Below are 51,044 nucleotides of genomic sequence, written 5' to 3'. Positions count from 1 at the left end.
AATTCCATTAAACGTACTTCAGGCAAAGCCTAATTGATGATAACCACCTACTGAAGTAGGTGGTTTAGGGCTGAAAAAAAAAAGCCCCTAAAAAGGGGCTTATATTGATAATAACAGTCTAGCGATGCATCTTCTCAACTAATCCGGCAAGCTCATCATAATTTTCGTGGCAACTAGAACAGCTATCTTTTGAGGTGTTCCAAGGCTGCACATACTTACCATCTTTAGAGAAGTTCTCAGGGCTATCGGCAGGATAGTCTAAGTTGATTCTAAAGAAGTGCTTATCTTTTGGCATATGGCAGCTTTCACACTTAGCAACAAAGCTATGCACTTCAAGCTCAGGGGTGAATGGTTTGTCATAGTGACAATCAATACACTCCCTCACCATGGCATTTTCATGGCCAGGCTTATCACTATTGATTTTAGATTGGTGTGGGTTATGGCAAGTGTGGCAAGCCATATCAGCCTTCTTACCGGTAATCTCACCGGTGTCAGCATCCATCCCCAATAGAGCATCACCCGCTACACGGCCACCAATATCATAAGGGATAGTGCGACCACCAATGGTGTCACCACCAAAGTCTTGGTTATGTTCGCTCACAAAAGTCGGGAACTTACGGTTGGTCTTTTTGCTATGGCACTCGCTGCAGGTTATTGCCTTACCAAACCCCATATCCGCTTGCATCAAATCAGAGGTATAACGTCCTTTGGTGATACGTTCAATATCATCTGCTGATTGGGTCTTCACATGTTTATCACCCGCGCCATGACAAGCTTCACATTGAATACCAGTCATCTCAAACGTACCATCAATACCGACTAAACCATCTTGATGGTTCGGGTTTAGATCTGAGCCAGGAGTGTAATCCTTCCAACCTGTTGTATGGCAGTGACCACAGTCAAATAAGTGAGAATCTGGCTCATCACCCGGAGCATAACCAGAGATATGGTCAATGTTAAAGTCTTCGCCATTTTCAGGCAGAATCGCCCGCACACCAGTACCAGATAAGATATAGCCATTCTTATCAAGGTACATTGCCGTGCGATAATAACCACCAATCACATAACTGACCTCTTCCCAGCTGTTAGGCGTACCTGCGCTATTATCAGCGCCATATAGCAGCTCAACTGAACCTTCTATCGAAGTAAACGGGAACTTAGGCGCCTCACCATTTTCAACTTTACTCAACTTAAAGTTATGCCCAGTTTCTAAGAAAGTGTCTTTGTCGCTATGACAGCTCAAACAGGTTTGTGTGCCCACATAGCGGCGTGTTTCAGTTTTGTCACTAACCTTAATTGTTACAGTTGCACTGTCTGTCGCCCCTTCAGGATCGGCAACAGTGTAATTAAACACCACGGTGCCAATTTGCGTAGGAGTGAACAACAGTTGGTTATCCTTAATCACGCCTTCGCCATTGCCCTCCACTAACTCTATCAAGCTTAGCGTAAGAGCATCTCCGTCTGGATCACTATCATTGGCAAGCGCATCAATCATTACTGGCGTACCAATAATAGCTGTCGCATTCGTTGCCATGGCTACAGGTGGGTTATTGTCGCTTGGAGGTGGAGGCGGCGAGACATCATCACTGTCTGAGCCACAGGCAACCAATAAAGTTACCATACTTGCTAGCAACGCTTTTTTATAGGAAGCATTTACACTATTCATCATGATATTCCCTGCAAAGTCATCATTGTTTTTATATTTAAATTGCTTACATGCCTTATTTAACTTTTTGCTAAATCAAGCAATGAATTTTTAATAAAATATTGCAGCTCAATTAATGATAAAAATTCCCGCTTGCTAATTTTTAAGTGCAAAAAAGCAGCTCATCAGGTGAATTGATATGCTAAAAAACCAATCTCATTTGGTTTAGTGATTATTGAGTTCTATATTTTACAAAATAGAAAATAGTCAATTAATGACCTAGGGGTAATGGACTTATCGTCCCAAAAATGGTGATTTTCGTACCTAGTAATAACAATGTGAGCTCAAAGGCTTTTTAGTTAGCTAATATCAAGCTCAATATTTAAGCTTGCGCATTTATAGTACGCGCCTCTTTAAATTGAGATGGCGTAAGCTGAGTATGTCGCTTAAAAAACTTCACAAAATACGTCACATCATCAAAGCCAAGATCATAAGCGATCTCTTGGATCTTGGCGCTTCCAATAATTAGTCGTCGTTTAATTTCAAGAATCGCATGGGCATCAATCAACTGTTTTGCTGTTTGCCCACAAGCTTGCTTACACAGTAAATTAAGTGACTTATAGGATACATGCAGCATCTGCGCATATTCAGATGCCTCACGCGTGTTTGCAGCCTTGCTCTCTATCAGCAGTAAGAATTGTTGAAAACGATATGCCTGCGCTTCATTTAAATGTAAGGCTTCAGTCTTTCTCTCTGCCGCTAAAGCTACGAGTAATGATGAGAATAAAAGCTGAACAAGCAATTTAGAGTCTGTTACGCCTTCTTGAGCCTTATTAATTTCGTACAATAAGTGCTCACAAGTTTCTATCAAAGATTGACTTAAACTTAAAAGCGGTTGCTGTGAGCTCACCAGGTGAGTAGGAGTAAAGAATGGAATACGAATATTAGTTAAAATTGCATTTAAAAAATCTTCGGTAATATTAATCATCTTACCTTTTGGTCGACTTTTTAAATCAAAGGCATGCACTTGGTGTTTATTGATAAAAATAAAGCTGCCATTTTTAAATGGGTGATATTTAAAGTCGACAAAGTGGCCACCTTGCCCCTCAGAAATATAAATAAAACAGAAGTAATTAATCCGATGAGGTTGAGATGGACAAAATTTACACTTAGCAAGTTTGCTGTAAAAATGATCTAAATCTAATATTTCAACGCCAGATTTATTAATATTAGGCGCTCTAAACTCAACATTGGGAACACTGTGCATCAACTTAATTCCTACCCTTCCACATACCCTAAACCCAATTAACTTTTGGCTTAGGGCTATACGGATAACTACTTTAGCGGACTATCTAACACCAAAAGCTAATTATCAATAAATGTGCAGTAAAAACTAAACCCAGCTCCCAATCTACTTTAGAGTAACCACTACGCTATCAACTTCTGCTTGATAACGAGCAAACATATCAACAACCGCCTCGCTTTTGCTACTAAAACCTTTATCAGCAAGAAATTGTTCATTATAAAGCTTTGATGAAGATCGCTCGGCAATATCACACCAAAAGGTCACTATGGTTTTGCCTTGGCCCATTTTAGCAGCGGCATATAGTGCACCGGCAACGTTTAACGCGGCACTACTGCCAAGCGTAATACCATCATACTCTCTTACATGGCGCGCAATGGCGATCAAATCAACATCCGGCAGAGTAATGGCTTTGTTGATGTTAGCTTGGCTAAAGTTCTCCACTAAGCGCATGATACCAATCCCTTCGGTGAATGAACTGCCAGTTGATTGATATTGACCGTTTTTCAAATAGGCGTAGATCCCTGATCCATCAGGATCCACCAACCAAGTTTGTAACTGTGGATTTTGTTCTGACAAATAACGTGAGTTACCGGCGATCGTGCCGCCTGTACCAGCAACTGAAACTAACGCATCGATTGTTCCTTGAGTTTGCTGCCAGATCTCAGGAGCGGTATTGAGATAATGGGCCCTAAAGTTACTAGTGTTCTCAAACTGATCCGCCCACCAATAATCATTATTCGACTCACCAAGTCTTCTCGCGGTATGGTAAAAATGATCGGGGTTGGCAAAAGGACAAGGATCAACAAGCGTTAGCTCAGCATCATACAGGGCGATCATTTGCTCTTTTTCAGGCGCTTGTCCCTTTGGCATCACCACCTGCATCTTAAAACCAAGGGCTTTAGCCACCAGCGCTAAACCGATCCCGGTATTACCTGCCGTGCCTTCAACTATGGTCATTCCCGGTGTTAATTTACCGCTGGCGATGGCATCTTTTACCATCTGCAATGCGGCGCGATCTTTAATGGAACCACCTGGATTTTGTTGCTCGCATTTAAGTAAAATCTCGCATCCTGTCAGCTCACTTAGACTATTGATCCTCAGCAGATCAGTATTACCAATAAGATCGGTGATATTGCTAGAAATAACCGGAGGGGTTGTCGAAACGCTAAGATCGGGTTTAGGTGCAGTAGGCATAAGAAGGACTCTTTGTGGTCTTAGTTGTTACAATACTAGCCATTGCAAACACTAAAGCCAAGTCCATAAAACACTCGAGTTTAACAGCTCACTTGGCAGCGAGCTGTTAAGTTGAATCCTACTTTACACCCAGCCCAATTCGCGGAACTTAGCTAAGGTTTTACAAAAATACTGCATTTGTGCAGGCGTGCCGATAGAAAGACGATTCCAACCCTCGCCGTGATTAAATGGACGACCAACTAAAATCCCTGCCTTGCCCATACGCTGCATATACAGCTCACTGTCGCCATTAACCTTATGGAAAATGAAGTTGGTTTCACTTGGTAGATAATCTAAACCTAGCGCTTCCAGTTGCGCATAGACTAACTCTTTAGCTTGGCTGTTTGACTTAAGACTCAGCTCTAGCCATTGCTGGCTTTCAAGGCTGGCTTTTGCCGCCACACAACCAATTAAGTTAGCGTTATCGATACTCGCTTGCGCCTGCATCTGTTTGATTAACTCAGCATGCGCCACACCGTAACCCACACGTAAACCTGCTAAGGCATAAATCTTTGAGAAGGTACGGCACACCACAATATGCTTTTGCCCTTGCTTAACTCGCTCGATAGCAGAAACAAAGCCAACTTGTGCCACATATTCCACATAGGCTTCATCAACAATAAAGCTTAATTGACTTGATGCTTGATCTAACCACTGATTGAGTTCGCTTTGCGGCAATAATAGACCCGTCGGGTTATTTGGGTTACATAAGTACACAATCGATGGACCATTATGGGCGGCAACTTTGGCTTTCATCGCGCCAAGATCTGTTTGCCAATTGCCATCAAGCTTTACCTTCACCACAGGTACACCACGCGCCATAGCGTAATCAATAATCACACCATAACTCGGATCTGGCATCACTAGCTGAGTATTAGTTTGCACCAGTGCATCTAATGCCATTTTTAGCACTTCAGATGAACCATTACCGTAAATAAGCTGCGAGGCATCTAATGATAGGTTGCTAGCGATCGTTGCCATTAAATCACTACGTGCCGCATCTGGATAACGCCAAGCATTAGGCAATGCTTCAAGTACCGCTTGCTGCGCTTTAGGTGCTAGCCCTAATGGATTTTCGTTAAAGTTAAGCGGTATCGCTTCAGTGGTATTCACTGTTGCAGCTGATGGAGTTTGCGTAGAAACAGAGCTTGAGCTACAACCTAAAGTCACTAGGCTAGATGCAGCCGCACCAGCATAAAGAAATTGACGACGGCTTAACTTGAAAGAGTTTGACTCAACAGAATTTGATTGCATATTTATTTATAGTTATTGAATTAATATGAATAGATATTCATATTAATTGCTCACTATCGCTAGTCTTTCAAAGCTAATTTGCTAACTAGATCACATTTAAATCTAGCCGTAAGCTTATATAAATAAAGTATAAATTAGCCTAGGGGCAATTGAGCTCAAACATCACACAACAGATACAAAAAAGCCCTATCAAATTGATAGGGCTTTAAAGCTAGTCGATATAAGGTTAGCCGATTAGCTTACTGTATCGAGAACATTAACGAGCGAACCAAGCATCAGCCCAAGCGCTACCCACACCAGGTGCATAATGACTTGTTGAACCGCTACACCAGCCGCTGTTTGGCCATGGTAGACACTCATAAACACCACCGGCGTTAGTCACAACATCACCAGCTTGGTAGTGAGTACCTGCAGCGTAAGCTGGGTAGTCACCGCCTTCATCTTCTTCAACTAAGCTCACGCTAGTACGGCGAGTTAGCTCTTGCTCTGGAGCGCTAACCACGACTTCGTAACTACCCGCGACTAAATCTGTCGCAGACAGAGTCAGAGCTGCAGTGCTTGCGCTATTAACTTCAGTGCTAGCAAATACGTTATTGCCTTGTACTAAGCTAGCTTTAATCACCATGGTTTGGTTAACGCTAGCACTAAACTCAATAGTGACACTGCCTTGATCAAGCACATAACGTGGTGCAATACCGGTTACATCAAGAGTAGGTTTAACCACTGGTGGTAAGCCACCGTCACAGTCGCTATCGCCTTGTGCTTTCCAAACGCCCCACTCGCCTGTTGTGCCAGGCTCATCACCTTGAGTCCACCAGCCAGCTAACCAGCTCTGACCTGAATGGCTAACTGTTTCACCGCCAAGGTAAACCTTTGCTTTATCCCATGGGTTTTCACACACAGCGCCTTGCTCTTTCACTGTAACACTGCGCAATGCAACGGTTTGCTGCCCCGCACTGTCTGTCACGCGGTAAGTGAGTGAATACTGACCTAATGTTTCCGTATCAACATCACCTTCAATAACGATATGGTCAGTTAAGTCACCATCTTCGGCATCAAGTGCGCTAACACCAGCCATAGGGTAAAACTCACTACCCACTAATACGCTAGCGTTAGTTACGCCTTTAATTTCTGGCTTGGTGTTATACACTTCAACACTACGCACTTGTTCAGTCAGATTATCATCGCTATCAGACACACGGTAGGTTAGTGCATACAAACCCAGAGCGTCAGTGTTTACGTTACCTTCAACTTCAATTGACGATGTTAAGTCACCGTCTTCCATATCATTGGCGGTAACACCTGCTAGTGAGTTAAATTCACCGCCTAACTTAACCCGAGTATTACTGATCCCACTAAAAATGGGTTTACCGTTATCAGGCTCTGGCGGCAAAATATCTTGGCCATGAATAAACGGACCGTATGCCTTAATGAATGACTCATTGTAAGCCTGACCCGCTGAGTTTTGCCCCATATCCCAGTTAACTGACCAAGTCATCACACCACGTAGTGGCTGACCTTGTGCTTTTAATTGTTCAAAAGCAGCGTACAGTTTTTGTGGGTCTTTAACATAGCCCGTTGCTGCGGCATCTATGTTAGTAGGAATACCAAACACAAGTTTGTCGTGCGGGATCTTAGTAAAACCATTGTTGCCGTTCGCTAGTGCATCAGCGATATGATAAATAAACTCTTGCTTTAAGTTATCGTTGTTTTGGGCAATCCAACCTAGGCCTTCGATATAAATACCGTCACCGCCTTGGTTATAAAACTGTGGGTTAATCCAATCGTAGTAGCCTTCTAATGCCGTGATATAAGGCACGTACTTGCCACCAGTTGTTAGGTATGGGAATTCTGGCGCCATAGTGATCAAGAAGTTTTTACCTTGCTCACGGTAGTAATCCTTAACGATACGCAGCGCAGCAGGAATAACAGTTTGGTTGTCAGCAGCGGTAACAGCCGCCTGCTCAAGGTCGATATCCAAACCATCAAAGCCATATATTTCGACTAAACGAATGATTTCATCAGCCAATGCTTGCTCTTGACCATTACGCAGCTCAATGTGAGCATCTGCGCCGCCCAATGCGATTAATACAGAACGTCCTTGACGGTTTAGCTCACTGATTTGTTCAATAAACTGTGCTTCCGACAAGCCCACTGCAGGATCTAATTTAAAGGTAGGAATTGTGCCTACTGCGCCATAAACCTTCATAAATGACACATCTACAACGTTATATTGCGGATCAACTTCTTCTAATGTCACACATGGCGCTACGCCACCTTTGTAACCACCACCCGCACACCAGTTATGCCAATAGCCCACAACAACACCGGCTTGTGGATTAACCATATCGCTACCGTTAGCCATAGCTGGAGCAGATAATGCGCCCATAGCTAACGCAACACTAGCACCTAACAGATTTATTTTTAGTGATTTCATGTATTTATCCCTTTTCATTAGATATAGAAAAGCAACAAACAGGCATGCAATGCGGCCTGTGTCACTTGTGGTAGCGCCACTGCCATAGGTTGCCCCTTAGGCTGGATGCTTTGCGTCACCTGCTTTCACAGGTTTTGCCTTTTTCAGCAAGCGCACACGGTGCAACTTGTAAGATCTGGCGGATTATTATCTGTAATCCTAATTTTGTAAATCTAAATATATCAATAAATCACCAACTTATAACTATAAAAACCACAAAACCATCCAAGACAAAATATTGGCAACCAACATATTGATAAAAATCAGATAAAAATAAACAAAATTAAAACCTACCTAGCACTATGACCAATAAAATGCTGTTCTAACCAATAAAAATAACCAACAAAATATCTTTTCAAAAAGAAGTGCCAAAAAACTTACATAAAATCAAATTAGTCGACTTTTTGCAGTGCTTGTCTCAAAACTCAGTTTATTGACGCTATCTAACAAATAACTGGATAAGGAGTTCAACTTTGGTTCAGCTAGCAAACGCTAACATCTGCTTTCTAATAAATATCAAAAGCCGATGACACGCCGTCTAAGTGAGTTAAATGAAGATCCATGACACCGACTTTACCTATGAAAACCTACCAAGCGTAATAGTATTACTCGATTCCGTGGCCTTTATGTGGGTCGTCACTTTAATCACTGTCGGCATTTTTAGTTGGGTCGCTCTAAAACTTTGGCACCTGCACTCTTTGCCTAAGTACCTCGCTAAAGAACAAGGCATGCAGCAAGCAAAACTGGTGTTTTGGCTATGTATGTTAGGTCTATTTTGGAAACCTTTATGGGTACTGGCCGTTATCGCCATCGTCACCGACTGGGACAGAGCGCAAGAATGGATTAGGGGGACACGCTAATGAAAGAGATCATGCTACCGTACATTTTTATCGTTTGGTTACTGTTTAAATTCAAAGTGATAAAAACCAGACCGCGCAATTATTTTATTAGCGTATTTGTTGGTTGTTTAATTGCTAGTGCGCTGTTTTTGGCTCACCGCTTTTATTCACCTGCGGACTTAACCAACTCCACCACCGTAAGAGCACCCCATGCGATTTTATCCCCTGCCATTGGTCAGCAGATAGCATCAATCGAAGTAGATCATAATCAACAAGTCAAAAAGGGAGAGCTTATCTATACCTTGGTCGATGACAAGGTGAGCAGTGCCATTGATGAGATCAATGCGCGCATTAACGAGGTTGAGCGCAGCATCGAGGCAACTGAAGTCAAGCTTGCCCAAGCTAAGCGCACCCATGAACGTAAAGCCGAGCTAGGTCAGCATGTTAGTGAGCGTGACTTAGAGAATGCCGAAGACAATGTTGAGATCATCAAAGCTGAGCTCAAGGTGCAACATGCACAACTTGAGGTGCAATATGCGCAGCTACGCAAACAAGAGTTTGAGCTCAAACGTCTAGAGGTACGCGCACCTTTCGACGGTATGGTAACCCATGTTTATATTGCCGATGGCTCGCGTGTCGGTGCCATGCACCTATGGGATATCAAGCGCAAATTTGTCGAAATGCGTATCCCCGATCAATCATTTGCCTATATTCAACCGGGTCAATTTGCCGAGTTTTATATTGATGCTTATCCAGGGCAGATATTTAGAGCCAGAGTGCACAGTAAGGTCGAAGCCACAGGTGAAGCTCAGGGCGATATCTTACCCCGTGAACAAATGGTGTCGCGTCATATCAATTTAGGGGCTATGCCAGTAGGCCGAACCGTGGTGCTAGAGGTGGATGAAGCCACAATGGAGATGCTCCCCATTGGCGCAACGGGCTCAGCATGGGTCAGTGCCGACAAGCCATTACCAATACTGGGCTTTCTGGATATTATCGGCGGCGCGACGGTAAGATTAACGGCAGTAAAAGCTTACCTTAATCCTTTATAACTTTTAGTAATCCAACAAAAAAGCACAGCTTACGCTGTGCTTTTATAGTGTGATAGCCTTAATCTATTTCTTTGAGATCAGCTCTAATATACGTAAGAACAAGTTAATGATCTCCATATAAAGCATGCCACCAAAATCAATCGCTTGATCTAATGTATCACCGTACTTGCAAGCTGCCGCCCAGAAATAGCCAATATAGCCACACATGCAAGCTGCTACAATCCAGTGGATGGCATCATGGCTATGGCCAAAAATAACTAACCAACTTAGCTCAATCACCAAAATCCAACCCGTGACCACTGCCAGCACCTTACCAAAATGAAGAAATAGATTCGGCATCAGCGTCGCAGTAATAATCATTAACAAGGTAATAGTCGCCGTGTACTGAATCGCAGTCACAATCTCACTGTAGGAGAATTGTTGTAAACACAAGTTAAGCAATAAACCAACGCTTAAGGTGAGTATGTTGTAGCCTAAAAAACTATATAATGGCGCCTCATAACGAAACATTATCAGGAAGCCTAGAGTAGAAAATACCAGAAAGCCGATCAATATAACCCAAGGGTTAATGCTATTAATCCACTCTGTCGGGAAATAAACAACTGTCAGGTAGTTAGTGGTAAATCCCCAAATTAGCACTAAGCCAATCACTAAGTTGAATACCCGTTTGCTAACCTGTCTATCTTTTAAAAACAGCCCAGATAAGTAATGACTCAGGCCTGCTTGTGAATTTTCCATGTAAGCTATTTCCTAGCAATAATACGACGTTATACGCCAACTGCTGCTCAGCTTAACTAAGGTTTAAATTTGGCTATATCACTAAAGGCTAACTTTGCAAAACTCGTCAATAAACAGAGATTTAACTGGGCAAATTTTAAGCTAACCCCATCCTACCGCTAACAGCTTTCAGTTGCAGGTTCACCTCCAGCACACACAACAATAAAACTCACTCCACCTTAGGCAGAGATGAGTGTTAGAATTAGTCACTATTGAAAATTTACATACTCACAAAGGTAAGGCAATGAACCCGATTCTTGCGATCTTAAAAGAACATAACGTCAGTGATGAGCAAGCTAAAGAGCTGTTCCAAACACTTACAGAAAACCCAATGATGGCGATGGCAGTGATTGGTCAGCTAGGTATTCCACCAGAGAAGCTACAGCAACTTATGGGTCTTGTGATGCAAAACCCAGCTTTGATTAAAGAAGCGGTTGAAGAGCTAGGCTTAGATTTTGCAAAAGTTGAAGCGGCAAAAGCTCAGCTGCAGAAGTAATAGCTGTAAAAGTAATCGCTCTGGTTGCATAGCTCTGGCAGCTAATAGCTAAAAAGCAGCAACAAAAATCACTCTAAACGCCTTGTGCAGCCTTGCTACAAGGCATTTTTTGTTTCTAGCATTCACTCCTAAATCAAGCCAATCACTACAACTCCTCCCCTTGTTCACAAAGCCAACCGAAATGACTCATAGATCACGATTCTGAACAGCATTTGAGCAAAAAGCTTGTTCAGCTGATGACATTTGGCTATTTTGCCAAATATACACTTTTTTATATATACATTTTTTTAGATAAGAAGATGACTGAACAAGAGCTACTAAAATTCAAGGCTCGCGCAGCTGTATTGAAGGCGCTAGCCCATCCAACTCGTTTGTGGCTAGTTGAGCAATTGCAGCAACAAGAGCGTTGTGTTTGCGAACTCACCGATGGCGTCAATGCCGACATTTCTACTGTTTCTAAGCACTTATCACTGCTACGCCAAGCAGGCATTGTGAGCAGCCGTCGTGAGGGCAAACAGATCTTCTACCGCATAGAAACCCCTTGTTTATTAAAAACATTAAGCTGCCTTGAAAGCGTCATTGAAAAAACGCCGCCAAACATGCAGCGCTAGTCTGATCCACAAAACGTGTTAAACAATAGAGCAATTAATGAGGTAACAAGATGAAAATTGAAATTCTAGGCAGTGGCTGTAAAAAATGCACCAATCTCGCCGCTGAGGTAGAACAAGTGGCAACTGAAATGGCACTTGAATTTAGCGTTGAGAAAGTCACCGACATGGCGGCGATCTTAGACTATGGCGTGATGTCGACTCCTGCGATCGTAATTGATGGCACAGTGATCACAGCAGGTAACGTGCCTTCTAAAGCAGAGATCCAACAACTACTAAGCAACAAGTAACCATAACCTAAAAATCCAAACTTAATTAAGCGTACTCAAGAGAAGGAATTTCCAGTGAATATCGTTAATAGTGTTTCTAAGTGGTTGATGCCACTAGCCGTATTATTCTGTTTAGCGTCAGCTCCATCACAGGCTAAAAGCGAACTTGCCGTGCCGCCACCAGCCGTAAAACTCAGCGATAACCAAGTGCTAAAAGTGTATTACTTCCACGGTAATGCTCGCTGCACTTCTTGTAAGCTAATAGAAAAGTACACTAAGGCCGCCATTGAGCAAGGTTACCAGCAATCACTGCAACAAGGCTTAGTCGATCTACAAATGGTCAACTTAGAGTCTAAAGGTAACGATCACTACATTGATGATTTTCAGCTCATTACTCGCTCAGTAGTATTGGCGGTAGAGCAAAATGGCAAAGTTAAAGAGTACCGCCGCTTAGACGCTGTTTGGCAGTTATTTACTGACGAGCAAAAATTCACTAATTACATCTACCGTGAAATAGGCTTAATCACTAACAATCAAGTCGCAATGCAAGCAGCGCGCGAGCCTGTTTATCATGGTTGAATGGCTGCTTATTCTCTCTAGTGCGTTATGGTTTGGTGTGCTCACCTCCATTTCGCCCTGCCCCTTGGCAACCAATGTGGCGGCAGTATCTTTTCTTAGTAAACAAGTCGATAGGCCATCAAAATCGATGATGATGGGCGCTGCATACAGTGCTGGTCGGATGCTGAGTTACATTTTACTGGCGGCAATTTTATTACACAGCGCCATGTCTGCACCTAAGTTATCAAACTTTTTACAGACGCAAATGAACATGTTGCTCGGGCCAGTTTTATTGTTCGTTGGTGCTTGTTTACTGGGCTGGATCCGCTTGCCTAGCAGCAAATGGTCTATCTCAAATCAGCTACAGCAAAAGTTAGCTAAAAAAGGTCAGCTAGGTGCATTCTCGCTCGGTGCTTTGTTTGCCCTGTCGTTTTGCCCAACCTCAGCGGCGCTGTTTTTTGCATCCTTATTGCCACTTGCTGTCGCGCAGCAATCTAGCTTTTGGATCCCAGCAGCTTATGGGATCGGCACCGCAATGCCGGTATTGATCTTAAGCCTGCTATTAGCTGTCGGCACAGTACAAATCGGCAATGTGTTCAACAAGATCACTGCAATCGAGCGCTTTGCACGAATACTCTCTGGCGTGATCTTTATTGCCGCAGGTATTTATTATTGCTGGTTTTATTTAATTCCACTTCTGGAGTAGGTCAATGTTTGCATGGTTTACGCAATTGGCAGATTGGCTAGTTTACGATTGCTTGGGTTTATCTAATCAAACCCAAGTTGGACAGGCAATTCATTTTTTTGTTGAAGACGTCAGTAAGATCTTTGCATTACTGATAGTGATGATCTACAGCATTGCCTGGCTTAGAGCGTCACTTAATATTGAGCGAGTTCGCGGCTATTTGGCCGGCAAACCAAAACTGGTTGGCTACGGCCTAGGCTCCGGCTTTGGTGCGATCACACCGTTTTGCTCATGCTCGAGTATCCCAGTATTTTTGGGCTTTACCTCTGCAGGGATCCCGATCGGTATCACAATGGCGTTTTTACTCACTTCGCCATTGATCAATGAAGTAGCCATCTTGCTGTTGTTTAGCCTATTAGGCTTTGAGATCACCTTGCTTTATGTCGTTACCGGTATTGGTATTGGCATCATTGGCGGCGCTTTACTGGATCTACTTAAAGCCGAGCGCTGGCTGCAACCTCTAGCGGCTAAAGCTTATGCTATGGGGCGAGAGTCATCACAGCAAGCCAACCAAACAATGCCTGAAGCCACTGCGATTAGTTGGCAGCAACGCCATCAATTTGCCAAAGCTGAAACCACTGAGATTTTTGGCAGAGTGTGGAAGTGGGTCATTATTGGTGTGGGCTTAGGTGCGGCGCTGCATGGGTTTGTACCCGCTGGCTGGCTCGAAGCTAACTTAGGCGATGGTCAATGGTGGTCTGTACCACTGGCGGTATTAATGGGGATCCCATTATATGCTAACGCAACCGGCGTGATCCCTGTGATGGAAAGCCTACTAGTACAAGGCGTGCCACTGGGCACCACGCTAGCATTTTGCATGAGCACTGTTGCCGCAAGCTTTCCTGAGTTTGTCATGTTAAAACAAGTAATGCAGTGGCGACTATTGGCGATTTTATTTGCGCTATTACTAGTGTCATTCACTATTATGGGCTGGGTGCTGAACTTGGTTTAAAGCTTATGTTTAAAGATTAAGTTTAAAGCACAAGTTTTAAAGCCTTAGTTTAAAGTTTAGCTTTAAAGTCTGGGTTAAATGCTTAAAAAAGGCCTTACCGATAACGGTAAGGCCTTTTTATTATTCTATACTTTGTCGCTTGCTGTTGCTTGTTAGTTAGAGTGAAGCTAAAGCTTAACTAGCCGACACGCTGATTATGACTATCAATAATCAACTCGCCGTCTTCTTTGCTAAATGGGCCCGCAGGCCATTGATCTAGTAGATCCAGCACTGACTCACTTGGACGGCACAATTTAACCCCTTTAGGGCTGCACACTATCGGGCGATTAACCAAGATTGGGTACTGTAGCATTGCCGCTAAAATCTGTTCATCAGAGACATTATCTTCGAGCAAGCCTAGCTCTTTGGCGGGTGACTTAGTGACTCTCAAGGCTGTTTTTGGCGTTAACTCTGCCGCAGCAAACAAACCGAGCAGTTGTGGCTTGGTCCAACCTTGTTGTTGATAATCAATAATAACTGGATCATAGCCAGCTTGCTGGATCACGTTGAGCACATTTCTTGATGTGCCACAGTCTGGATTATGGTGGATCACTATCATCGCTTATCCCCTTACACTCTCATTGAGGTTAACTTGAGTCAGCTTTCCTTTGAACTAATACTAATCAGTATAAGTTAACCATTTACAACAGTAGCATCCGATTCACTGTGTTGATTCACCATTTTACATATGATAAATTATATATGCGAATAATTATATATAAATTCTTTCTAAACGCTAGCATTTTCAGTCACGATAGATTTAACAGGTATTAGCTAATTTTAAGTGATAGTGAATTTATCAACTACCGCTATCAGCTTTTGATTCGCAGTCGTGAGTCTGTTGGCTTCTTCTACTGTCGATTTTCCATTATTGTCTAGCAATACCACCATGTCGCGAATAGCATTCATATTACGACTGACTTCGTCCGATACCGCACTTTGCTCCTCAGCTGCAGTGGCAATCTGAGTATTCAAATCATTTACCTCAACAATAGAGCTAACCACTTTGGCCAAATTATCACTCACTTCAGTGGTCGCAACGCTGGCTTGTTCACAGGTAAGTTTGGTTTGCTTCATCGCGTCTACTGCACAGTGCACGCCCTGCTGCAACTGATCTAAAGTCTGCGCTATCTCTGTGGTGCTCACCTGGGTTCTAGCTGCCAGTGCCCGCACCTCATCAGCGACCACGGCAAAGCCACGCCCTTGCTCACCAGCTCTGGCAGCCTCAATCGCAGCATTCAGCGCCAGTAAGTTAGTTTGCTCAGCAATTTCACCAATAACTTGCAAAACTTTGGTAATGCTTATCGCGTCTTGGGCAACATTACTGATATTGAGCTCAGTGGCTTCAACGTCTTGAATCAAGCGCTCAACCGTTTGTTGAGTGCTAGTCACAATTCTATTGGTGTCGATAACTTGATTATTGGTTACCACTGCAGCTTGTGATGCATTTGAAGTGTTATTGGCAACATCCATTGCGGTTGCGCTCATCTCTTCAACCGCTGTGACTACCTGTTCTGTTTCCAGCACATGCTGATTTAGCACATTACTATTTTCATCTGTGTGTTGGTGTAAATGGGTAATACTTTGGCCGATTTCTTGTGATCCAGATGCTACCTGTTGCATTAATCCCTGCAGGTTCGCCACGAAGCGATTAATGCCAGCAGCAATGTCACCTAAATCATCTTTACTGGTTACTGGTAAGCGGTGGGTTAAATCAGCCTGACCTTGCGATAGCGCAATCACGACACCTTTAAGACTTAAAATAGGACGATACAATCTATTTAAGATGACTAACACGAAAGCAATGCTAGCGATTAACATCGCTATTGAAACCAAAATCGACTCTTGCAGAGATTCGTTTAATCCAGCATAAGCAACACTTTCATCCACGCTAATAAATAGATACCAATTTTGCTCACCCAGTAAAGGGATCGACTCACTGAATACTAGATTTTGTTGGCCTTCACTATAATAATCGCCACTAAATGTATGGTTTACCACAATATTGCGCTGCAACTCACTGAGCCCTGAATCAGCTAATGTTTGACCGACATTGAATAACTTTGATGACGAAGCAAGCACTTTACCTTGCTGATCAATAATCGCGGCATCGGCTCCAGGAAATTCAACTTGTTCAACCGTACTGGCTAAGATTTCTAACCCAATATCACCCGACAGCACACCGTCTCCGATGTTGGTAACAACCGAAATCACAGGCTGTTTTGTCACAACATCGGTATAAATATCCGTCAGCACAGCTTCAGAATTAGCACGAGCAAGCTGATACCAGCCACGCGGCCGAGGATCATATTGTTGCGGGTCTGCAACTCCATCTCGCCAAACGTTACTATCGGCAACACTGGCATACGAACTACCGTCTTCAAACCCCCAGAACACTGAGTACAGACCACTTGCCTGTTTGGTAAAGCGCGCAAAATCGACATATTGATGCACCTCTCCTCGCTTATATTGCTGCGCTAATGTCACTATCGCCGTAGCCTTATTATTAAACCATTGCGATATTGTATTGGCTTCATTGTGAGTCATTGCTTTCGAGCTGGCTTGCACATAATCAATGGTGTCTTGCTTTAGTGACTGATATGAAATCCAATTTGCAATCAATAAGCTGCACGATACCAATGCAATGATTGCCAATGTAATAGTGTGTTTAAATCCAAGCGCTTTCATGGGGGGCCAGTTCCTTGTCTAAATGTCCTATGCAGTCATTTAACTCATTGAGCAAGATTGCAATTAATGCGTAGACTTATACGCTAGGAATCAATTCCAAACCGTGAGAAGAGCAACAGCAGCTATTGAAGCCATTATTTTCAACTGCCACGAAACCAAAATAAAAAGGGCCAGCAAACTGCTGACCCTTAATGACTGATTTACACTATGAGTGACCAAGCTAGATCGAAAATGCTAGGCTAGCTCAAAATACTAGATTCCCCCTCAAAACCTGCTAACCACGTTTTGAGTAATTGGTTCAACTCCGGTTTCTCAGTAGCAGATAGTTGCTCAACCAGTTGATGCTGAATACGCACATGATCTTCGATCGCTTTATCTATGGTATTAAAACCTGCATCAGTTAAGCCCACCGAGACACTACGGCGATCTTCTTTACTGTGCACCCGCTCAATTAAGCCTTTGGACTCTAGCTTATCTAAACGATTAGTCATTGCCCCAGACGTTAACATCATCGATGACAGCAATGCTGATGGCGTAAGATTAAACGGCTCACCTGAACGCCTTAATGTTGCTAGTACATCAAACTCGCCCATGGTTAGACCATATTGTTTATGGCAGGCAGCAATCTGCGCTTCAACATGTTTTTGCAAACGCATAATACGCCCAAAAATAGCCATTGGTAGGGTATCTAGATGCGGCTTTTCTCGCCCCCACTGCGCTATAACCTTATCAATATCTTCCATTTGTCACCTTTATTTTGCCTCAAGCTAACCCACCAACAATAAACTTAACGTAAAGATACTTCACAGAAAGATACTTTACAAAAATAAATTATCGATCAACAATGAAATCTATCTTTACGTAAAGATACTTAACAGTAAGGTAGTTTATGAATATTTTCCTCGCCATGATCACTGCATTTTTTTGGGGCACCACCTACGCGGTTACTCAGTTCAGTTTACCTGACTGGCCACCAATGCTATTAGGTGCGATCCGCGCGTTACCGGCGGGGTTAATTTTATTAGCGATTAAACCAAGTTTGCCGAATAAAGCTGACTGGCCGATTTTAATTAAACTTGGTGCGATCAATATCGCCATCTTCTTCAGCCTGATTTTTGTTATGGCATTAACGCTACCATCAGCGATCTCTGGCGTCGGTATGGTTTCCGTCCCCGTGTTTGCCATGTTGTTTCATTGGGTTGTCAGTAAAAAGCGCCCCAACTCGCTGCAAGCAATATCAGGTGCGGTCATTATTGCCCTTGCTTGGTTATTGTTTGATCCAAAATCGATCAGCTTAAATCCGCTTGGCTTAGCCGCTATGCTCGCTGCAATTAGCTGCATTATTGTTGGCAGTACCATGACAAAAGCGCTGGGCAGCCGCATTCACTGGTGGACAGTGCTCACTTGGCAACTGATTATAGGTGGCAGCTTGTTACTGGTAGTTGCAGGGGTCCACGCTAGCTACGCCCCCGAGGCATACGTGGCAGCAGTGCAGCACATTGACTGGCGCAATGCGATGGGGATCGCTTGGATCGTCCTACTCAATACGGCACTAGGTTACGGCCTATATGTATGGTTATTGCAGCGGATGAGTGTGGTCGACTTTGCCTTTGGCGGTATTGCAAACCCTATTGCCGGGATCATCAGCGGTATGATTTTACTCGGCGAGTCATTTACAGCGCAGCAATACCTGTTAATGACGGGCATGATCTTAGCTTCTGTTACGCCAGCGCTTATCCAGCTTATACGCCAACGCCTAAACTAAGTGTGCTAAAGCGACCTCTTACAACTCCGGCTCAGTCTATATCGACTGAGCCAAATTAATGTTTTTCAGTCAAAGCAAAATATTGACCCACAGCACACTTCTCTTGTAATTGTTTGCGCAACCTCCCTGCTTGCGTACAATCCGCGCCAACAATTTATTGTGCTGTATATCGCTGGAAATTTGGTCCAGAAGTCTCTACCACAAGACCTAATCTTGTGACTACAGCCCAATCACCGTCTGTTGCCAAACGTCTACAACACTTGGCAGCCCAGTGGTATCTGCCAATAAATGTATTGAATTCTCTGCGCTTAAAAATAAGCGCATCAATAAACATTAATAAGGCATCACTGTGGCAATCTCTAGCTTACTTCGACGTGCGGGACAGTCCCGCTTTATGGAAAACACTTTCCAACTTTCTAAGCGCAATGCCAATGTTGGCACCGAGCTTTACGCAGGCTTTATTACCTTTTTGGCTATGAGTTATATTTTGGCGGTGAACCCGGCGATTTTAGGTAGCATTGATGGCATGGATAAAGGCGCCATCTTTACCGCCACAGCATTAGCCGCAGCACTCGCCACCTTAATCATGGGCTTTTTCGGCAACTATCCAGTGATGCTAGCCCCAGGCATGAGCATGAATGGTTTCTTTAAAGGCATGCTAGCATCAAGCTCTGTGGCGCTGATTTGGCACGAGGCACTATTCGGCATTTTCTTGTCGGGTATCGTGTATTTAATCTTCTCGATGACCAAAATTCGCAAGCAGATGATTGAGTCGATCCCAGAAGATCTTAAACTCGCTATCACAGTGTCTTTAGGCCTGTTTATCGCCTTTTTAGGTTTAAAGAATGCCGGGATTATTGTTGCTAACCCAGTGGTGCTGGTGAGCATGGGCGATATTAGCCAACCGCAAGTTGCCATTGCCTTTATCAGTTTATTTGTCGCAGTAGGCTGCATGGTGCGCAATATTAAGCTCGCCACTTTTATCGCCTTTATGACTTCAATTACCTTAACGCTTATTAGCGATGCGGTGCTAGGTACCCAATATGCGCCAATTCCTGAAACTTGGTTTAGTCTGCCGCCAAGCATTGAGCCGAGCTTTGGTAAGGTATTTAACTTTGAGTTTCTCACCGTCGATAAGCTATTTGATCTGCTATTTATCGTGATCATTTTCTTTATCGTCGACTTCTTCGATGGCTTATCAACGATTGTCGGTGTAGGTAAAGACGCAGGTATTATCGATAAAGATGGCAAGGTACCAAACGCACGTTCAGCACTGGTTGCCGATGCAGGTGGTACGGTTATTGGTAGCGTATTAGGCACCACCTCAATCACTGCGTTTTCTGAATCAGGGATTGCCTCAGCCCAAGGGGCTAAAACCGGTTTAGCCGCGGTGGCAACTGCCTGTTTATTCTTGCTGGCACTATTTTGCTACCCAGTGTTCTCGATGTTTTCTACCGCTATTGTCGCGCCAGCGATGATAGTGGTCGGTATATACATGGTTGGCCGCTTAGGTCATATCAATTGGGACCATAAGCCTTCGTGTATCGCCGCCTTCTTTACCGTGATGTTCACCATTTTAAGCTTCTCACCGGCTAACGGTATGGCGATGGGCTTTATCAGCTATGCATTTGCTATGGTAGTGGCTGGCAAAGGCCGTGAAGTACACCCGATCATCTATGCCCTATCACTGATCTTTATCGCTTACTTGTTGATGTGGTAATTACGACTTAAAGCATTAATAAAAAAGGGTCTGCAATGCAGACCCTTTTCTTTAGGTAAAACTGATTAGTTCGCTTGAATATGACTCACTTTAACCATTGATACTTTGAAGTCATCAGCTTCAACGATTTCAAATTTTAGCTTAGCAAATTCAACCACATCACTCACCTTAGGAATGGTTGAGTTTAAGGCTAACAATAAGCCTGCAACAGTAATGTACTCCTGCTGCTTATCAATCAGTCCTATGGTCTCTAAACGTGACTCTAAGTCATGCAGTGAAGTCGAGCCTTTAACTAACCAGCCGTCGTGACACACGCTGATCTCAGGGATCTCACCAATATCAGGGAACTCACCGACAATTGACTCAAGCAAGTCATGTAAAGTGACAATACCTTGAATGCTACCAAACTCATCAGCAAGCACTGCCATACCCGCTCTCGATTCTCTAAAGCCATCGAGTAAACGAATCACGTTAATACTGTCTGGCACGATATAGGCAGGATAAGCCGCTGCAATATCGGCTAATTTTTCACCCGCTTCAATGCCGAGTAGTAAATCTTTACTGCGCACAATACCGACTAAATTATCTAACGAGCCACTGCATACCGGGAAGTTTTGGTGGCGACTATCTTTAATCGTTTGTTTAATCTTATCGGTGCAGTCCTCTGTATTTAACCAAACCGTCTCACTTCTTTGAGTCATTACGGTCCGTACATTTCGCTCCGACAGCGATAACACTCCCGTGACCATCTCACGCTCTGCATCTCCAAAGCTGACTGGCGCAGGCTCTGCGCCTTCGTCGTCATCATGGACGTTGTAATGTTTATTGCCCATCAAGCGGAAAATGGCTTCTGTAGTACGTTGGCGCAGTGGCACTCGCTCAGCATACTTTGCATGGCTTGAGCTGATCATTTGGTTAAACATTTCAATTAAAATTGAGAAACCTATGGCAGCGTATAAGTAGCCTTTAGGAATATGCACACCAAAACCTTCAGCAACCAAGATAAAGCCAATCATCAATAGGAAGCTTAAACACAGCACGATAACCGTTGGATGCGCGTTAACAAAGTTAGTAATCGACTTGGACGCCAATAGCATCACAATCATAGATACAATTACCGCAATCATCATCACAGCTAAGCTATCTACCATACCCACGGCGGTAATAATTGAATCGAGTGAGAACACCGCATCAAGCGCCAAGATCTGCGCAATGATCACACCAAAGCTGGCGTACACATTAGTGCCTTGCTGTTGGCTCATATCGCCTTCAAAACGCTCATGTAATTCATGAGTTGCTTTAAATAGTAGGAACAAACCACCAATAATTAAGATCAGATCTCGGGTTGAGAAGCTTAAATCGTAAATACTAAATAACGGCTGGGTTAAGGTGACGAGCCAAGACACAATACTTAGCAAACCAAGACGCATAATTAAGGCTAAAGACAAACCGATTGTTCTAGCTTTATCGCGCAGCTCAGGTGGGAGTTTTTTAACTAAAATAGCAATGAAAACGAGGTTATCGATACCTAACACAATCTCGATAATAATAAGGGTAATTAAGCCAATCCAAATTTGTGGTTCAAGCAAAAATTCCATCGTGTGTTTTTATTTTCCTAAACTGAGGTCTTTGTTCAAGTTCATTGCTCAAAGTAACAACTCGAACTAACAGCTCAGTTTGGTCAATAGCTCCAAAATATGACGCATTATTAAAAGATAAGCGCAGTTATATTGGAGAATTGGCAAAACCTATAATTAATTAAACTTTAACTTTGCTCAGCAAGTCTTTATAAACTGCTAAAAAGGACATTTTCTAAGGTTAAATAGTCTTCACTATCTCGGACTACTCCTAACTCGAACCATCAGCTAACAGTATGTGACAGCAAACGCGACAATATCGATATACAAGGAAAACGTCGTAAGCAAACACTAACATTTATTGATAACGCCCCCTGTTATTTAGACAATCAGACTCGCAATAGAACGCCTTATACTCCCCCTGGGCAGCAGCATTAAATAAGCAGTTAAATGGGTAAATAAAAACTTTGCTAACTGAATAAGTAGGAGAAATGCTAAACAAAGCCAAACTACAGGAATGATAAGTCGCGCAAGCCAGCAAAGCGCCAACAACTTACGTCAGCGCTTTATCAAACAGCTCTATCAACTAACTTTATCAACTAGCTTTATCTAACTAAGCCTCTTCTGGAAGCTTGTCTGAGATGGCTGTATTACAGGTCGAGTTGTAGCTATTGAGCTCAATCAGACCGCGCAAGATTATGCCGTGATAGCGAGCTTGAACCAGCTGATAATCCAGCTCTGGGGCAAAGTAATAGGTCACTTCCTCTGTGCCAGTTTGCTCAACAGGGATCAAAGTTAACTTACCCCAAGGTGCAATTTCTTTACTGATCGCGTCTTGCACATAATACTGGTACGGTTCTATCGCATCTGATGCTTGGCGGATTAAACGAAACTGCTGCCTACCTTGCAATAAAAAATCACGCATTTGAATCGCTAAGGTATCAACGTCACGCAGTGGAATATCCTCTGAGTGATAACGCTCTATCTCACCATCAACATCCACTTCAGATGCAAGGCCTGTGTCACTAAAACTAGCATGCATATCACGAGCCCGAAAGCCGCTGACCTTTTGGTGAAACTTCTGCGTAAGCCACTGGTTAAGCTCAATTGACCAAGCCAGTTCTGCACGCTGCTGATACTGAGTACCTATACCTAAAATACTGGCTTTGCTCGTTGAGGTCACCACCGCAGTTTTACCCAGCCAATCCTCAGTACGGCTCATTGTGCCTGTATGAATGCCGCTGAGATAGATGTCGTATTCAGCATGACGACTACACTGCTCGACACTTGCTAACGATGCTTCCTCAGCAAGTGCGTAACTCGAAGTAAGAAACGCCGTTGCCACTGCCGCTATAGCCAATAAATCATACATAGCACGAGTTGTCATCGAGGTAAAAAAGCGGCTCATATTAGAAAACTTCGTTCACATTCAAATAGAAGTTAGTTTCGTTTTCACCTACACCAATATCGAGGCGTAAATTGATATTATCTTTGATTTTAAAACGGAAACCTGTGCCGTAAGAAGTCAGCAACTCTTCATTTAAGTCGCTCATCTTATCAGCAACACTGCCTACACCGCCCCAAAACACCATGCCGTAGCGTTGGAAGAACGGTAGACGATATTCTACTTGACCCATCATCATCTGCTTGTCGCGATAACGACCTTTGATGTAGCCGCGCATAGCACCTGAACCACCTATATCAGGCAGCATGTTCCAAGGTACATCGCCATCGGTAAAGTGTCCTTGTACTTGCCATGCGATTAGACCAGGCGCATTGCTCAGCAAAGAGGTTTGGCTTAGGTCGATATAGTTAGCTAATTCGACATCGTAAGTTGAAAACGATGAATATTCGCTATTGTGGTAAAGACCTGCATCTATCTGAAATAACCAACCTTTGGTTGCATTTAAGCGATAATCACGTGAGTCGTAAATACTGGTTAGCTTTACACCCGTGCTAAAGTTATTTGGCAAAATATCGCTAGAATCAACTGGCAAACCGGTTTCAACTAGCTCTAACTTTTCAGCACTAGCGTAGGTTAGGTCAGCACCGACACCCAGAAAATAGTTATCAGCGACTTCTGTCATATAAACAGGTTTAAAGCTATAAACCTGTTCTTCAAACTCATGGTGATTAGCATCAATATTACCTTGCTCAATACCTTGACCATAGTAAACTGCAGCTTCGTTATGCAGCTCTAAGCCAAGTTGTAAACGCTGTTTACCACCGTTGAAAAAGGTCATATTTTCAACTTCAACACCGTAAGAGTTGTTCATCGATACAAACGAGTTAAGTACGATAGATGAAGGCTGTTCTTCACTTGATGAACCATCAGTTTTATATAAACCCACCATAAGCAACCCCACACCGAATTTTTTTTCTGGTGTGTAATACGCGGTTGGTAAATAGCTCATATCGATAGCTTTGCTTTGGTCAAACTCACCGTCTGCACCAAATACAGACAGGATGTCATCAATCCAAGTCGGCTGCATATCTTTTGGCGTTTCAAAAAGTGGTTCAACAGCAGCTGCTTGATTAGAAAGCGCCAATAGGGTTAACAATAAAATCCGTTTCATAAATGCTCGAATTAATAGTGAAGAATAATGGGGTGTTGTAGGCGATATCCTGTGAAAGAAACGTGATGCCTCTGGCCACAAAGACTGCTGATGGCTCTAGCCGCAAATCGCCGAGCGCGCATTCTACCACTTGAGCCATATTCAACAATGACTTTTTTTGATTAAGGAGTGAACAAGAGCGTCTAAAAATAAAGCCGCAGTCAACCTAAGATAAACCACGGCATTTTAATCTCAATCAGTCACCCTAAGCCGTTTTATCCATAGCTGTACAGTTTAGATACTTAGCAATATCCACTTCATTGATTTGCGCCGGATCGAGGAATTTATTGGCATATTCCAAATAGATCCCACTGGATAAGAACAGCTTAAACAACTCCATATCGAGATGCTCATCGAGCGCCATTTTATATAGAATATCGATAGCGACGCTCAACGGCTTGGCCTTTTTGTAAGGTCTGTCTGCAGCGGTTAGTGCTTCAAAAATATCGGCGACCACTAAGATCCGCTCAGGGATCGATAAATCCTCAGCTGTTAATTTACGTGGGTAGCCGGTACCTTTTAAGGTTTCATGATGAGTCGATGCATAACGCGGCACCCGCGCTAACTCCGGTGGGAAAGGTAAGTTCTCCAGCATCTTAATCGTGCTAGTAATATGTTCATTGATCTTAAATCGATCTTCAGCGGTTAACGTACCTCTTGAGATCGACAGGTTATATAACTCGCCTAAGTTGTATTGATCTTTTGGAATGGTCATCTTAATACCAAACTTGGGATCAAACTTAACTTCATTAATCCGCTTAATGATATGTTCTGGTTTGTCACGTAATAGCGGTTCGGTAACCGGATATACTTGCTGTTCTTCTCGCTCACTCAAGTTGAGCTCTTCTACTGGCGACAAACCGAGTCTGTCATCAAAATGACGCTGCCAAGTGATACTCGCTAGCTCGGCCAACCTGTCTTTAGACTCTTGCCCCATAAACTCGCCACCAATATTAGCAGTGGCAATAAATTCAAAGTCTTGTTTTAACTGATTTTGCTTTTGCTCTAACTCTGCAAGATAAAACTCTTTCGCCTCATCATCTAACGCAACTTGCTTTAAGTAATGGATCTCAGCATCGCGCCATAACACTTCAAATCGCATACGCACTTCATGAATACGGTTATAAACCGCTTCAAGCTTTGTGCCTTTATCCACAATAAACTCTGGCGTGGTGATCTTGCCGCAATCATGCAGCCAAGCCGCTATCCTAAATTCACGATGCTCATCGGCTGAGTTAAACTTAAAGTCTTTAAAGGGGGCTAAATCTGACTTTTCAGCCGCTGCAGCAAGCATTAAGCCAAGCTCAGGCACGCGATTACAATGACCTGCAGTATAAGGAGACTTATCATCGATCGCTTGTGCGATAAGCTTAATAAACGACTCCATTAGCTCCTTTTGGTTTTCTTCGTATTCCTTGATAGAACAGGACATATCCATCATAGAGTGAGCTAATTCATCCAGCTCAGTAATATTAGAATCAACCTTGATCACATCATCATATTGGCGATTTTTGATCTTTTCATTTTCCTTTTCCAATAGCTTAATCGGCCTAATAATTGGCGAAGAGAAAACCCAAGATATTGGCAAGATAAATAGTAAACACAAGCTAGTAAATAAGATCGAATGTTGAACCTTTTCAACACTGCTAGCTAATAGCTCTTTTGCTGGAACCACTATGGCAAAATATTCTTCACTGCCAGCGGATGCATCGCCAAACGGAGTGACATAAAGAAACTCTTTCACACCGTTGATCTCGCGCTGAATTAACTTTCTTTGGCTATCTGGCTGCTTTGCAATATCAATTAGCGCTTCATACGGTACAGTACCTTTGGTGGTTAAGTTTTGTTTTACGCCACCAGCAAACCATTTATCCTTTAATGCCTGTTTTTGCTCTGCTGTGATATTGGCCAATGCTAAATTGATTATTTCAATCAGTGCAGAATTCTGCTTTGCCAGCACGATATGCAAGCCGGTATCTATCGTTAACGGGGCAAAGTTTATCTGTTCATGATATTGAATGTTCTCTACAAAGAACTGCCGCGCGGTGTAATGCAAAATAATACTATTATCCAGTGCAGCATAGACCTCGCCCTCTTCTACCGCATGCAAAATAGCGTAGGTTGACGGCATTTCAACAATTTCAATTTGTGGGTAGTTACTGCGGATCACCTCGACAATTGACCAACCACTGGGTATGGCTAATTGCTTACCGAACAACTGCTCAATATGGGTAATCGTCTCTAGGCCTTGTTGAGTCACTAAGGCGTAAGGTAACTCAAGAAATGGCTCACTAAACTCACCCATTAAGCGGGTTTCATCAGTTTTTATCACTGAGTGCAACATGGCCAATTCTTGCTTTTTGAACTTATCGGTTAACTCACTCCAACTAAATCCATTGATATACCGCAACTGCAGCCCTGTCATATCTGCAACAAGGTTCAATAAATCAACGCTATACCCCTGAGGCATGCCAGATATCGCAAAGTCAATTGGTGCCCAGTCAGTCTCGTTAGAAACCTTTAATGGCTCTGTCTTTGCGATTAAATTGCGTTGCTTTTCAGTTAAACGTAAAGGCTGAGATTCTGGAATTTTAATGCCAATTTGTTTTACTTGATTAGAAGCAATCAACTCACCACTTTGCTTATAGAGATATATCTTCTTTTCGCTTGCGGTGTTGTCATCTTCACCTTGCATGACTAAATAATCAGACAGACTCGACAACGCAATGTCTAACGCTAACACAGCACCTGTTTCAGGCAGTTTTATCGAATATGTTTGCCCCGGAGATTGTAAATGCTGGAACAGATAAGGCTCAGTTTTTGACACTGTCGCGCCATTAGCATTAATAAACCATGGCCTCACTCTGGCGTCATACTCACTCGACTCGATTTGGCTGACCCTAAGAGTAAATTCGTCATCAAAATAAGATTGCTTGCGTTGTCGCAGTTCACCTTGACCGTTAATTGCAATAATCACCCAGCGATCAAGGTGCGACGCATTGAGCTGCTCCCTAATTATCGGGTGAGCATCGAGATTAATTAGCTCGTAAAAATCACCATTGGGCATGCCAATGTAGAGGGCGTAAAACAATGGATTAGTTCGCATGATTTCAGCAAACACACGCCGAGTTTCAAGGTTCACGCCGTCATTAACTTGTAACGCATCAAAACTCGACAGTAGTTGTACGGTATTTATAGCTTGGCTATCGACTTGAGTGAGATAACGGCTAGTATTTTTGGCGGTAAGGTTGTAAAGATTAACAGCAGAATCCGTTGCCATCGCTTTACTGAAGTAATATTGCAGACCTATGGCAATGGCAGCGGTTAATACCGTTGCTAAGATAAAAATCCCCACCACTGTTACTCGAATGGTGAACCGCTTTTTACTCTTATTGACCACGGTGCTCATTTAATCTTTGCTCCATCATTCAATCCTTGAAAGGTGCATCTTATTACACGCAACTAACAAGTCAACATAGTGCATTAGCATTACACTTTGAATTTATGAGGAAAATAAGCATTTCCAAGGTCGAACAATTGCCATTTAGTGCCATATAAAGCCAAGAGTTTTGTAACACAGAATTTGGCGGGTTTTTAATCCAATATACTGCTAATCGTTAGTTAATTACCCTTTATTAAATTTGCCCTGCACATGAATTTTTTTCTACTTCATCTCTATCCCTAAGCGACACTGATTAGTTTCATATCAATCACACTCAATATGGCATTGGGATTCAGCAGTAATATAAGTTTAGTGATACTATCCCGCCGTTGAACGATGAGCCCTAAACGCACTCTGTTTAGCCATGTTCAACGCTCTTATCACGAGGAATTATAATGTTAGCGGTTAATGAATATTTTGAAGGTCAGGTTAAGTCTATTTCTTTCGCTGGTGCAGATAAACCAGCCTCGGTAGGCGTAATGGAAGCGGGTGACTATGAGTTTGGCACTGCAGCACCAGAAGTAATGCAGGTGATCTCAGGCGCACTAACGGTATTACTACCAGGCCAAACTGAATGGCAAACCTTTAACGCTGGTGAACAATTTGATGTTATTGGCGATGCAAAGTTTCAAGTAAAAGTAGCGACTCAAACCGCTTACCTTTGTATTTACGGTTAATAGCTCATAAACCGTAAAGCAAAAAACCATCCGCTTTGACATTTATGTCTGGTGGATGGTTTTCCGGATATTCACTTTCCTAATAGCTATCAATGATAACGGCTATTAAATGATGATTACTCTACCCACATAACTAACTCGCCAGCGGTTTTCAGGCCATACTGTCTTTTAGTGAGCTTGCCTGAAGCATCAAATAATAATAACTCTGCCGAATCAGCACGGTGTTGGCGGATCAACTTATCGCCTTCAGGTGTGCCAGTTGTTGCTATCAAAAAATATACCGAGTCACCAAGGTAATCCCGCGCTTCATTCATCTGCTCAGTTTGGCTGTTGCTCATCGCCAAACCATTATCATAAACAAAAACGATAGCAGGCTTACCTGTACCTATCTCTTCATGGGTTGCCTTAAAGCCTTTTGGCATAACCATAACTAAAGCCACAAACAGCGCCACAATAGAAGCCACAACACCCAAAGCAATCAAAGGTTTGCGGCGAGATGAATTGGAATTAGCAGTATTCAAAACAATAAATCCTTATTTAAACCACAAAAATAGACAACAAATCAGCTCATCATAATTAGCCAACCTGAGGCCTAGATTAAAATCAAAAGTTAATTTTTATGATTAGTTAGCTAAACTGAGGGTCTTGCACTGTTTAAATTGGCTCGCGCTGCACTGTTTACTCAATGCCCGTGCTTTAACTAATTGTTGTGGATTAAGTTTAGCTGCAATAAATTCGAGCCGTTGCTTAGCCATGGCATTACCTTGACCAGCGGCCGCATCTAACCAAACATAGATTTTGATAAAATCCGGCTTGCCGTTCATGCCGTTATATTCACTGGTGGCTAAATCAACTTGGGCTTCAGCCAAGCCTAAGCTCGCTGCGCGCTCAAGCCAAGTTTCAGCTTTCACTGCATCGACCTCTCCAGATGTACCATCAATATACATCATGCCGATTTGGTGCATTGCAGGCGCAAACTCACGCTCAGCACTCACTTGGTACCATTTAAGTGCCTGAGCAGGCTGGTTATAGTGCTCTAGATAGATCTTACCTAGTACATATGGCGCTTCACTGTGGCCATTACTGCTACTGATTGTTAACCAATGCTGTGCCGCCTTTAAATCAACCGCGCCACCCACGCCCTGAAAGTGCATTAATCCCAACATAAACTGGGCATCGACTTGATGCCTAGGATATTGCGGGTCGACAGCTTGGCTGGCCAACTGTTGATACCAATAACGCGCCAACTCATAATTTGCCTCACCGACACGGCCACCGCGATACATCTCTGCAAGTGAGTATTGTGCTTCGGGCATACCTTGCCTAGCCGCCTTACGGTAATACACCATGGCTCGCGCAAAATCTTGCTCAACCAATATGCCTTTGGCATAGAGATAAGCCAAATTGGTTAACGCATCAACATCGCCCGCGGCGGCATTATCGATACATTGTTGGCTAATCTGCTCGGCTAATCCATCTGCCGCATAGTGACACCAAGGGTCGAATAGCGCCCGAGTATTAACAGCTGTATTGTCTTGCGTAGGCTGACTGCTGCAGCTCTGCAAAACCAGTATGATAACGATTAAAAAAATGCGCATAGGCAAGCACCCACAACAGCGTTACATCAAGATGTTATAATAGGTATAACATTGGCTTAGCTCTTTTTCCGTTAAGGCGATCTCAACAAGCGGCGTCTATCTTTGTCTGTTAATGCACACTAAAAAAGGAATTGATTGAGGTACGATTATTCAGCGCACTTTTATCAAACTCGACTTGCGCTGTTATGTTTGCACTATGAAGAATATTGCCAGAATAGATCACTAATCGGTTAGGTTTTGCAGCAATAGAAAAGACTTTTTCAAACAAATCATCGCTATCATTAATATAGCCTGAGCGCCGCTCAGCAGAACTTTCAACCTTTTCAACCATGTCCAAGATCATCTCTTTGTCATCAAAACAAAGAGCTAATTTATCTGTCCCCTTATAGCGGTAAAAGTTGGTTCCACCTAAGTTATCATCATTGAGATAATGTACAGCAGCCATAGAGTGGTCAACCAAAGAGTCAAAGTGTGGCATCTTTTGTCTAGCGGTTAATTGTTGCGGAGTTAAGGTGACTTTAGATAGCCAGCACTTTGCTATTTGATGCCGTTTGAAATACTGACCTTGTGGCTGTATTGCAAGTAGCTCAATCATTGCAGACAAAGTTTTGTAATAGCTATTGGGCATCTCATCACGCATGCCAGGAAAAAGCGTGCCATCCCTGCCGGGCTTGTTAAAGTAAGCTTGATTATTGCTGTAATCGACCAATGTCCCGAAGTCTGCAACAAAGTCATCAACAACCCAAATCAAATGCTCTGAATCAGGTAATTGCAGCACCTGAATGTGCGCATCAGGATTAACGGCCAACAACTTAATATCTGTAACTATCGCCATAATGATACAGTCCCTTTGCATCTGATTTATCTTGCTCTTTAAAGCGCGAACACAACACTAACATCAAATAAACGACTCAAAAATATACAGATTTAATAAAACTAAATCTATCCTCAACAGATAAAATATTGATATCGCCTCTGCACCGTAGACTGTGATTTATCACAGACACTCGCTAAAAAGGCAGATAAAGTCACCGCTAGTACTAGTGTGTACATTTTATTTGGATAAACTAGCCAGCCAATTCATTTGTAACCCTCTGAGCAAAATCATAAATAAAATTTGGAGTTTCAATGCCCATTCGTGGAAAGAATGAATTAATGCAATACATAGCAGCTAACGATTTTGAATGGCTAAATAATGCTTCAACCACAAAGTGAAGCTTATACTAATCCATGTAAGCTTCACGCCTGCTTTAGACTAAGCTGCTCAGAATAGTTAATTAGCCAGCAAGATCCCATTGTCGACCGACAAAAATGCACTCAAGTCTCATTTATTGATTCAAGATAGAAATCTGGCAAATTGACAGCTTATCAAGGGGAACTATTCTTAGCCCTGTGCGCTCATACTCATTACTCGCACAAAATAAGCATTTTAAATACCGCTATTAGAAATGAAATCAGGCATTCGACTTAATGCGAGATAACAAATCTTGTTTGGGTGCACAATTAATGAGGCTAAATTGAATGAATACATTGAGTAAACTATTAATCGGTTCAACCATTAGCATTGCAGCATTGAGCGGCGTAGCACAAGCTGGCGACCTAATTTGCAAGGTCAAAGGCAGTGATGATGTCGTAATGAAGAATATTGAGATCCTTCGTTCAAACGAATCTCTAGTAAAAATTGATGGCAGCTACAAGTCACCAGTTATGAGCAACATCTACCGTATCGATGGTGTTGATGGCCAAGACATCAGCGAAACCCCAACTTATATCGCCTATGGCCAATACCCACTCGCAGATCATGAGTTACTTGCAACGGTGCAAGTAGCCGGTCAACCAGCCTTTACTGGCATGTGCACAGTAACGGAAGAGATGTGATCATAAAAAAGCCCCAATACAATTAAGTAATGGGGCTTAAGATTAACATCTGAGCTTTTCTAAGCTAAATCAACAAACAATAGCCTAGTTGTTGAGGCTACATGGTTAAGACTCAGTGATTAAGGCTCAGTCGTTAAGGCTATGCCGCTAACAGCAAATTAGCGGGATGACTTTACCTGCACAGTATTATGCGCGAGCTTACCAAACTGCTGCTCCGCCATTAATTTGGCCATTTTCGGGGCATGCCACAGGGTTGGCAGCAACACAAACGACACCGGCACCGCTGTTATCACAATAAACGACTGCAAGGCTGAAATACCGCCCGAGCCCATTGCTATAAGCGCGATTGCAACTAAGCCCATTAAGATCCCCCAAAATGCACGCATCGCGCCACTTGGCTCAGTCGATCCGCTAACCACCACACTAATGGTATAAGTCATCGAGTCACCTGTAGTAACAATAAAGGTGGTAGTTAAGATCAAAAACAGAATCGCAATCAGAGTGGGCATAGGCAACTGCGAAGTAATAGCTAACAACACGCCCGGCAAATTAAAGCCTTCAAAGGCATCGGCCATCACACCGGGATTAGCCAGCTCAAACGCAAGCCCTGAGCCCCCTACCACACTAAACCAGAAACAGGTGATCAGCGGCGCAATCAAAGCGATCGACAAGATCAGTTGACGAATGCTGCGGCCACGAGAAATTCGCGCAATGAAAATCGCCATCATAGGGCCATAACCTAAGAACCAGCCCCAGAAGAATACTGTCCACCAACTTAACCAGTCAGCATCACCGCGATACAGCGACATAGGCACAAAGTTATTCACCATTCTCGCCATGCCCTGCAGATAACCATCAACAATAAAGCTCGTTGGGCCGAACAGCAGAATGAAGATAATCAACGCTGCCGCTAAAATAATGTTATAGCGACTAATAATCTGGATACCACGGCTTAAGCCACTTAATGCCGACAAGGTGTACATGGCAATGGCAAACACCACCACTAAACTTTGGGTCATTAAGGTGTCTTGCACGCCAAATAGCGCGTTCAGCGCATAACTAATTTGCAGCCCTAAAAAACCAATAGGACCAATAGTTCCTGCTGCCACAGCAATAATACAGAAGGTATCTGTTAAGGTACCAATCCAGCCATTTAGCGCTTTATCGCCAAAAATCGGGTACAACAAGGTACGTGGCTGCAGCGGTAAGCCTTTATCATAGTGCAAGTGCATCAGCACGATTGCGGCTAAAGTGCCAAGTATCGCCCAAGCTAGAAAGCCCCAATGCAAAAAGGATTGTGATAACGCATTGATTGCCAAACGGCGACCTTCGGCTTCACCATAAAATGGCGGTGAAGACACAAAATGGGCAATCGGCTCAGCAGCCGCCCAAAATACCCCGCCACCAGCGAGCAGAGTACACAGAATAATTGCCAACCATTTAAAGGTATCCATTTCAGGCTTAGCCCGATTACCTAAAATGACATCGCCAGTTCTGGCAAAGGCTAAATAGAGACCAATCACCAAGTTAGCCAGTAATAACACCTGCCAAAATGGGCCAAACCATAGGGTCACTTTTGAGAATCCAACTTGAATCACGTTGGACAGAGCGGAAGTATCAAATACAGCAAGTAAAACAAATAGAACAAGGAAACCGCCACTTAACCAGAGCACAGGGCTGGCAAAGGCGTTTAAGCTAGATGGATCGCTGCGCTCGGGTGGATGAGCCGCAAGATAGTTTTCATCTGTTGATTTACGATCGACAGATTGTGTCAAATTCGACATGTAGTGTTCACTTTTTTCGTCGTCAGCAAGCAACTTCGCCCTATTTAGACAGGCAATTTGATGCTGAGTCGGTGAGTTTTCCTCGGCTATTGCAAAGACTTAGAGCAACTTTGTAAAGGTTGAGGCCGTAAAAGGGGCGATATTTTAACACATACGAAAGTCGAATAAAAACCACACTAACTAGCACGTAAGTTGCAGTAAATATTAGTAACTAGTGAATTATTTTAATTTTAACCTAGTTTCAGGCATTTAAGCTTAGAGAGCTTTTTCAATTTAGAAGAGCAAACCGCTATCAGCTAGAGATAACAAGATCCCCCAACTTATTGTTGCTAGAACGCTTAGCCAGCAGCAAGGCAAAAGCAACTGTTGGACTTACTGATAATCTTGTTCTCAATTTTCCCAAGCTATAACAGAGGCCCCTTATTAACACTTGATAATTGAGCTTACGCGATAAAATGATGGATTTTTGGTGTTGCTGAACATTTAATTTCAACAAACAAATGTTAATAGTAAGATCTAATTCCACTTGATTAAAATTATATTTCTCAAGCAATACAGCTAATAAATAAGCAATAAAAATCATTAAAATCCAGAAATGATATTTTTTGATCATTTTTCATGGAAAATTATAGATAACTGACAATCAATTCATTTTAAATAATGCGGTTTTATTATTCCGCAAGCGTTTTAGCTCAGTAACAGCCTAAGCATAAGATAACAATCAAAACCTATTTTATTGCCTTAGCCCGCTGTTTTAAAAAAGCTTATCAAACATTAGTAAAGTGATGTTCTTTTCAGCAAACTATCTAAGCGCTAAAGCTCATCAATAAAACCAGCTGTTACATTCTGCAAAAACTGATGCGAAATGGAAAAGCAGAAGCACAATAAACGTTGAAAAGTTGCAAAAAACAATTACAGCGGCATAAATGTGAGTATAAAAAAGCCATAAGAATGCATCATTAACAGGTCATAAGAAGAATATATTTAATTTTATTACTGGCTAGTGTTATATCTGCAAAATTAATTATCAAACATGACCATTAACACTTATAAGCTGACATATATAGTTCACTTTACTTCCTTATTAATTTTAATTAATTTACCCGAAAATTTAAGTACATACACAATAGCTAGCTAATATTCCAGCATCACTTAAGTCCCTATTAATACCTTAAGTGCTGTTATTAATTTTTAATTAAAAAATATAAAATGATTATGGGAGTAAACATGAAATTAAGTACTAAAAAGCTTCTGCTTGTTTCAAGCATTGCTGCAGCGCTAGTGGGCTGTAACAGCTCTGATGACGATAATAATCACGTGAGTGATAACACTATCAGTGTGCGCCTAATGGAAACCACTGACATTCACACTAACGTGATGCCATACAACTACTTTGTCAGCCAGGAAGTGAACGAAACTCAACTACCTGAATGGGGTTTAGCCCGTACTTCTTTAGTTATCGAAGCGGCTCGTAACGAAGTAGAAAACAGCATGCTATTTGATAACGGTGACTTAATTCAAGGTAGTCCAATGGGCGACTACATGGCGTCTTTAGGTACTGATCACGTTAAAGAAAACACTCACCCGGTTTATAAAGCTATGAATGAGCTGCAATACGACGCAGCTAACTTAGGTAACCATGAGTTTAACTATGGTCTAGATTACCTAGATGAGTCACTTAAAGGCTCTGAATTCCCATATGTTAGCGCCAACGTATGGAAAGTGGATAACTCGCTAGAAAAAGTAAGCAATGCAGCAGATGAGTGTGAAGTGCGTATTACTGAAGAGTTCTATGAAACAGCGGAACATAAATATAATCCATACGTGATCTTAGATCGTGAATTTAAGAGCAGCAACGGTGAATCTTATATCGTTAAAGTGGGTGTTATCGGCTTTACTCCACCAAACATTATGGGTTGGGATGCGTCACTACTAAAATGTAACGTGATGGTGTCTGACATCAAGAAAACAGCTGAATACTATGTACCAAAAATGAAAGCAGAAGGCGCAGACATTATTGTTGCAATTCCTCACTCTGGCCTAAATGACAATAACGACGAGTTCGCTGAAAACGCTACATTACACCTTGCTTACGTTGATGACATCGATGCCATCATGTTTGGTCACGATCACCGTGAATTCCCAAATACCACAGGTGAATACGGCGAAATCGACGGTGTTGATGCCGAGCTTGGTTTAATCAATGGTATCCCTGCTGTTATGCCAGGTTTCTGGGGCGCTAAGCTAGGTGTGATTGACCTAACGCTAACCACCAAAGATGACGGTGAAAGCTGGAACGTTGACCACTCAAAATCAACTTCAACATTACGCTCGCTTATTCCTAACAGCTCAAATCGTATTATCGAAGACTTAGTGGCTGACGAGCACCAAGGCACTATCGATTACATGTCAGCTTCAATTGCCGATATCGATGTGAACATGAACAGCTTCTTCCCACAAGTGGTACCTGATCTATCTATCCAAGTGGTTAACGAAGCGCAACTGCACCAGTTAATGAAGTGGAAAGAAGCGGGTGAGTTTAAAGACGCCGCTGAAGACGCTATCTTCTTGTCAGTTTCTGCACCGTTCAAGTCTGGCCGTAACGGTCCAAAAGATTACACCAACATTCAAGAAGGTGAGCTAACTAACGCCTCTGTTGCTGATATCTATGTATTTGATAACAACACCCCAGCGGTATTAAAAATGACTGGTTCTGATATGAAGAACTGGATCGAGTGGGTTAACTCAAACGCATACAACAGCCTACCTCTAGCTGCTGGTGAGCGCTTCTTGAATGAGTCATTCCCAGGCTACAACTTTGACGTATTCTTTGGTGGCTTCAACCAAGCTGGTGAAGGCTTACTTAAGTACACTGTTAACGTTGAACAAGAGTCAAAGTACATCGATATTAACGGTTTTGAATACACAGAGACTGACAATAAACAGCTAGCTAGCCTAACCTATAACGGTGTTGAAATTGCTGATGACGCAGAAATTTACGTGATCACTAACAACTACCGCGCATCTAACGTGAAAATGCCAGGTGTTGATAAAGCAGTGCTTGTTAAAGAAGAAGCCGCATTCAACAACCGTGAATTAGTGCAGTACTACCTAGAAGACTCACTAGATGGCAATGAAGGCGATACCTCTCTAGCATTCCCGAATGCTGAAGTGTTCCAGCTAGTAGCACCAGAAGCACAAGCAAAAGGTGACAGCGTTTGGTTTGCATCAGCAACATTAGATGAAGCATTCCGCTGTGTAGACAACGGCATCACAGGCCTTTCAACTGAGAAAGCAGAAGAAACTAAAGCGGGTACTGAAGGCTTTACTAAGTTCCACTTTAACTTTGACTACAGCGGCGAGTTTAACTGCGCAGCTAAAGCTAAGTAACTCAAACTAAATGAGTTAAAGCGCTTAAACTAAGACAGTTACAGCGCAAACAAAAATCCCTACTTAGCAATAAGTAGGGATTTTTTGCATTAGCTGCCAAACCACCTCAAACAGCAGAGTTGAGAGATTTATTTAGAGTAAGCTTATTAGCCGTAGTAAGATATTCTTCCAAAGATCCATAACCGCTTAAATATTTAAAACATGGAGTTAGTCTTGAGCGAATACTTCTTTGCCAGAGAAAATGTCGGTATCGCCTGTTATGTTTTTGCTGATGAACATATCGATGCCGTACCTGTCGACTCATTTACCTTTCCCATAGCGCCGGTACCTTTAGTCATCCAATATGATTCTGAAGCAGGCTGCAGCGTACCTGACGTATTTGAAATGCCTGCATTCTCACTACGAAAAAGCATATTTGACACCTTAGATTTAAACACTATTTCAGGGGTAAATTGGGTCAATATTGATTTGATTCACAACGGCAATCATGAGTTCGTCATGCTACAAGTTGCCAACCATCTAAAAGCAATAGATAGAGTCAATAGTAATATCAAACGCTACCGCAAGGACGACGACGGCGATGAGATGATTAGCGGTATTCATCAGTTACGCATCGACCCTAAAGCTTTAGCTGAAGTCGAGTTAGCACAACGGCTGATATTTATTGATCCCGCTTGGTATAAACAAGTGTTTTTCCATAAATCAGTGGTCGAGCAACTGACTAAGCTCAAGTTAACTGGCGTGGAGTTTATTCCAGCTGAAGGCTATTCAGATTTTGGAGGCTAAAGCTAACAATATGAATGATTACTTTTTTATAAGAGAGAACCAGCCAACGCCAATCTATGAAGTCGCAGAAGAGTTTGAAGAGGAAGTGCTGCGCACTCCATTTACCAGCCCAAGTGCACCAGTGCCAGTTATTGCCACCCATAAGCCAGAGCAAGAGTATGCGATTGCCGACATTCTACTTGAGCCAGAATTTGCCATATCTCAACGCTTGTTTGATTCGCTAGCACTTGAGCCGCTATATGGCAGTAACTGGATCCCACTCAAGTTACTTGATCAAGGCGAACATGATTTCATGATGCTGCAACTCGCCCATGAAATCGATGTCATTTGCCATGAAAAAAGCGAATTTAAACGCTTTAAACGTGGCTACATTAGTGGCATGAAAACACTGGTTATAGACTCCGATAAACTGGCGCAGATCCCGCTATACAAAAGACAGGTGTTTCGCGATAGCTCGTGGGGATTTCATACGTTTTTTCATAAAGATATTGTCGATCAGATCATGCGCCACTCACCAACAGGCATCGAGTTTGTAGCGATTGAAAACTTTAACCAAGCATGGGCAGGCTGATATTAATATGGTTGTAGCCAACAACTTATTAAATGGCTTTTTAAAGCAGCTTAGTAACCCGAGACATTGCATTGAAAGTTAAAAAAGTGGTTCCAATTGCCTGCGGCAGGCGTATGTGCAGATACTTCTGAGGCTCGCGGCAAGTACGTCCGTGTATGCTCAACGAAAACATCCTTGTTTTCGATGGCCTCAGCCGCATCTACACTAGGTTAGACAAGCGGAAAATTTAAACTCCGAGTTAAATAGGTTTAATAATAGCTTTCCAACCAGCGATTATTAATCAAGCAATTGATTGCCTTAAAAATTAACCAATAAATTGAACATAATTAGAGCTGACAAATAAAGCAACAACGAGTATCTTGGTAGCAATTAACTGGATGTAAACAGGAAGTCACGCAAGATGCTCATGGAAAGAGGCACCCTTGTTCGCTGGAACGCGGACAAAGGCTTTGGCTTTATTAAGCCTGAAGCCGCCAATGCCAAAGATGTGTTTATTCATATCTCGACGCTAAAGCACATGGCTCGTAAGCCCATTGTTGGCGACCAAATTCTGTTTCATCGCGAGCAGCAAGCCGATGGCAAAGTTAAAGCCAGCAAAGCCAGTATTGAAGGTGTTGCGGTAATCGCGACCTCAACGGGCAATAGACATCGTAAAAATCACTCTCATCGCAATAAGCCTAGCTTTTTAAGTAAACTCGCCATACCAGCCATCATCGCTATTGTTGCTTTGGGATACAGCCAATATCAGCGGCTCAATCAAAGCCCTGTAATCAGCACCCATGATATTGAACAGACCCAATGGCAACTTGCGCCAACGCAAAATAGCAATTCACTTAGCAACCAGCCTCAATTTCACTGTGAAACCGGCAAAACCCATTGCAGCCAAATGAGCTCATGCGATGAAGCTAAGTTTTATATTAAAAACTGCCCCGGCACAAAAATGGACGGTGATGGAGATGGCACTCCCTGTGAGAGACAACATTGCAACTGGTGGTGAAAACTAACTAAAAGCAAATAACACAACTTTTATTATCAGCAGCTAGCTAAACGGTTATAGCTAAGCAGTAGAACGGACGCTATTGATAAATGATTCTGAAAACTAAATCCCCGCAAAATGTGCAATCAGCACAAGCGATTGCAGGCCAGCAACAAGAGCAAAACGTGGCATTTTTTCTGCGCCGCGCCTATAAAGATCACCCACAAGTACTGGTCATCAATGACTTCAAATTCCGCTTTAACGACGAAGTCGCGCAAATAGACCACCTCATCATTTACAGCTATGGTTTTATTCTAATTGAATCAAAGAGCATCAGAGGTCAGGTAAAGGTCAACCAGCAACAGGAATGGACGCGCAGCCTAAACACTTATCAAGCAAAGACCACAAAATGGCAAGGCATGCCCTCGCCCATCAAGCAGGTAGAGCTGCAACAAGCTCTATTACTCGAATTATTGATGCATCATCGCAGCGAGATATTAGGCAAGTTACTCGGCTTTAAACAACAAGGCTTCAAAGGTCGATGCTGGGATCATCTGTGTGCAGTATCCAGTGATGCCATTATTGATAGAAAGTCGATGCCCAAGGCCGTATCAGACAAGCTGATAAAATCAGAGTTTCTGGTAGAGAAACTCGACAAGGTGATGAACCTAAAAAGTAAGTTCGCCAGATTTATAAATACCAGCGATACCCGACCAGCTTTCAATCAACAAGAGTTAGAGTCTGTCGCTTCATTTCTTATCAAGCAACATATCGCACCTAATACGGCTGCAGACACAGAAATAACAAAAGCAATAAGCCAAACTGCCACTGAACAAGGCAGCACACCAATACCAGCAGCTATCACAGCGCCGGTTCAACGCATGCCCGCTCAAGCAATAGCAGCAGAACCCGCATTACATACAGAAACAGAGAAAAGCCAAACAATTCAGATAGTTTTACGCTGTAAACATTGCGGAGAATCAACAAATTACACGCCAATGTATGGCAAATTCGGCTATTACATACATTGCAAACAATGCACTAAAAACACGCCAATGAAACAAGCCTGCCCACAGTGCAGCAGCAAGAATACAAGAGTGAAGAAAAGCAAAGAGACTTACACCCTAAACTGCCAAGAGTGTGGTTGTGGCCAGCGGGTGGTTTAGGGGTTAGATAAGGTTTATTCAGAGCCCCCCTCTCTTACTTCTCTAAAGGGACGGCTAAGATCGCGCAAGTAAGAGGCGATCTAAAGATCATTTTTATTTGTTTATTTGTTAACCTTATAAAAGGAAATCAAACCGAAACAAGCTTTAACGGTTAGCCATTACTAACAGGCTAGATTATCCTCAAGATATCCACAACTTGTCCCCTAAATTCCCACTTGCAAAAAAGCACTAACCTCACTATCTTGATGTTAGAAACATTGAACAATACAACATCTTGTGTTTGTTGATTCTTAAATCTGAATAAAAATCAGATTTAGAAGTAAAGATATGGATATCGAAAAGAGGGTGGTTTGGTCACCGCTGCAACGGCAACCAACCACATGTAAATTAACTCAGGAGCTAACTTACTTTTTCACTGATAAACGGTAAACCGTTAAAGGAACTTTAGTATAGAGTGACTTCCGAAGTAAAGTATTTTTTGCTCCTCCAAGTATTAGGAGGAAACATGAAGAAAAATAATAATGAGAAAACTCAGTTGGTTATTTATCACAAACACCATCACGAATTTTCAATTAGATTCTTCAGTGCTAGCCGCCTATCTAGCATCATAATATTGATACAGATAGTCGATTTTATCTGCAATTATATCCCATTGTGATAATGGTATGGCCTTACAAAATTGTAAGGCCATACCCACTAAACTTCTCACCCCGTTACACACTAAACACGAATCAAACTGAAGCAAATTTTGAAGGCATATTTAGTTCAGTTCCCAACTGACAAAGTCATTCCAGTCTTGAATTGCATCTTGAGCTGCATTCTGATGAGTATTTACTGCATCATTTTGCTCTTCGACAAACCGATTGATACATTCTCTGTAATAATCCACATCCCGTTTAAAGTTGTCTAACTGCCATTCAGAAGTAAACTCATAAGGTTTTATTGGCTTAGAGCAAGAGTGGGATGGGGTAAACATATCTGCATTTGCTGACGAAGTAACAAGACATAGAACAATCAATATTTTTTTCATTTAGATTTAAAGTATTAAATTTATGTAAGATCAAAAAACCCGACACTGTTTCCAGTCTCGGGTTTTCTTTTTAGGTGTTGCTCTTAGCAATTAAACCAAGAGCTAAAGCCTATGAGGATTGAACATTTGACGTCTAACGCAGGAAAAATCGTTCTAGAGCAAGGCTTCTTGCCACGACGTTTAGCTTTCTTAAACGAGTGGCAAGGTAACGCAGCTATAGGCGATTTTAACCAGTTAGATTACATGCCCATGCCGCCCATGCCGCCCATACTACCCATACCGCCCATGCCACCCATATCAGGTGCATCTTCCTTCACTTCGCCTACCATACACTCAGTAGTGATCATTAGACCTGCGATTGAAGAAGCGAACTGTAGTGCGCTACGAGTTACTTTAGTTGGGTCTAGGATACCCATCTCTAGCATGTCGCCGTATGTGTCGTTACCTGCGTTGTAACCGTAGTTACCAGTGCCGTTCTTAACGTTGTTAGCAACAACAGATGCTTCTTCACCAGCGTTAGTTGCGATTTGACGTAGTGGCGCTTCCATTGCACGTAGTGCGATTGTTACACCGTGACGTTGGTCTTCGTTGATAACTTCAACATCAGTAATTTTGCTTGCTACGCGTACTAGTGCAACACCACCACCTGCAACCACACCTTCTTCAACCGCTGCGCGAGTTGCATGTAGTGCATCGTCAACACGTGCTTTCTTCTCTTTCATTTCAACTTCAGTTGCTGCGCCAACTTTGATTACGGCTACGCCGCCAGCAAGTTTAGCCATACGCTCTTGAAGCTTTTCTTTGTCGTAGTCTGAAGTTGATTCTTCAGCTTGGATCTTGATTTGTGCAACGCGAGCAGAAATTTGCTCTTGCTCACCGTTACCATCGATGATGGTGGTGTCATCTTTAGTGATCACTACGCGCTTAGCTGTACCTAGATCTTCTAGGGTCGCTTTTTCTAGCTCTAGACCAATCTCTTCAGCGATAACAGTACCGCCAGTTAGGATAGCGATGTCTTGTAGCATTGCCTTACGACGGTCACCAAAGCCTGGTGCTTTAACAGCAGCCACTTTAACGATACCGCGCATGTTGTTTACAACTAGGGTTGCTAGTGCTTCACCTTCAACGTCTTCAGCAACGATAAGCAGTGGCTTACCCGTTTTAGCTAGACCTTCAAGGATAGGTAGCAATTCACGGATGTTTGATACTTTCTTATCAACCAATAGTACGAACGGGCTGTCTAGCTCAACGGTGCCAGTTTCTGGCTTGTTGATGAAGTATGGAGATAGGTAACCGCGGTCGAACTGCATACCTTCAACTACGTCTAGCTCGTTTTCTAGTGCTTGACCTTCTTCAACTGTGATTACGCCTTCTTTACCTACGCGCTCCATCGCAGTTGCGATGATTTCACCAATTGACTCGTCAGAGTTAGCAGAGATAGTACCAACTTGAGCGATAGCTTTAGTGTCAGCACAGTCTTGAGATAGGTTTTTAAGTTCAGCAACAGCAGCAACAACAGCTTTGTCGATACCGCGCTTAAGATCCATTGGGTTCATGCCAGCTGCAACAGCTTTTAGGCCTTCTGTAACGATTGCTTGTGCAAGTACAGTTGCAGTTGTAGTACCGTCACCGGCTGCATCGTTGGCTTTAGAAGCAACTTCTTTCACCATTTGTGCGCCCATGTTTTCGAACTTGTCTTCTAGTTCGATCTCTTTAGCTACAGAAACACCATCTTTAGTGATTAGTGGAGCACCAAAGCTCTTGTCTAGTACTACGTTACGACCTTTAGGGCCTAAAGTTACTTTAACTGCGTTAGCTAGAACGTTTACGCCTGCTAGCATTTTTACGCGAGCGTCATTGCCGAATAATACTTCTTTAGCTGCCATTTTTAATGTCCTTTAAATTCTTTTGAAATGCCTGACAAGCCGCGTTTTTGCGCACTTGCCAGTATTGAAAATGTCTAAATGGAGTGATTAGCTCACTACAGCCATTAGATCTGATTCAGAAAGGATTAGTACTTCTTCACCATCGATTTTTTCTTTCTTTACGCCGTAACCTTCGTTGAAAATTACGATGTCGCCAACTTTAACGTCTAGTGGCTGTACAGTACCGTTTTCAAGAATACGTCCGTTGCCTACAGCAAGAACTTCACCGCGGCTTGACTGCTCAGCAGCACTACCTGTTAGCACGATGCCACCAGCTGACTTTGATTCAACTTCTGAACGCTTAACAATGACACGATCATGTAATGGACGAATATTCATCGATGGATGCTCCAATTGTAATTATGCCTAAACTTATCTGCAGGCTTTTAAAGATAGTAACGACTTTGCTGAATTTCACTTTAGTGAAGCCAGAACTGCCGCGTGATGTTCGATACATGGGGGTGAATCTAGTCAGTTCCAAGCCCTATTTACAAAATAAATCCATTTTTTTTAACTCACGCGGGTAAAAATAATGGCTTTCCTGCTAGAATCGCCCTCCGAGTAAAGACGAGGCAATACTTCCTTATGCGAGACAGACACGGGCTGCTCACTCAGCCAATTGGTCGTGTACTGCTAAATATGAGTCTTCCAAACCTGATTGGTATTTTAACCATTCTCGGGTTCAGCCTCGTTGACACTTTTTTTATCAGTCAGTTAGGGACTGAATCCCTTGCTGCGATTAGTTTTACCTTTCCGGTTACCCTGATTATCTCTAGCATTGCCATCGGTATTGGCGCTGGGGTGTCAACCAATCTAGGTCGTTTAATTGGTGCTGGCCACGCCGACAAAGCTAAAGTGTTTTTACACGACGCCTTAATGCTGACCTTCTTGCTGATTGCCTTTATCGGCGTGCTCGGCAGCCTGTGTATTGACCCGCTGTTTAGCCTGCTTGGGGCGAATGACTCTAGCCTACCGCTAATCCATGAGTACATGTTTATCTGGTATTTAGGCGCGCCGCTGCTAGTACTATTAATGGTCGGCAACCAAGGGCTACGCGCCACGGGCGATACGAAATCTCCAGCCAAAATCATGATGTTAGCCGCACTGATTAATCTTATTCTCGACCCGCTGCTTATCTTTGGTATTGGGCCATTTCCGCGCCTAGAGATTGAGGGCGCAGCTATTGCGACTGTAATTTCTTGGGTGGTAGCGCTATCACTTTCTAGCCATTTATTGATTTTTAAACGCCACTTGGTCGGCTTTGTTGCGCCTAATGTTGAGCGACTCAAATGCAACTGGAAGCAATTGGCCCACATTGCCCAGCCAGCTGCAGTAATGAACCTGCTTAACCCATTGGCGAATGCAATTATTATGGCCATGTTGGCGCGCATTGATCACAGCGCTGTGGCAGCCTTTGGTGCTGGCACCCGACTTGAATCAGTGATGTTGATTGTAGTGATGGCATTGTCATCAAGCTTAGTGCCGTTTGTGGCGCAAAACCTCGGTGCAGGCCAAACTAAACGTGCCCGTAGCGCACTGATGTTATCGCTTAGATTTGTGCTGGTGTTTCAAACCTTGTTGTACTTGCCGCTGCTGTTTGTAGCCCAGCCGTTAGCCGAGCTATTTAGTAGCGACCCACAAGTGATTGAGTGGTTAACCTTTTATATTTTGGTGCTGCCTGCAGCTTATGGTCCGCTGGGGATTGTAATTTTGGTGGCCACCTCACTCAATGCTTATCACAGACCGATGAGCTCACTTATCTTAAATGTGTGTCGCTTGTTTTTAATCATGTTGCCGCTTGCCGCACTCGGCTCATATTTGGGTGGTGTCAAAGGCTTACTGCTGGCATTACCTATTACCAATGCGATTATGGGCGTTGCTTGTTATATTTTGGCTACCCGGATCTCAGAGCCTGATAAAACCGCTATTGTTGTCAGCCAAGCTTAATCATTTTCAACCACGTTATGCCAAGGAGCGGCACTATGCATGCCATTGACCAGATCTTTAATCATGAAGACTTTAGCGATCAAGACTTGCAAGACGCCCGCTTCGAGAACTGCAGTTTTTACCAATGTCGCTTTAACCATAGTGACTTAACTGACGCCGAATTTATTAACTGTAAGTTTATGGCTGCCGGTGACGACATAGGCTGTGACTTTAGTTACGCCACGCTCACCAGCGCCAGCTTTAAGCGCTGCAACCTGAGCATGGCATTGTTTAAGGGCGCCCGCTGCTATAGCCTTGAACTGCGTGAAACCAACCTGCAAGGAAGCGACTTTAGCCGCGCCAGCTTTGCCAATTACATTACCCCTAAAAGCTATTTTTGCTCGGCCTATATCACAGGTTGTAACTTGGCTTATGCCGACTTAGGCGACCTATTACTTGAAGAGTGTGAACTGTTTGATAACCGCTGGCGTGGGGCAAATTTAACCGGCAGCTCAATGAAAGGTAGCGACTTAAGCGGCGGTGAGTTTTCACAAGATCAATGGGGCAGTTTTGCGTTGCAAGGGGCTAACCTCACTCGCATCGAGCTTGATGGTTTAGATCCACGAGTTGTGGATCTAAAAGGCGTGATGATTAATCAATGGCAACAAGAGCAACTACTCGCACCACTAGGGATTGTGGTGGTTGAATAGCTGCTTTACTGGCGGGCAATTAACTAACGAGAATATGGTTTAATTGAGCCGCCTAAATAGGCTTCTGCGCAACAAAGCTGTGTTTGTTCACACTGCTCAATCGCCTGCATAATATGATCAATAAAGCGCTGACTGGCCATGCTGATAAAACGCCTTGAAGGGTAAACTAAAAAGCATTTGCCATCGTATGGCTCCACATTAGGAAACAGCATTTCTAACTCACCACTATCAACATGAGGCTGAGCAAAAGGTAGTGGCATCATGGAGATCCCCCGCCCTTGAATGGTCGCCTCTAGGCAAGTGTCTAGCGCATTAACACACAAATTACCTTTCACGGTAATGGTTCTATCTTTGCCAAACGGCACATCGTTAAAGATACGTCCGTTAGGGTAGCGAAATAAGATCGAATTATGCTGTGGCAAATCATCTGGATCTTGTGGCCGACCTGCACGTGCTAAATAACTTGGACTGGCATAAAAGTGTACGGTTTCGCTAAATAGATGCCGCGCCACCATCTCGTTTTCATTAAATGAATCTTCGAGCATAAAAGCCAAGTCTATGTTGTTGCGGATCATATCCTGCGGCTCACTACTCACGATGAGCTCAACCGTCAGCTCAGGATGCAGATCCATAAAGCCGAAGATCGCACGGGTGATCATCAATAGCTCAGGGATCGGAAAGATCAAGATCCGCAAATGGCCTGATACTGCCGAGTCTTGACCATTTAACTCAGATAAGGTTTGTTCAAGCGTAGCCAATATACCGCTGGTTTTATCATAAAAATGACTCCCCGATGCAGTGAGTGTCATTGCCCTACTTTGACGATGAAACAGCTTAACATTAAGCTCTTCTTCAAGGGCATGTAAACGTCGGCTCAGAGTTGATTTGGGTAGATTAAGTATATCTGCCGCTTCGACTAAACTGCCGGTTTCAACAATACGGTGGAACAAAGCGATATCTTCGGTTTTCATTACAACATCTCAATTCAAATAGACTTTTTTGCTGCTCTAACACAGCAAATGACAGTTATCCATTAATAGTTTGCTCACACTAATTGCGTCAAATCAAGCAAAAGTAGTTTCATTTTTCGGAACTCATGGTTCCATATAATTCCATTTTATTCAACAAAAAGCCCTGTTATCTTAGCCAACTTAATTTGAAACCTTGCCTTAACAAATGGAAATTGCGTTATGACTAAACTAACGACTTCACTTTCACTCCTTATTTTAACTGCCATCATTAGTGGTTGCAGCGCAGAGTCTACTGAAGTCGCGCCAACCAGCATTCGACCAGTCAAACTTTTACAGGTTACTGACGTTAATGCCGGTTCATTACGTACTTTCCCCGCTAAAGTGGCTGCAACCAAGCAAGCTGAATTGTCATTTAGACTGTCTGGCCACTTAGTTGAATTCGATTTAGTCGAAGGTCAGCAGGTAAAAAAAGGCCAACTACTGGCTCGTTTAGATAGCCGTGATTCCCGTAATACTTTGCTTAATCGTGAGGCCGACTTTGAATTAGCCAAGGCTGATTTCAAACGTAAAGGTGAGCTGTTACGCCGCGAGCTTATTTCGCAATCTGACTATGATCTTGCTAGCGCACAATTAAAGTCAGCCAAAGCCAATCTTGCTAGCGCGCAAGACCAACTAAGCTACACCGAGCTTACGGCACCTTACGATGGCACTGTGGCTAAAATCGCGATTGATAACTATCAGATGGTGCAAGCAAACCAGTCAGTATTGGTGCTGCAAAAAGACAGTAATATTGATGTGGTGATCCAAGTGCCTGAATCATTGGCTGGTAACGTGACCCAATTTAATCCCAACGCCAGCATTCAGCCTGTTGTGCATTTTGCAAATAACCCAAGCATGGCTTACAGCGCTAAGCTTAAAGAACACGCCACCCAAGTGACTCCGGGTACTCAAAGCTATGAAGTGGTATTTACTCTGCCGCGTCCGAATAACATGACGGTACTACCGGGCATGAGCGCTGAGCTAACTATGGATATAGCACAAAGCCAACTACGCAGCATTACAGCAGTATTGCCAGCCAGTGCCATTACTAAGCGTGATAGCGACGGCCAACATGTTGTATGGGCGTATAACCCAGAGCTTGGCAAGGTCAATCAACACCAAGTGACCTTAGGTAAAGTGACCACCGATGGCATTGAAATTGTTAACGGTATCAATGTTGGTGATCAAGTGGTTGTGGCTGGTGTGCAGTATCTATCAGAAGACCTCCAAGTTAAGCCGCTGCGCTGGCAGCGCGGCGTATAAGCTTGCGCCAACGCTATCGTAACCCCCTGCTTTAATCGCCTGCTTTAATCGCCTTAATAGTGTCAAAGCGCCTGCGCGCTTTGGCCTTGCTTTACAAGAGATTGACCAATGAATTTTGCTGAATACTCGATTACCCATAAAGTCATTAGCTGGATGTTTGCCCTGCTACTACTGGTTGGTGGCACCATCTCATTCTTTAGCTTAGGTCAGCTAGAGTTCCCTGAATTTACTATCAAACAAGCTATGGTGGTGACCGCTTATCCGGGCGCTTCACCTGAACAGGTTGAAGAAGAAGTGACCTTGCCGCTGGAAGATGCACTGCAGCAACTTGATGGCATTAAACACATTACCTCTGTCAACAGTGCTGGCCTGTCGCAGATTGAAATCGAAATCAAAGACAACTATGGCGCTGAAGAATTGCCACAGGTGTGGGATGAAGTACGCCGTAAAATCAACGATAAAGCAATTGAACTGCCGCCTGGTGTGATGGCGCCTAAAGTGATTGACGATTTTGGCGACGTTTACGGCATATTGCTTAACGTCAGTGGTGAAGGTTACAGCGACCGCGAGCTGCAAAACTATGCCGACTTTTTACGCCGTGAGCTAGTGCTCGTCAAAGGCATTAAAAAAGTCACCATTGCCGGTATTGTTAACGAGCAAGTGGTGGTTGAGATCTCTCAGCAAAAGCTTAACGCCTTAGGCCTAGATCAAAACTATATCTATGGCCTTATCAACAGCCAAAACGTGGTCTCTAACGCCGGCAGCATGCTCGTTGGCGATAACCGTATTCGTATTCACCCGACTGGCGAATTTAATAAGGTTAGCCAAATGGAGCGCTTGGTCATTAGCCCACCTGGCAGTGCCAAACTTATCTATTTGGGTGATATTGCCAAGATCTACAAAGACACCGAAGAGTCACCAGAGAGCATTTACCATGCAGATGGCAAGCAAGCCTTATCAATTGGTATCGCATTTTCTAGCGGCGTTAACGTTGTAAATGTTGGTGAAGCGGTAAACGCACGTATGGCTGAGCTAAATAGCGAACTGCCTATTGGTATGTCACTCGATACAGTTTATGACCAAAGCAAGATGGTGGACCAGACGGTCAATGGCTTTCTCGTTAACTTGGCCGAGTCAATTGCGATCGTTATTGGCGTACTACTTATCTTTATGGGTGTTCGTTCTGGCCTATTAATGGGCTTAGTACTGCTGCTGACCATTTTAGGTACCTTTGTGGTGATGAATGTGCTCAATATTGAGCTGCAGATCATCTCGCTGGGGGCACTGATTATCGCCCTAGGTATGTTAGTTGATAACGCGATTGTGGTTACCGAAGGCATATTGATTGGAATTAAGCGTGGTCAAACTCGACTAGAAACCGCTAAGCAAGTGATTTCACAAACTCAGTGGCCGCTACTTGGTGCCACCATTATTGCGATTATTGCATTTGCGCCGATTGGTTTGTCAGATAACTCTACCGGTGAGTTTTGTGCATCACTGTTCCAAGTCTTGTTGATCTCGCTGTTTATCAGTTGGATCACTGCCATGACGCTAACACCGTTTTTCTGCAACCTGATGTTTAAAGACGGCGTGGTTAGCGAAGAAGAAAATGACGATCCGTACAAAGGTTGGTTATTTGGTTTATACCGCCAAACCTTAAACCTAGCGATGCGCTTTAGAGTGGTGACTTTGCTACTGGTTATTTCAGCATTGATCTCATCAGTATTTGGCTTTGCTCATGTGAAAAACGTGTTCTTTCCAGCTTCTAACACGCCAATGTTTTTTGTTGATGTGTGGATGCCAGAAGGCTCTGATATTAAAGCTACAGAACGCTTATTAAGCCGTATTGAAACCGATTTAATGGCGCAGCAACAAGCTGAAGATATTGGTCTTGTTAACCTGACCACAGTTGTTGGCCAAGGTGCACAGCGCTTTGTATTGTCGTACGTACCAGAAAAGGGCTACAAGGCTTATGGTCAGCTGCTACTAGAAATGACAGATCTGCAAACACTTAATAAGTACATGCGCGTGCTTGAGCGTGAGCTGAGCCTGAAATATCCAGAAGCGCAATATCGCTTTAAGTATATGGAAAATGGCCCTAGCCCTGCGGCAAAAATTGAAGCGCGCTTTTATGGTGAAGATCCACAAGTTTTACGCCAACTTGCCGCCCAAGCTGAAGCTGTATTAAAGGCTGAACCAACTGCAGTTGGCGTGCGCCACAACTGGCGCAACCAAGTAACCTTAGTGCGTCCACAGCTAGCATTAGCACAGGCCCGTGAAACCGGTATTAGTAAGCAA

General features: G+C 43.1%; 42 protein-coding genes and 2 riboswitches (1 of these 44 only partly in view). Of the genes, 21 read left to right on the top strand and 21 right to left on the bottom strand.

Going from position 1 to position 51,044, the window contains the following annotated elements:
• Nucleotides 1-118 precede the first annotated feature (118 nt).
• The 5 genes from MSG37_RS13620 to MSG37_RS21345 all read right to left on the bottom strand — a co-directional run bounded on the left by MSG37_RS13620 (nt 119) and on the right by MSG37_RS21345 (nt 7,875).
• Nucleotides 119-1,669, bottom strand: coding sequence for a cadherin-like domain-containing protein (locus MSG37_RS13620; protein WP_248471196.1), 1,551 nt, complete (start codon nt 1,667-1,669; stop codon nt 119-121).
• A gap of 358 nt (nt 1,670-2,027) precedes the next feature.
• Nucleotides 2,028-2,912 carry a helix-turn-helix transcriptional regulator gene (locus MSG37_RS13615; RefSeq protein ID WP_248471195.1) on the bottom strand — a complete coding sequence of 295 codons (885 nt, stop codon included), beginning with the start codon at nt 2,910-2,912 and terminating at the stop codon, nt 2,028-2,030.
• A 144-nt stretch (nt 2,913-3,056) separates the two neighbouring features.
• Nucleotides 3,057-4,145, bottom strand: coding sequence for a cysteine synthase A (locus MSG37_RS13610; protein WP_248471194.1), 1,089 nt, complete (start codon nt 4,143-4,145; stop codon nt 3,057-3,059).
• Between the two features lie 123 nt (nt 4,146-4,268).
• Nucleotides 4,269-5,438, bottom strand: coding sequence for a histidinol-phosphate transaminase (locus tag MSG37_RS13605; protein ID WP_248471193.1), 1,170 nt, complete (start codon nt 5,436-5,438; stop codon nt 4,269-4,271).
• Nucleotides 5,439-5,694: 256 nt separating this feature from the next.
• A complete protein-coding gene (locus tag MSG37_RS21345) occupies nt 5,695-7,875 on the bottom strand; it encodes an immunoglobulin-like domain-containing protein (RefSeq protein WP_282446666.1) in 2,181 nt (726 codons plus the stop codon).
• 66 nt (nt 7,876-7,941) lie between these two features.
• A riboswitch (cyclic di-GMP riboswitch) is annotated at nt 7,942-8,024 on the bottom strand.
• 441 nt (nt 8,025-8,465) lie between these two features.
• On the opposite strand from MSG37_RS21345, the gene MSG37_RS13595 reads away from it, so the two are divergent.
• Both MSG37_RS13595 and MSG37_RS13590 read left to right on the top strand, forming a co-directional pair.
• Nucleotides 8,466-8,774, top strand: coding sequence for an Mg2+ and Co2+ transporter (locus MSG37_RS13595; RefSeq protein ID WP_248471192.1), 309 nt, complete (start codon nt 8,466-8,468; stop codon nt 8,772-8,774).
• Nucleotides 8,774-9,805, top strand: a complete 1,032-nt coding sequence (locus MSG37_RS13590) for an efflux RND transporter periplasmic adaptor subunit (RefSeq protein ID WP_248471191.1) — start codon at nt 8,774-8,776, stop codon at nt 9,803-9,805. The genes MSG37_RS13595 and MSG37_RS13590 overlap by 1 nt, the downstream gene beginning before the upstream one ends.
• Before the next feature lie 63 nt (nt 9,806-9,868).
• Here MSG37_RS13590 and MSG37_RS13585 read toward each other — a convergent pair whose 3' ends face one another.
• Nucleotides 9,869-10,543, bottom strand: coding sequence for a Bax inhibitor-1 family protein (locus tag MSG37_RS13585; RefSeq protein WP_248471190.1), 675 nt, complete (start codon nt 10,541-10,543; stop codon nt 9,869-9,871).
• 283 nt (nt 10,544-10,826) lie between these two features.
• Here MSG37_RS13585 and MSG37_RS13580 point away from each other — a divergent pair, with 283 nt between their 5' ends.
• The 6 genes from MSG37_RS13580 (at nt 10,827) to MSG37_RS13555 (ending at nt 14,210) form a co-directional block, all read left to right on the top strand.
• Nucleotides 10,827-11,078 (top strand): DUF2999 family protein, encoded by a 252-nt coding sequence (locus MSG37_RS13580; protein ID WP_248471200.1) that lies wholly within the window; start codon nt 10,827-10,829, stop codon nt 11,076-11,078.
• 299 nt (nt 11,079-11,377) lie between these two features.
• A complete protein-coding gene (locus tag MSG37_RS13575; RefSeq protein ID WP_248471189.1) occupies nt 11,378-11,689 on the top strand; it encodes a metalloregulator ArsR/SmtB family transcription factor in 312 nt (103 codons plus the stop codon).
• 50 nt (nt 11,690-11,739) lie between these two features.
• Entirely contained in the window at nt 11,740-11,976 is a 237-nt protein-coding gene (locus MSG37_RS13570) for a thioredoxin family protein (protein ID WP_248471188.1), read from the top strand.
• 54 nt (nt 11,977-12,030) lie between these two features.
• A complete protein-coding gene (locus MSG37_RS13565; protein ID WP_248471187.1) occupies nt 12,031-12,534 on the top strand; it encodes a nitrophenyl compound nitroreductase subunit ArsF family protein in 504 nt (167 codons plus the stop codon).
• A complete protein-coding gene (locus MSG37_RS13560) occupies nt 12,527-13,219 on the top strand; it encodes an aromatic aminobenezylarsenical efflux permease ArsG family transporter (RefSeq protein WP_248471186.1) in 693 nt (230 codons plus the stop codon). The genes MSG37_RS13565 and MSG37_RS13560 overlap by 8 nt, the downstream gene beginning before the upstream one ends.
• Before the next feature lie 4 nt (nt 13,220-13,223).
• A complete protein-coding gene (locus MSG37_RS13555; RefSeq protein WP_248471184.1) occupies nt 13,224-14,210 on the top strand; it encodes a permease in 987 nt (328 codons plus the stop codon).
• 178 nt (nt 14,211-14,388) lie between these two features.
• On the opposite strand, the gene MSG37_RS13550 is transcribed toward MSG37_RS13555, so the two are convergent.
• The 3 genes from MSG37_RS13550 to MSG37_RS13540 form a co-directional block, all read right to left on the bottom strand.
• Nucleotides 14,389-14,808, bottom strand: coding sequence for an arsenate reductase family protein (locus MSG37_RS13550; RefSeq protein WP_248471183.1), 420 nt, complete (start codon nt 14,806-14,808; stop codon nt 14,389-14,391).
• A 221-nt stretch (nt 14,809-15,029) separates the two neighbouring features.
• Nucleotides 15,030-16,937 carry a methyl-accepting chemotaxis protein gene (locus MSG37_RS13545; protein ID WP_248471182.1) on the bottom strand — a complete coding sequence of 636 codons (1,908 nt, stop codon included), beginning with the start codon at nt 16,935-16,937 and terminating at the stop codon, nt 15,030-15,032.
• A gap of 239 nt (nt 16,938-17,176) precedes the next feature.
• Nucleotides 17,177-17,680, bottom strand: coding sequence for a MarR family transcriptional regulator (locus MSG37_RS13540; RefSeq protein WP_220782480.1), 504 nt, complete (start codon nt 17,678-17,680; stop codon nt 17,177-17,179).
• A gap of 146 nt (nt 17,681-17,826) precedes the next feature.
• Here MSG37_RS13540 and MSG37_RS13535 point away from each other — a divergent pair, with 146 nt between their 5' ends.
• Both MSG37_RS13535 and MSG37_RS13530 read left to right on the top strand, forming a co-directional pair.
• On the top strand, nt 17,827-18,702 hold the full coding sequence (locus MSG37_RS13535; RefSeq protein ID WP_248471181.1) for an EamA family transporter: 876 nt from the start codon (nt 17,827-17,829) through the stop codon (nt 18,700-18,702).
• Nucleotides 18,703-18,844: 142 nt separating this feature from the next.
• A riboswitch (purine riboswitch) is annotated at nt 18,845-18,944 on the top strand.
• Between the two features lie 152 nt (nt 18,945-19,096).
• A complete protein-coding gene (locus MSG37_RS13530) occupies nt 19,097-20,422 on the top strand; it encodes an NCS2 family permease (RefSeq protein ID WP_248471180.1) in 1,326 nt (441 codons plus the stop codon).
• 65 nt (nt 20,423-20,487) lie between these two features.
• Here the strand turns inward: MSG37_RS13530 and MSG37_RS13525 are convergent, their stop codons facing one another.
• From MSG37_RS13525 to MSG37_RS13510, 4 genes are all read right to left on the bottom strand, one after another.
• Nucleotides 20,488-22,020 carry a TerC family protein gene (locus MSG37_RS13525; RefSeq protein ID WP_248471179.1) on the bottom strand — a complete coding sequence of 511 codons (1,533 nt, stop codon included), beginning with the start codon at nt 22,018-22,020 and terminating at the stop codon, nt 20,488-20,490.
• A 592-nt stretch (nt 22,021-22,612) separates the two neighbouring features.
• The gene (locus MSG37_RS13520) at nt 22,613-23,407 is read right to left on the bottom strand and encodes a hypothetical protein (protein ID WP_248471178.1); all 795 of its coding nucleotides are present in this window, start codon (nt 23,405-23,407) and stop codon (nt 22,613-22,615) included.
• 1 nt (nt 23,408) lies between these two features.
• Complete coding sequence (locus MSG37_RS13515; protein WP_248471177.1) at nt 23,409-24,575, bottom strand: BamA/TamA family outer membrane protein; 1,167 nt, start codon at nt 24,573-24,575, stop codon at nt 23,409-23,411.
• Nucleotides 24,576-24,819: 244 nt separating this feature from the next.
• A complete protein-coding gene (locus tag MSG37_RS13510) occupies nt 24,820-28,023 on the bottom strand; it encodes an HD domain-containing phosphohydrolase (RefSeq protein WP_248471176.1) in 3,204 nt (1,067 codons plus the stop codon).
• A 428-nt stretch (nt 28,024-28,451) separates the two neighbouring features.
• Here MSG37_RS13510 and MSG37_RS13505 point away from each other — a divergent pair, with 428 nt between their 5' ends.
• Complete coding sequence (locus MSG37_RS13505; RefSeq protein ID WP_248471175.1) at nt 28,452-28,733, top strand: pyrimidine/purine nucleoside phosphorylase; 282 nt, start codon at nt 28,452-28,454, stop codon at nt 28,731-28,733.
• A 116-nt stretch (nt 28,734-28,849) separates the two neighbouring features.
• On the opposite strand, the gene MSG37_RS13500 is transcribed toward MSG37_RS13505, so the two are convergent.
• The 3 genes from MSG37_RS13500 to MSG37_RS13490 form a co-directional block, all read right to left on the bottom strand.
• Nucleotides 28,850-29,254 (bottom strand): hypothetical protein, encoded by a 405-nt coding sequence (locus MSG37_RS13500; protein ID WP_248471174.1) that lies wholly within the window; start codon nt 29,252-29,254, stop codon nt 28,850-28,852.
• A gap of 102 nt (nt 29,255-29,356) precedes the next feature.
• A complete protein-coding gene (locus MSG37_RS13495; RefSeq protein WP_248471173.1) occupies nt 29,357-30,331 on the bottom strand; it encodes a tetratricopeptide repeat protein in 975 nt (324 codons plus the stop codon).
• 109 nt (nt 30,332-30,440) lie between these two features.
• On the bottom strand, nt 30,441-31,166 hold the full coding sequence (locus MSG37_RS13490; protein ID WP_248471172.1) for a DUF6445 family protein: 726 nt from the start codon (nt 31,164-31,166) through the stop codon (nt 30,441-30,443).
• A 686-nt stretch (nt 31,167-31,852) separates the two neighbouring features.
• Between MSG37_RS13490 and MSG37_RS13485 the strand changes: the two genes are divergently transcribed.
• On the top strand, nt 31,853-32,209 hold the full coding sequence (locus MSG37_RS13485; RefSeq protein WP_248471171.1) for a hypothetical protein: 357 nt from the start codon (nt 31,853-31,855) through the stop codon (nt 32,207-32,209).
• Nucleotides 32,210-32,367: 158 nt separating this feature from the next.
• Here MSG37_RS13485 and MSG37_RS13480 read toward each other — a convergent pair whose 3' ends face one another.
• On the bottom strand, nt 32,368-33,993 hold the full coding sequence (locus MSG37_RS13480) for a BCCT family transporter (protein ID WP_248471170.1): 1,626 nt from the start codon (nt 33,991-33,993) through the stop codon (nt 32,368-32,370).
• Between the two features lie 1,227 nt (nt 33,994-35,220).
• Here MSG37_RS13480 and MSG37_RS13475 point away from each other — a divergent pair.
• The 5 genes from MSG37_RS13475 to MSG37_RS13455 all read left to right on the top strand — a co-directional run bounded on the left by MSG37_RS13475 (nt 35,221) and on the right by MSG37_RS13455 (nt 40,882).
• Nucleotides 35,221-37,383: a bifunctional 2',3'-cyclic-nucleotide 2'-phosphodiesterase/3'-nucleotidase gene (locus tag MSG37_RS13475; protein ID WP_248471169.1), complete on the top strand. Its 2,163-nt coding sequence runs from the start codon at nt 35,221-35,223 to the stop codon at nt 37,381-37,383.
• Nucleotides 37,384-37,596: 213 nt separating this feature from the next.
• Entirely contained in the window at nt 37,597-38,169 is a 573-nt protein-coding gene (locus MSG37_RS13470) for a hypothetical protein (protein ID WP_248471168.1), read from the top strand.
• Nucleotides 38,170-38,179: 10 nt separating this feature from the next.
• Nucleotides 38,180-38,740, top strand: a complete 561-nt coding sequence (locus MSG37_RS13465; RefSeq protein ID WP_248471167.1) for a hypothetical protein — start codon at nt 38,180-38,182, stop codon at nt 38,738-38,740.
• A 400-nt stretch (nt 38,741-39,140) separates the two neighbouring features.
• Nucleotides 39,141-39,737 (top strand): excalibur calcium-binding domain-containing protein, encoded by a 597-nt coding sequence (locus MSG37_RS13460; RefSeq protein WP_248471166.1) that lies wholly within the window; start codon nt 39,141-39,143, stop codon nt 39,735-39,737.
• An 89-nt stretch (nt 39,738-39,826) separates the two neighbouring features.
• Nucleotides 39,827-40,882 carry a nuclease-related domain-containing protein gene (locus MSG37_RS13455; protein WP_248471165.1) on the top strand — a complete coding sequence of 352 codons (1,056 nt, stop codon included), beginning with the start codon at nt 39,827-39,829 and terminating at the stop codon, nt 40,880-40,882.
• Between the two features lie 760 nt (nt 40,883-41,642).
• Here the strand turns inward: MSG37_RS13455 and MSG37_RS13450 are convergent.
• The 3 genes from MSG37_RS13450 to MSG37_RS13440 form a co-directional block, all read right to left on the bottom strand.
• Nucleotides 41,643-41,858, bottom strand: coding sequence for a hypothetical protein (locus MSG37_RS13450; protein ID WP_248471164.1), 216 nt, complete (start codon nt 41,856-41,858; stop codon nt 41,643-41,645).
• Between the two features lie 293 nt (nt 41,859-42,151).
• A complete protein-coding gene (groL, locus tag MSG37_RS13445) occupies nt 42,152-43,798 on the bottom strand; it encodes a chaperonin GroEL (protein ID WP_248471163.1) in 1,647 nt (548 codons plus the stop codon).
• Nucleotides 43,799-43,885: 87 nt separating this feature from the next.
• A complete protein-coding gene (locus MSG37_RS13440; RefSeq protein WP_220782516.1) occupies nt 43,886-44,176 on the bottom strand; it encodes a co-chaperone GroES in 291 nt (96 codons plus the stop codon).
• A gap of 246 nt (nt 44,177-44,422) precedes the next feature.
• On the opposite strand from MSG37_RS13440, the gene MSG37_RS13435 reads away from it, so the two are divergent.
• Together MSG37_RS13435 and MSG37_RS13430 are read left to right on the top strand one after the other, a co-directional pair.
• Entirely contained in the window at nt 44,423-45,784 is a 1,362-nt protein-coding gene (locus MSG37_RS13435) for an MATE family efflux transporter (RefSeq protein ID WP_248471162.1), read from the top strand.
• Between the two features lie 35 nt (nt 45,785-45,819).
• Nucleotides 45,820-46,473, top strand: coding sequence for a Qnr family pentapeptide repeat protein (locus MSG37_RS13430; protein WP_248471161.1), 654 nt, complete (start codon nt 45,820-45,822; stop codon nt 46,471-46,473).
• A gap of 23 nt (nt 46,474-46,496) precedes the next feature.
• Here MSG37_RS13430 and MSG37_RS13425 read toward each other — a convergent pair whose 3' ends face one another.
• Nucleotides 46,497-47,444 carry a LysR family transcriptional regulator gene (locus tag MSG37_RS13425; protein WP_248471160.1) on the bottom strand — a complete coding sequence of 316 codons (948 nt, stop codon included), beginning with the start codon at nt 47,442-47,444 and terminating at the stop codon, nt 46,497-46,499.
• Nucleotides 47,445-47,663: 219 nt separating this feature from the next.
• On the opposite strand from MSG37_RS13425, the gene MSG37_RS13420 reads away from it, so the two are divergent.
• Both MSG37_RS13420 and MSG37_RS13415 read left to right on the top strand, forming a co-directional pair.
• The gene (locus MSG37_RS13420) at nt 47,664-48,746 is read left to right on the top strand and encodes an efflux RND transporter periplasmic adaptor subunit (RefSeq protein WP_248471159.1); all 1,083 of its coding nucleotides are present in this window, start codon (nt 47,664-47,666) and stop codon (nt 48,744-48,746) included.
• A gap of 108 nt (nt 48,747-48,854) precedes the next feature.
• Nucleotides 48,855-51,044 carry the 5' portion of an efflux RND transporter permease subunit gene (locus MSG37_RS13415; RefSeq protein ID WP_248471158.1) on the top strand. The gene runs 891 nt beyond the window's last position, so the window shows 2,190 of its 3,081 coding nt (coding positions 1-2,190); it begins with the start codon at nt 48,855-48,857; its stop codon lies off the right edge, out of view.

It is taken from the genome of Shewanella sp. 1CM18E, from assembly GCF_023161665.1.
Taxonomy (GTDB): Bacteria; Pseudomonadota; Gammaproteobacteria; order Enterobacterales; family Shewanellaceae; genus Shewanella.
The sequence above is the reverse complement of the archived record's forward strand: the minus strand, read 5'-3'. Positions and strand labels throughout refer to the sequence as shown.

Coding starts and splice junctions, on each gene's coding strand:
- MSG37_RS13515 (WP_248471177.1), bottom strand. CDS start 24,575: ATGAAACGGATTTTATTGTTAACCCTATTGGCGCTTTCTAATCAAGCA.
- MSG37_RS13580 (WP_248471200.1), top strand. CDS start 10,827: ATGAACCCGATTCTTGCGATCTTAAAAGAACATAACGTCAGTGATGAG.
- MSG37_RS13525 (WP_248471179.1), bottom strand. CDS start 22,020: ATGGAATTTTTGCTTGAACCACAAATTTGGATTGGCTTAATTACCCTT.
- MSG37_RS13520 (WP_248471178.1), bottom strand. CDS start 23,407: ATGAGCCGCTTTTTTACCTCGATGACAACTCGTGCTATGTATGATTTA.
- MSG37_RS21345 (WP_282446666.1), bottom strand. CDS start 7,875: ATGAAATCACTAAAAATAAATCTGTTAGGTGCTAGTGTTGCGTTAGCT.
- MSG37_RS13560 (WP_248471186.1), top strand. CDS start 12,527: ATGGTTGAATGGCTGCTTATTCTCTCTAGTGCGTTATGGTTTGGTGTG.
- MSG37_RS13570 (WP_248471188.1), top strand. CDS start 11,740: ATGAAAATTGAAATTCTAGGCAGTGGCTGTAAAAAATGCACCAATCTC.
- MSG37_RS13620 (WP_248471196.1), bottom strand. CDS start 1,669: ATGATGAATAGTGTAAATGCTTCCTATAAAAAAGCGTTGCTAGCAAGT.
- MSG37_RS13540 (WP_220782480.1), bottom strand. CDS start 17,680: ATGGAAGATATTGATAAGGTTATAGCGCAGTGGGGGCGAGAAAAGCCG.
- MSG37_RS13460 (WP_248471166.1), top strand. CDS start 39,141: ATGCTCATGGAAAGAGGCACCCTTGTTCGCTGGAACGCGGACAAAGGC.
- MSG37_RS13425 (WP_248471160.1), bottom strand. CDS start 47,444: ATGAAAACCGAAGATATCGCTTTGTTCCACCGTATTGTTGAAACCGGC.
- MSG37_RS13465 (WP_248471167.1), top strand. CDS start 38,180: ATGAATGATTACTTTTTTATAAGAGAGAACCAGCCAACGCCAATCTAT.
- MSG37_RS13615 (WP_248471195.1), bottom strand. CDS start 2,912: ATGCACAGTGTTCCCAATGTTGAGTTTAGAGCGCCTAATATTAATAAA.
- MSG37_RS13535 (WP_248471181.1), top strand. CDS start 17,827: ATGAATATTTTCCTCGCCATGATCACTGCATTTTTTTGGGGCACCACC.
- MSG37_RS13575 (WP_248471189.1), top strand. CDS start 11,378: ATGACTGAACAAGAGCTACTAAAATTCAAGGCTCGCGCAGCTGTATTG.
- MSG37_RS13555 (WP_248471184.1), top strand. CDS start 13,224: ATGTTTGCATGGTTTACGCAATTGGCAGATTGGCTAGTTTACGATTGC.
- MSG37_RS13485 (WP_248471171.1), top strand. CDS start 31,853: ATGAATACATTGAGTAAACTATTAATCGGTTCAACCATTAGCATTGCA.
- MSG37_RS13595 (WP_248471192.1), top strand. CDS start 8,466: ATGAAGATCCATGACACCGACTTTACCTATGAAAACCTACCAAGCGTA.
- MSG37_RS13455 (WP_248471165.1), top strand. CDS start 39,827: ATGATTCTGAAAACTAAATCCCCGCAAAATGTGCAATCAGCACAAGCG.
- groL (WP_248471163.1), bottom strand. CDS start 43,798: ATGGCAGCTAAAGAAGTATTATTCGGCAATGACGCTCGCGTAAAAATG.
- MSG37_RS13435 (WP_248471162.1), top strand. CDS start 44,423: ATGCGAGACAGACACGGGCTGCTCACTCAGCCAATTGGTCGTGTACTG.
- MSG37_RS13610 (WP_248471194.1), bottom strand. CDS start 4,145: ATGCCTACTGCACCTAAACCCGATCTTAGCGTTTCGACAACCCCTCCG.
- MSG37_RS13430 (WP_248471161.1), top strand. CDS start 45,820: ATGCATGCCATTGACCAGATCTTTAATCATGAAGACTTTAGCGATCAA.
- MSG37_RS13605 (WP_248471193.1), bottom strand. CDS start 5,438: ATGCAATCAAATTCTGTTGAGTCAAACTCTTTCAAGTTAAGCCGTCGT.
- MSG37_RS13550 (WP_248471183.1), bottom strand. CDS start 14,808: ATGATAGTGATCCACCATAATCCAGACTGTGGCACATCAAGAAATGTG.
- MSG37_RS13530 (WP_248471180.1), top strand. CDS start 19,097: ATGGAAAACACTTTCCAACTTTCTAAGCGCAATGCCAATGTTGGCACC.
- MSG37_RS13490 (WP_248471172.1), bottom strand. CDS start 31,166: ATGGCGATAGTTACAGATATTAAGTTGTTGGCCGTTAATCCTGATGCG.
- MSG37_RS13510 (WP_248471176.1), bottom strand. CDS start 28,023: ATGAGCACCGTGGTCAATAAGAGTAAAAAGCGGTTCACCATTCGAGTA.
- MSG37_RS13450 (WP_248471164.1), bottom strand. CDS start 41,858: ATGTTTACCCCATCCCACTCTTGCTCTAAGCCAATAAAACCTTATGAG.
- MSG37_RS13505 (WP_248471175.1), top strand. CDS start 28,452: ATGTTAGCGGTTAATGAATATTTTGAAGGTCAGGTTAAGTCTATTTCT.
- MSG37_RS13495 (WP_248471173.1), bottom strand. CDS start 30,331: ATGCGCATTTTTTTAATCGTTATCATACTGGTTTTGCAGAGCTGCAGC.
- MSG37_RS13585 (WP_248471190.1), bottom strand. CDS start 10,543: ATGGAAAATTCACAAGCAGGCCTGAGTCATTACTTATCTGGGCTGTTT.
- MSG37_RS13480 (WP_248471170.1), bottom strand. CDS start 33,993: ATGTCGAATTTGACACAATCTGTCGATCGTAAATCAACAGATGAAAAC.
- MSG37_RS13440 (WP_220782516.1), bottom strand. CDS start 44,176: ATGAATATTCGTCCATTACATGATCGTGTCATTGTTAAGCGTTCAGAA.
- MSG37_RS13420 (WP_248471159.1), top strand. CDS start 47,664: ATGACTAAACTAACGACTTCACTTTCACTCCTTATTTTAACTGCCATC.
- MSG37_RS13545 (WP_248471182.1), bottom strand. CDS start 16,937: ATGAAAGCGCTTGGATTTAAACACACTATTACATTGGCAATCATTGCA.
- MSG37_RS13590 (WP_248471191.1), top strand. CDS start 8,774: ATGAAAGAGATCATGCTACCGTACATTTTTATCGTTTGGTTACTGTTT.
- MSG37_RS13475 (WP_248471169.1), top strand. CDS start 35,221: ATGAAATTAAGTACTAAAAAGCTTCTGCTTGTTTCAAGCATTGCTGCA.